Below are 55,289 nucleotides of genomic sequence, written 5' to 3' on the forward strand. Positions count from 1 at the left end.
CCGTCCCCACAGAGCAAGGCCCCACCCCCCGCCGAGGCGCGGCCCCGCCCCCCACCCCCCCCGCCGCCACCCCCCGCCCCCCCCCCCCCCGGGCGCCCGCCCCCCCCCCCCGCGGGGGGGGGGCCGGCGGCGCCGCACGGAGGTACGGGACCGGGCCGCTCGTACGGGGGAGGCCCGGTCCGCGCCCGGCGACCGGGCGGTGGTCCGTCCACCGGATGGACGCCTCCAGCAGGTGGCCCCGGCAGCGCGATGCGTTGCTGGTGTGATCGCGCAGGGACAGCCGGGACGAGCCGTGGCGAACGCCGTGGCAGGGCGGATGCCGGCTCCGGGAACGGCCGTCCGTTTCGCGACGGGGGTGCCCGGGACGCACCTGATCATCGCAGCAGCGAGGCAACGGAGGACGAGATGCCCACGCCCACAGACGAACGTACGCGGGGAACGCGCCGGGGCGGCGCGTCCGGCGATGTGCGGGCAGCCGTCCGGGTCCATCACTGGGAAGGGTTCCGGTTCGAGTCCCGCCTGGTGCGCGCCCCCGAACGCCGGCTGCCGCCGGTGCTGCTCATCGGCGGCGCCTTTCAGCGCAAGGAGCGGTGGGGCTACGTCGAACAGGAGATCCTGCGGTACTCCGATGTCCTGACCGTGGACCCGCCCGGGTGGGGGAGCGCCGACCTGCTGCCCGAACAGCACGGGGTGGAGATCATCGCCGACTGCCTGCACCACATGCTGGGCGAACTCGGCCTGAGCCGGCTCAACATCGCCGCCGGCTCGTACGGAACGGCCATCGCCTACCGTCTCGCCCAGGCCCATCCCGAGGACGTCGGCCGGATGCTGCTGTTCGGGACGATGTGCCGGATTCCAGACCACGCGCGGACCGCGATCCGGCACACCCTCGACCTGCTCGACGCCCAGGAGATGGACCTCTTCGCCCGGGCGACGGTCGACCTGTTCATGTCCCGGAAGCCCGGTGCGGGAGTCGTCAACGGCCGCGCGCTGCGCCGTATCCTGCACACCCGCTTCGCCACCGCCGGGGCCGACGAGACCGCCAAGTACCGTGCCAACACCCGGCGGCTGCTCCGCCACACGATGCTCGACACGACCTCGCCGCCGCCCCACCCCGTGCTCGTCGTCACCGGCGAGCACGACACGTTCACCACCCCCGAACTCTGCCGCGAGATGGCCGCCTGCTGCGCCGACAGCCAGTACGCGGAGGTCGCGGACGCGGATCACATGGTCCACCTCGAAAGAGCCCACGAGATGGGCGAACTCGCCGAGCGCTTCTACTCCGGGCTTTCCATCGCCGGCCTGCCCTACCTCCGCACCGTGCGCCGAGTCAGGGGCGAGGGAGCCGCCGACCGGGACGGCCGCGGTACCCCTGAAAGGCCGTAGGGGTCCTGGGCGCGCAGGATCGCGCGAGATCACCCGTGCAGGGCGTCAGAACGGTGCCGGCCCCCTGCCCACGACGTCCATCACGAAGGGGCCTCCCGTGCTGCGGCCCCAGTCGGCGATGCTCCGCCTGACGATCTCTCCGGACCGCCCAGCGATCACGACGTGCCCGTGCGTGACCTCCCACAGCGCCCGGCTGTCGACAGCGAAGAACGTGAGGGTCCCGCGCCAGCCGCCGGACGCGTCCTCGGTGAGGTCCGCCTCGGCGGCGAAGGTGCGTCCGCTCTCAGCGAGGAGTTCGGCAGGTCCCTTGTACGCGGTCATGACACAAAAGTAGGGGCGCCGTCGGGCGGAGCCGCGAAGACATCGCCGTAGTGACGTGGCCCATGAGCACCGCACCCCGGGACCGCGTACCTCACTGCTCGGGGACTTCCGGTGCGATCCCCGTGCCGGGCCGGTCCCGGAGGCGTTCGGCGGGAGTGCGCCGGCCCTGGCGGAACGCGGCGAGCCCGGCGTCGAACCCTGTCGCGGACCCCACGAACAGAACCGACTCGTCGCGTCCCACGAAAATGCTTCCTCCACCCCGGACGCCGGTCTGCCACACACAGATACCGAGTCCGTCGGGCAGCTCCCGTACCGAGAGCGCTCCAACGGCGCCGAGGTTCCCGAAGAGCCTCGCCGCTGTACCCGTCAAGCGCCGGACATCCATGCCGCACTGCCTCTCGTTCCACCCGGCACGCACCTTCCGCACGCCGGAGAAGAGCTTGGTGCGGACGGCAAAGGCTCGGTTCATGGCGACACCGGTCGGTCGCGAGCCGCTCAGGGAGCGATCGGCAGCCGGCGCTTGTGCTCGGTGAGGCGGTAGCGGGTCACGATCGTCTCGAAGGCCCGCTCCTCCACCGGCTTGCCCTCCAGGAAGTCGTCGATGTCGTCGTACGTCACCCCGAGCGCGTCCTCGTCGGCCTTGCCCGGGTCCAGGGTCTCCAGGTCGGCCGTCGGAACCTTCCACACCAGCTCGGTGGGCGCGCCCAGCGCGTCCGCGACGGCGCGCACCCGCCGCTTGGTCAGCCCGGTCAGCGGAACGAGGTCGGCGGCGCCGTCGCCGAACTTGGTGAAGAACCCGGAGACCGCCTCGGCGGCGTGGTCGGTGCCGACGACCAGGCCGTCGTGCGCGCCGGCCACCGCGTACTGGGCGATCATGCGCTGCCGGGCCTTGATGTTGCCGAGCACGAAGTCCTGGTGAGGGGCGTCACGGAAGGCCACGTCGGCCGCCAGAGCGGCCGCGAGCGAGGCGTCGCTCGCCGGCTTGATGTCCACCGTCAGCACATGGTCGGCGCGGATGAAGGAGAGCGCGAGCTGCGCGTCGTGCTCGTCGGCCTGCACGCCGTACGGCAGCCGCATCGCGTAGAACCGCGCCTCGTGCCCGGCGGCGCGCGCCCGCTCGACGGCGAGCTGGCACAGCCGGCCGGTGGTGGTGGAGTCCACACCGCCGCTGATGCCCAGCACGAGGGAGCGCAGACCGGTGGAGGTCAGCCGCTCGGCGAGGAAAGCCACCCGGCGCTCGATCTCCTGACCGGCGTCGAAAGTCTCGGCGACCTGGAGTTCCCGGGCGATCTCCTGCTGCAGGGCGATGGACGCCGGCTCGCTCACGTCTGCTCCTTGTTCCGCTTCACGATGTCTGTCGCGCCCACCCTACCCAGGGAGCTTCCGATGACTCGGGGCCGGAGCGGCCCGAGAGCTCTGCGTGATGATCACAAGGCCCGGCTGTGGCGGGGTGACGGCTGCCCGGTCCTGCCGGGCGCTCAAGATCCAGCTCGACAGCGCTCCCGAACGTCGAGGAGACGATCGACGCCGTGCGCAGGGCCCAGCGGGTGCGGTACCGGGCGCCCGGGGCGTGAAACGGGCGCGGAGTTGACGGGCGCCCGTCAACCGACGCGCCGGGCGAGCACTTGGCCGGGCCAGGAGCCGTGCGTGAACCGGTCGGTGGGCGTGAAACCGTTGCGCTCGTAGAACGCGACCAGTTCGCCACCGCCGCCCGCCCAGCAGTCGACCCGCAGCAGCTTCACGCCGGCCCGGCGGGTCTCCTCGGCGGCATGAGCCAGCAGCGCCGCTCCGATGCCCAGGCCGGCGTGCCGCCGGTCGGAGACCAGCAGCCGGACGTACCGCTCGGGCTCCCCGGCCGGGGCGATCGGCATCTGCGGACTGGGCCCGGTGTCCAGCACCAGCGCTCCGGCAGGCGCTCCGCCCAACTCCGCGACGTACGGCGCGTTCTCGGTCGTGTACCGCTCGACGCGCGCCACACCGCCGGGCACCTGGGAGTACGGTGTGGTGCCCCACTGCTCGGTGTTGCCCCGCCCGTTCATCCAGGCGACCGCGGAGTCGAGCATCTCCAGGATGGCCGGTGCGTCGGCCGGGCCGCCGGGCCTGATGTGTATGCCACGTGTGGTGTCGTTCACGGCCAGAAGCTTAGGCATGTCCGGTGCCGTCCGGTCGCCGCCGCGGCCCGCGTGCCAGTGCGGCGGTCGAGGTCGTCCGGCGGGGGTCATTGGCGGCTGACCGTGCGCGTCACACCTGTGACGATCGTCGTCGCGAGGATCCAACCCGTGATGATCAAGGTGTACGCCAGCCACTGATGCGGGCCGTCGGGCGCGAACGCCGGCTCCTGGCCGAAGCTGATCACCGGCAGGAGCAGGTCGAGGGTGTAGAAGACGGGGTTGAAGTCGGGAGCCTCGTCCGCCTTGACCGGGCGCGGGTGCTCCAGGCCGTACGCGACCGATCCGACGGCCACGAGCGACAGCAGCCAGACGGCCGCGCGCAGCGGGCGGAAACCGTAGCCGACGGTGGCGTCCTGGACGTACCCCCACAGCCGCCCGTACCGGGTGAGCGTGGTGCGCCGGCGGCGCTGTTTGGCGAGTTGGACGAGCCGGGCGGCGTCGTCGTCACCGACGTGGCGGTAGGCGGCCGTCAACTGCTCGTAGCCGTGCGGCTCGTACCGCTCGCCGTCCCGTTCCAGCATCGGAAGGCGGCGTTCTGCGGGCTCGTGCGGGGCGAGCACGGTGTACGTGAGATTGCTGAGGAACACCTCGTCCGGCAGCATGTCCGCATCAAGGGTCAGTATCTCGATCTGGGAGCGCCGGAGATTGAGGGCGCCCTCGATGCGATCGCCCCAGCGCAGCCACAGTTCGCCGATGACGCAACTGCTCGCGCGCAGGGCCGTGCCTCCCGGATTCGACAAGTTCGCGTGCAGCAGGTCGAGCCGCCCCGATATGCGCGAGCCCCGCAGCTCGACCCGGCCCCGCGCCCGTATGCACCGGGCCCGCACATGGGCTCCCACATTGAGGTTCTGTGCGTCCAGTGCGATGCCGCCAGGGGCGTCGAACTCGGCGTCCTGCACGTTGATCCGCCCCGCGACGGACGCCCCGGTGAGCCGTACCTGTCCGTGCGCGCGCATCCCGGGCGCCCACATGTCGTCCCCGATCGCCGCCTGGTTGAGCTGGAGCACCGGCTCGGAGTCGTCCGGAGCCGTGAAGCGCGCGCGCTCCATGAACAGCGCCCCGGAGATCTGCGCCCCTCCGAGCCGCACCGGCCCCCGCACACGGCAGTCCGTCAGCCTCAGCACCCCGTCGACACGCAGGGTCGCCGCGGTGAGGCCCGGCAGATCGGAGTCGCTGAGGTTGAGCTGACGCAGTTGGGCTCCGTACAGGTGCGGGACCTCGTCGAACCGGCAGCGGCTCAGCCGGACGGCGGCGTCGACGGTGGCGTACCTCAGGTCCAGTACGCCGGTGACGCGCGCGCCCGCGATCTTGAGGGCGGCGATCTCCCCCTCCTCCTGCGGAGCCCTGAGCAGCAGCGCCCGCAGCATACTCGCCCGTACGGTCCGCTCGGCGCCCCACGAGTCGCCGGCTGCCGGACCGTCCTCGCTCTCGTCGGCGCGGAAGTCCACGGACGCGCCGCGCGGGAAAGCCCGCCATACGCGCGCCTCGGCCGGTGTCAGATCGTCGGGTTCGTTCACGCGGGGACTCTGACGTGGTGCGTTCCCGGTGTCAACTTCCTTACGGGGAAGGGGCATGCGGCCCAGTGGTCACCTGCCGTCCGTGTGGCTCGGGCGCGTGACCCCGTCGCCGGGACGGCCCGCGCCACCGGCCGGACTGCTGCGCGGGCCCTGGCCGCTCAGCGGCCCACCAGCAGGGTGACCAGGCGTTCCACCCGGTCCTCGGGCGAGGGGCTGCCGGGGGCGCGGGTCATCAGCAGGTGGTGCAGGGTGCCGACGAAGGCCAGGGCCGCCGCCGCAGTGTCGGTGTCGGCGGACACGCGGCCCAGGTTCTGTTCGGCGGCGAGATAGGCCGCGACCGCCGCCTCGATCACACCGAAACCCGGCGCGCCCTCCTCCCACGCGCGACGCGTGTGCGAGGAGGCCCCCGGCATGGTCAGGGCGAGTCCGACGACGCCCGGGTCGAGGGAGTTCAGGAGCGTCAGGGCGGCCGAGAGCAGGTTGTGCGCCACCGTGTCCTGCCCGGCGCGGGCGGGGAGGGTCTCCGTACGCCGCGCCGTCGCCGCGAAGCGGTCCAGCACCAGCTCGGCGACGAACGCGTCGAGTCCCGCGAAGTGCGTGTGCAGCACCCCCTTGCCGCAGCCGGCTTCCTCCGTGACCGCGCGGCTGGTCAGTGCGCCCGCTCCATCGCGTGCCACCACGCGTTCGGCGGCCGCGAAGAGGCGTTCGCGCAGGTCGGGAATGGCGACTCCACGGGGTGACATCGGCTCGCTCCAGAACAGACGGTGGACAGTATGGGCGCACGCCCATACTGTTTGGGCATACGCCCATTCTAACGGGAGGCCGACCGGCATGGAGCAGAACGAACGCGTCGGCAACAGCCGCCAGGCGCAGGCATGGAACGGGGAGGAGGGGAGTGCGTGGGCCCGCCACCAGGACCGCTGGGACGCGGTGAACGACGGCTTCAACCAGCGGTTGCTCGACGCCGCCGGCATCGGCGAACGTCACCGCGTACTGGACATCGGCTGCGGCGCCGGGCGCACCACCCGCCTGGCTGCCCGGCGGGCGCCGCGGGGCCGGGCCGTGGGTCTCGATCTCTCCGGCCCCATGCTGGAACGCGCCCGGGCCGCCTCGGCGCGGGAAGGGCTGGGCAACGTCGACTTCGTCCAGGGGGACGCCCAGGTCCACGCCCTCGCGCCCGGCGGCTTCGACTGTGCGGTCAGCCGCTTCGGGATCATGTTCTTCACCGACCCGACGGCCGCCTTCGGCAACATCGGCGGGTCTCTGCGGTCCGGCGGCCGTCTGGCGTTCGTCACCCCCGCCGCGGCCGCGGACAACGACTGGGCGGTGGTGATGGCCGAACTGTCCCGCGCCCTGCCCGAGGCGGACCCCGGGGACTTCGGCGTGACCGGCGCCCCCGGCATGTTCTCCCTGGCCGACCCCGACCGCACCCGAGCGGTTCTGGAGGCGGCCGGGTTCGCGGGGGTCGCCTGCGACCGGGTCGAGGCGTACGGGGACTGGGGGGCCGACGCGGCGCAGGCGGCGGACTTCCTGTCGACCACCGGTCCTGCGCAGCACGTGCTGGCCCGGGCGGCCACCGCGGAGCGGCGCGACGAGGCGCGGCACGCCTTGATCGACGTACTGCGCCCGTTCGAACGGGAAGGAGCGGTGCGACTGCGCGGTGCGGCGTGGCTGGTGACGGCCGAGCGCCCCTGACCGACCGGTTCGAACGTACGCACAGCGACTGCTCAGTACCGGTGGTTCCGGTGTCGGGGGCGGTCGGCTGATCGCCCTGCACTGCCGCTGCGGACGGCCGGCGGGCGGCCCGCAGCGTTGCGGGCGAGCGGTTTTCGGGGCCGAAAGGCCTGGTCAGCGGCTCACCCGTGCTATACGTGCGGAAACATTTGACACGAGGCAACGATTCTGTGGGACGCTGTGTGGACGCCAGCCTGGTCTGGTGGGAGGTCCCGCGCCGCCCTTGTTGGTCACGATCCGTGGCCGGGGCGCGGTACGGGTGGTCTTACTTGGCTGTGCACGGCACACGCCGTGCGCTTGACGGCACCGGTTCCACTGGTGGCCGTGATGGGCTCGACCCCTGGATTGAGGGGCGAACCGTGAAGGCATTCACCGTAACCGCCGAACAACACCCCGACCTGACCATGCTCACCGTCGCCGGGGAAATGGACCTGCAAACCATACCGGCGCTCGAGGAAGCAGCCCTCGTCGTCCCGCTCGGCGGCAAGACCCTGCACCTGGAGCTGTCGGGCGTGTCCTTCGTGGACTCCAGCGGCTTGAACCTGCTGCTGCGCCTGCGGCATCGCATGCGCTCGGACGGCGGTCATCTGGTGGTGTCCGGATTGCAGGAGCAGCCGGCGAGCCTGCTGCGCCTGACCGAGACCTACGAGCTGCTCACCGCGCCCGACAAGGCCGTACTCCCGTCGCCTCCCGTCCAGCGGCAGGCCTCCTCGCGCGTGTGACCCGGGCCCGGAACGCCGCCTCGTCCGGTGAGGTGGCGTCGGGCGAACGGCGTGCCGCCGAGGGCGAGCGCGGCGAAGGCGCAGGGCCTGCCGCCGCCGGTGAGGCTCGGCGGGAGACCGCGCGCACCGTTTTGACTTACCTATGAGGTCATACATATTATCGCGTCATGTCCGCTTCCAGCGCGTCCGCACGGGACGCAGACCGTGTGGCCTCCGGCCTCGCGGCCTGCCTGCCCGCGCTGAACCGCGCTCTTGAGCGGCAGGTGGGGCGCGACTTCCCGCACCCCAAGCCGCCCGAGGGGCAGCTCGCGCTCCTTCGCTTCGTCGCGGGGCGCGAGGGCGCCACGGTGCGCGAAGCCGCCGAGGCCCTGCTGATGAAGCCGAACAATGTCAGCGCCCTGGTCTCCCAGCTCACCGGGCGCGGACTCATCGAGCGCAGGCAGGACGCCTCCGACAAGCGGATCGCTCATCTGCACCTGACGCCGAAGGCCCGGCAGGAGATCGCCGAGGTGCGGCGCCTCGAAGGCGCTCACATCGCGCGCGCCCTGCGTTGCCTCACCGACGGTGAGATGGATGCTCTCGGCTCGGCCCTGGGCGCGCTCACGTCACTGACGCGCCACCTCCACTCCGCGACCGACTGATTCCGCGGCCCCTCCGTCGGAGGGGCGGCCGGTCCGCAGGCGCCCGGTTCCCGTGTGCCCGTGCTGTCCCGTGCCCCACGGCGAGCTCCCGTGCGACTGTCCGCCCTCCTGTGGCCCGGCATGCGTCGGGCTGCCCCGGTGCGCATCGGTCGTCATCTCCCCACTCCGCCACATGTCCACCAGGACTCTCGCGTCAGTAAGGCATTTCCATGTCATCCACGTCCGTGGAGCAGTCCCCGCTGTCCCCGTCCCCCCGTCCGGCGCCGTCCCGGCGAGCGGCGCCCGGCCGGCGGTCCAACCCCTGGCTGACCCTGATCGCAGTCGCCTTCGGCCTCTTCATGGTGCAACTCGACGCGTCCGTCGTCGCGATCGCCAACCCGGAGATCGGCCAGGACCTCAAGGCGTCCACGGCGGATCTGCAGTGGGTCACCAACTCCTACCTGCTCGCCCTGGCGGCCGCCCTGATCCTCGGCGGCAAGCTCGGCGACCGCTTCGGCCGGCGCACGTACTACCTGATCGGCGTCGCCGGCTTCACCGTCGCCTCGGTCGCCATCGGTCTGGCCGGATCGGTCGAGGGGGTCATCGCCTTCCGGGCGCTCCAGGGCTTCTTCGGCGCGCTGCTGCTGCCCAACACCCTCGGCCTCCTGCGTGCCGTCTTCCCGCCGAAGAAGTTCGGCATGGCGGTGGGCATCTGGGCCATGGTCTCGGCGGTCTCGACCGCGCTCGGCCCCATCGTCGGCGGCCTGCTCATCGAGCACGTCAACTGGGAGTCCGTCTTCTACATCAACGCCCCCATCGGCCTGCTCGCGCTCGCCTTCAGCGCGTACGTACTCCCCGAGTCCAGGAACGCGGCAGATCAGCAGCGCTTCGACATCCCCGGAGTCGTGCTTCTGGCGCTCGGCCTGCTCTGTGTGATCTTCGGCGTCGTCAAGGGCGAGACGTGGGGCTGGACGTCCGCCGGCACGCTCTGCGCCGTCGCCGCCGGTGTCGTGCTGCTCCTGGTCTTCGGCTGGTACGAGCCCCGGGTCGCGCACCCGCTGCTGCCGATGCGGCTGTTCCGCAACCGGGCGCTTACCACCGGCACGCTGGTCACGGCGCTCAACTTCTTCGTCATGCTGGGCGTGATCTTCTTCGTGATGCTGTACCTGCAGAACGTACGCGGTTTCACGCCCGTCGAGGCCGGCGTCCGTACGCTCCCGCTCAGCCTGGCCTCCCTGGTCGCCTCGCCGCTGGGGGCCGCGCTGACGGGACGCTTCGGGGCCCGGCTCACCATGCCGCTGGGCATGCTGCTCCAGGCCGGTGCCACCTTCGGCATGCTCGGCTGGGACACCGATTCCTCCTACGCCACGATGTGGCCGCCGTTCATCGCGCTCGGCCTGGGCGTCGGCATGGTGATGGCGGCCTCCTCCGACGCGATCGTCGGCAACGCGCCGGTGAAGGACGGCGGTGTGGCGGGTGGCCTGCAGGCCACCGCGCTGCAGATCGGCGGTGCGCTCGGCACTTCCGTACTGGTCTCTCTGATCAGCAGCAGGGTGGGCTCGACCCTCACCGGTGAACTGACCGGCGCCGGAGTCCCCCACGCCATGGCCGAGGGCCTCAAGGAGGCCGAGGACGCGGTGGCGATGGGCGTGGCCCCCGTCTCCGGCGACATGCCCGCCCAGCTCAGGGCAGCGGTCGTCGAGGGCAGTGGCCAGGCGTTCATGAACGGCGTGCACACCGCCGTGGCCGTCACCGGGGTCCTGTGCCTCGTGGGCGCCGTGCTCGCCGCCATCGGCATCCGGCGTACGCCGCACGACCCGGAGGCCACCACCGCGCCGACGCGGTGACCGGCTCCCGGGCACGTCGGTGAGTCGGCGTACGGTTCCGCTGCCGGGGGCTGTCATGCCCTCCGGCAGCGGCATGTTTCCCCCGGCGCCGCCATCCGAACGGTCGCCGAACCGCTGCGGGGACGGGGCCCGCCAAGCCCGTCGCGCTGCGGCCGGTCACCGTCCGGCCGACGATGACGACACGGTCACTACGGCCCGACGGCAGGCACTGTCGAGGCTGCCCGCCACTCGCGGGAGCCGGTGGCCGCCGGCCGCGCGCCCGTCCTGGCCGTCCCGCGTCCGCGCCGGCGGAGCGGTGAAACGGCGCCGGTAGGGTGCGGTTGTGGACACGGAGTCAGGAAACGAGATGGTCGCCGTCCCGCCGGGACGAGTGACGCTGTCCGACCGGCGGACGCAGCGCACTTGGACCGTCGAGGTCGCCCCGTTCCGCATGTCGGCGTTCCCCGTCACGCAGTCCTGGTACGCGGACGTCACCGGCCGGCGGCCGAGCGCCGCCCGGGGCGAGCTGCTGCCCGTCGAGGGCGTCTCGTGGTGGGACGCGGCCGACTTCTGCAACGCCTTGTCCCGGTGCCAGGGGCTGCGGCCCGCGTACCACCTGCGCGCCGACACCGAAACGGCGGAATGGGACACCACTTCGGACGGGTACCGGCTGCCGACCGAGGCCGAATGGGAGCACGCCTGCCGTGCGGGCACCACCGGCCCGCGGTACGGCGAGCTCGACGAGGTCGCGTGGTACCAGGGCAACGCCGAGGCGCGGATCCACGAGGTCGGCGGCAAGCAGCCCAACGCCTGGGGTCTGTACGACATGCTCGGCAACGTGTGGGAGTGGTGCTGGGACGTCTACGACGCCGAGGTGTACGGCACGTACCGGGTGCTGCGCGGCGGCGGATGGGCCGACGAGCACTGGAGCTGCCGGGCGTCGGTGCGGCGGCGAAGCCACCCGACCTTCCGGATCGACGACGTGGGAACGCGCGTCGTGCGCTCCTCGCCGCCGCCCTGACGGCCGCCCGCGGAGACGGCCGGCACGCCCTCACGCGAGGGGCGGAACACGTGGCGGCGGGAACACGTAGCGGCGGGAACACGTAGCGGTGGACGCGGCCCCCGGTAGCCGTCACCGCTGACGGGCCCCGTCCGCCGGTCACGCCTGCGGTGTCCAGCGCTGCGACGCATCGTCCGCGCACGTCTGCGTCACCAGGCCGCTGCTCATGCCGAGCCCCGCGCGTCAACGCCGCCGGGTTGGCGCCGACTTGACCGTGCCGCCATGTTTCCCTTTCCGGTGCCGGCCGAGGATGAGCTTCGGCCGTACGCGTCTGCGCCCGGTGTTCCCTCCCCCCGGCCAGCGGGGGAGGGAATACCGGGCGCGGGTCGTCCCGGCTCAGGCGCGGGCCGGCGTCTGTCCGGCCGGCGCGTGCTCGGCCGCGAGCGCCCCGGCGTCGCCGGTGGAGCGCGAGCCCGTACCCGGCCGAGATGACCAGCGCGCCGAGGATCAGCGCGGACTTGGGACCGCGTGCGTTGATCAGCTTCCCGCCGACCGGAGAGACGATCATCATCGTCACGCCGCCGGGCGGTCCGTCAGTCCTCCACCCCGGCCGGGACGTCGACGCCGACCGGGCCGTTCACCCCGGCCGGCGTCCTGGCACAGAGGTACGGACGCGCCAGCAGCAGCCCGGTGGCGGTCATGACGATGCCGCAGTAGACGGGTGCGAGATGGATGAAGTCGGTGTAGTGGATGGCTCCGTGCACCACGACGGCAGGCAGGAAGCCGGCGGCCGCCGCCGCGCCCAAGGTCCAGAACACCCAGCTCTCACCCCGCCGCCAGCCCCACGCGCTGAGCAGCGTGATCGCCACCGCGGCGGCCATCAGGGCGCCGCCGAACCCCGCGCGGTCATGCGCGACGAACGGCACGAGCCGTGGATTGACGGCTTCCAGCATCTGCGCGCTGGTGCCCAGGAAGGTCAGGTCGCTCGGCACGAAGACACCGGTCAGACCGACCACCGAGATCACCGCTCCGCCGGCGAACAGCCCCGCTCCCGTGACGATGAGCAGCAGTTGCCCGGCCAGCGCTCTTCGTCGCTCCGGCTCCGGCCCCTCGGGCGCGAGACGCCACCGGGGTACGTGCGGGGTGCGGCGGACCCCGGCCACGAACATCGGGAACAGCACGACGACGGTGGCCGTGTGGAGGGGTTCCACGTAGCCGATGGCCAGGAAGTAGAAGAGGGTGGGGAAGCCGATCGCCCCCGACAGCAGGTACACCTCACGCGCCCACGGCCACCCGCGCCTGATGCCGCCGACGGCGAGACCGGTGTAGAGGGCGCCGATCGCCACCATCGTGCCGGCCATGGTGATCCGGTCGTGCTGGAGGAAGTGCACGAGGTGATGGTTGGCGGCGTGCAGTTCGTGCAGCGTCATGCCGAGGTAGTCGCGGTCGTACCAGAGCAGCACCGGCCCGAGCGTGATCGCAGCGGCGCCCAGTCCGGCTCCCGTCATGCCGAGCCCGACGAGCAGCGCCCACCACCAGGCGGGCCAACGCCGGGGGTTGCGGCCCGCGTCCCGGAGGGCCGGAGCGGGCGAGGTGGGCGTGGCCGTCTCGGTGACCCGCGCGAACCAGCCGGGTCCGGCCGCGACGAGCACCCCCGGCCGGGCGAGCACGACGGCGCCCGGCTCTTCGAGCGCGGCGGCCGCGGCGGTGACCGACGGGTCCGACACACGGACGACGTGCGGGTCGTCGCCGGTGAACCCGTCGACATGGGGTCTGAGGGCGGCCTCGGCCGCCGCGTCGCAGGCGCCGACGACCAAGGGGACCGTACGGCCGTCGGCGGCCTCGCGCACGGTCCGCGCGTCGGCCGCCGAGACGGGCGAAACCTCGACGACACCGGCCCCGAGCGGTGGCATGGCCCGTACCGCTTCACGGGCGAGCGACGGCGGCACGGATATGCCCAGACGTACGGTCACGGGCACCCCCGCGACCTCGCCGCCGAGCCGCTGCGGCGGATGGCGGTGGCCGAAGCCCCGGGCGATCAGCCGTGCGCCGGCGGGACGCGACCCGATCGATGCCAGCAGGCGCAGCGCGGTGCGCTGCGAACGGCGCCGGCCGAGGACGGCCGCGGCCGCGCCGCGCAGGGGGTGATACGTCCAGTCCGGCATCAGCGGCCGCCGCTGTCCGTCGCATCGCCCTGGTGACCCGGCGCGGTCCAGCCGAGCACCGGCGTCATGGATCGCAGCGTCATCCGCGTCGGCACGAGCCGGGCCGCCGTGTCGCGCAGCAGCACCGCCGGGGGCCACGAGAGCTGCCCGACCGCGCCCAGCCGGGCGGAGCGACGCGTGATCGCCCGGGTCCTCGGGCGACGCAGCCGGTCGTACGAGCGGAGCGCGGCGGTCACGTCCGGGGTCTCGTCGAGGCAGTGGGCGAGGGTGACCGCGTCCTCCAGCGCCTGGCACGCGCCCTGACCCAGGTTCGGCGTCATGGCATGGGCGGCGTCGCCCAGCAGCGCCACCCGGCCGTGGACGAAGGAGGTCAGCGGCGGCAGGTCGTACAGGTCGTGGCGGAGCACCGCCTCCGCCGGGACGGCCGCCAGCAGGCCGGGGACGGGATCCGGCCAGGACCCGAAGCGGCGCACCAGCTCCGCGTACTCGGAGGTGCGGGAGGCGGTTCCTTCCGGCAGCGACGCTGTCGCGAAGCAGTACGCCCGCCCGCCGGGCAGCGCCGTGTAACCGAACCTCTCCCCGCGCCCCCAGGTCGCCGCGCCTTCGGAGGGCGGCGCTGCGAGGGGCTCGGTGACCATGCGCCAGGCGGTGTAACCGGCGTACCGGGGGCCCGCCGCGTCCGGCCACAGGTCGCGGCGGACCGTACTGCGCAACCCGTCGGCGCCGACGACGAGGTCGGGCCGGGACCCGCCCCCGTGGTGGTCGACGACGGGACGGAGGTCCACGCGGTCCGGCCGGGGCTCGCCCCTGTGGTCATCGACGGTCGGGCTGCGGCCGTCGGCGCGTACGGAGGTCACCTCGCTGCCGGGCCGCAGGCACTCGGCGGGGAGCGCCTCGGCGAGTACCCGCAGCAGGTCGGCCCGGTGCAGGACGACCAGGGGATGGCCGAAACGGCGCGCCAGCTCCGCGGTGTGCGTACGGGACAGCCAGCGGCCCCTGCGGTCGCGTACGCCGCCCGAGGTCTCGACGGCGCCGAGTGCCCGTACGGTGCCGGCGAGGCCGAGCGCTTCGAGGGCGTGCAAGGCGTTCGGCCACAGGGAGATGCCTGCGCCGATCTCGGTGAACTCAGGGGCTCGTTCCAGTACTTCGACGCGCCAGCCACGGCGATGGAGGGCGACGGCTGCCGCGAGGCCGCCGATTCCGCCGCCGACGATGGTCACGGCGCGCTGCGGCATGGTTCCTCGCTCTTGGTTCGGGGGCGCCGCCCCCGGTCGAGCGGCCGTCGGTCCGGGGCCCGAAAGGCGTACGGCGCGGCCCAGGTCTGAGCGGCGCCTCATAGCAACATGTCGACAGCGGCCTGTCAACGTGCCGCCGCACCAATGACCGCGAGGGAGAGGGTCTCGGCGTCGACCACAGAAGGCGGAGTGTTTTTCTTGATCGCTCCGCTCGGCTGGACGCAGAGATCTATGACGGCAACGACCAGTCGGCATCCGACCGCCGGGGAGGGGCAAGGGCTACCAGCGGATGCTGGCTGACATCCAGAGTGGCCACATTGACGCGGTGATCAAGGGTTCTCCCGCCCTTTAGGCCACGGCTCAGCCTGCTCGCGCGTGCACGACCCCAGGCATCCTCCTGGCGGCCCGCGCTCAGCCCAACAGGTTTGGTGCGTCACGAAGCACGGACGCCCGTTGGATGAAAGCACTAAAGCGGCACGTACGGCACTGGAGGACGAGGGCCACGGACCTAGCTCAACGGCAGCACCGCAAGCATGACGGCATACACCGGAGAGTCCGGGAAGGGCTGGCGCTGCCCGACCTTGCTGAAGCCCCAGCGCTCGTACAGCGCCTGGACCCTCGGGTGCTTTACGTCCACCAGGAGTACCGCGAGGTCCTCGTCCCGGCCCTCGAAGAGCGCCCGGGTCAGCAGCTCCGCAACACCCCTCTTGCGCCACTTCGGGACGATGGCCAACTCGGAGTATGAGAACGTCTGGCTCTTCTCCGGAGCGGGGTCGAGGTGCTCGCGCCACCACTCGCGCTCGGGAACCGCCGGAGCTCCGTACGCGAAGCCCACCGGTTCCATACCGTCATAGGCGATCACACAGGCGAAGTCCGGGTTGCCGCCCCAGTGATCCACGAACCAGGGAAACTTCTTCTTGAACTCGTCGTCCCGGTCCGCGCCTTGCGCTTCGGCGTGCAGGTCGATCAACGTCTGACGGATCTGCGGCAAGTCTTCATGGGTGAAGTGTCGGACGTCCAGGTCGGCGGCGATCAAGCTCGGCTCCATTCGGATCGGTAGCGGTCTCCCCACTCTCGCGCCACGGTGGCACTCGGAGCTAAGGCGATCAAGTCCCTGTAGTAGTCGCCAAGGAGAGACCTCATACGGCCGGGGATGGGGTTGCCCGCCATCAGTTCGAAGACCGTCGAGGCCGTGGAGCACGCCTGGTCGATGTCCCGCTGGTGAAGCTGGGCGAGGGCGAGCCGTGCGGTGGCCAAGGCGCGGTTGCGTCGAAACTGGTCAGGGATGGCGGACAGGGCCTGGTGAGAGGCGGCCTCGGCTTCCGCCGCGTCCCCGATCCGGTCCCGGACGATGGCCGTGATGGCGACCAACTCAGCGGGCCCGTAGAAGGTCACCCAGCTCGGTCGGGGTTCGTCGAAGGACGCCTTGCCCATGGCCTCTTCGGCATACCCGAGGGAGCGCAGGGCGGCCTTCCGGTCGCCCAGGTTCGAGTAGCCGAGGGCCGTACGAGCGTGGGCCAGGGAGCCGTACAGCGGGTCTCGCCGGGCGATGGCCGTCGCCTGTGCCGCATACCCGGAGTCCACAGCCTGTGTGTACTGATCTCGATGGTGGGCGAGCATCGCGTAGGAGTTCCAGACCCTCAGCTCTGCGACGGCATCCTTGGCCATCCCCGCCAGGTACAGCGCACGGTCCAGATGGCGCTGGGCGCGGTCGAGCCGGCGGGCGTCGATGGCGGACCAGGCAGCCGTTGCGGTGTAGTCGGCGGCCACGCTGAACAGCCGTTGCCGGATGCGCTGTGAAGCCGCCTGCTTTTGCCTTTCCAGGGCTTCCATGGCCCCCGAGAGGGCTGCTCGCTCCAGGCCCTCGTGGCCGCCCCGCGAGGCATCCAGGGCCATGAGGGCATCCAGCCCGCTGCGGAGCCGGATCACGTCCGATGAGCCGACAGCGGTCGGTCGGTTCACGAGTCCAGGGGCGACGACAGCGGCCGTCGTGCCGGTGGACGCGGTGAGGAAGTCACGTCGCCGCACGGGGTGCTCCGGTGTGGTGGAGGGACTGCGTCTGCCCGCAGGTGGGCTGAAGCCCAGCTCAAGGGCGGTACATCCGAATACTGCCTCTAACGCCGCACGTTGCCGAGGGTGAGGCCAGGCCGTTTTTCCGGTCAGCCAGTTGCGGACGGTCCGGTCGCTCACGGTTCCCTCGTGGCGGAGTGACCGCAGGTGGGCGTTGACGGCGTCGGCCAACTCGGCTTGGGTGTAGCCGCATTCTTGCAAGGCGCTGTAGAGGCTCTCATTCCCCGGCACGTACCCACGGTAGCGATTCGCTCCACCTCCGCAGGACGAGACGACCGGAAATTTCCGGTTGGGCCCAAGGCACGCCTCCGGCACTTTTCCTCCCGCCGGACGGCCAGGAGTCGTTGACTCAGTGGAGGCCGCACACTTCGCACCCATTGAGGTCCTGATGACGGTGACTACTACGCCACGCCCTACAGGGCACCCCGGCTACTCCCAGACGCTTCCCCGCGAGCCGGAGAGTGCCTCTGTGGCCCGCCAGTTGGCTCGTACCGCGCTGGCGGCGTGGGGCCAGGAGGAGCTCGTAGAGGACGCCGTGCTGATCATCACCGAGCTGGTCTCCAACGCGGTCGACCACGCCCGCATCGGCTCGATCAGGATCCTCGTCTCCCAGCCCTGTGAGACGTTCATCCACATCGGTGTCGTGGACCGGTCGAAGGCCATGCCGCTCATGCGGCCAGACGCCAACGGCGACCAGCTCCGCGGCCGTGGCCTCCTGATGATCGACGCCCTGACCGACCGCTGGGGAACGGACCTGTATCCCTGGGGCAAACAGGTCTGGGGCGAGCTGAATTGCAACGGCCCCGCGGACTCCCGTCCATCTGGGCGGGTATCCACAACACCCGAAAAGGAGACTCACATGAGTGACAGCGGAAAGCACGGCGGTCAGCCCTCCGACAAGCCTTGGACTCCCCCGAGCCCCTCGGAGCCGAGCCCTGACGGGTCGGGGCCGAAGAAGTGATCCCGACGCGAGCGCAAGAAGGCCACGCCGCCCTCGTCCGGTTACTGGACGAGCAGGGGCTCCTGAGCCCCACCTGGCGTCGGGTGTGGGAGAAGCTCCCCCGTCACCATTTCATCCCGCAGGAGATCTGGCGCCAGCGTCCGGACGGGTGTGAGCCCGTCACGACGTACGAGGACTGGTGCGATCTCGTCAGCAGCGACGAACCGGTGATCATCCAGGTGGACGACGGAAACGAGGACGGGCCCGGTGTGGCCACGTCCTCGAACTCCATGCCCTCCATGGTCGCCAGGATGCTCGGGCTCCTCCAGGTCAAGAACCACGACCGTGTCCTCGAGATCGGCACCGCTTCCGGTTACGTGGCGGCTCTGCTGGCCGAGCGCCTCGGGGACCGCAATGTCTACAGCGTCGAGATCGACCCGCTCCTGGCCGCCATGGCGACCAACCACCTGCGGCCCCTCGGTTACACGCCGAATCTCCGCCTCGGTGACGGAGAGCTGGGGTGGCCGGAGGAGGCACCGTTCGACCGGCTCATCTCTACTTGCTCGCTCCGGCACGTGCCGTACGCGTTCGTGGAGCAGGTCCGGCGCGGAGGCATCATCGTCGCCCCGCTGTACCGCGACTTCTGGAGCGGCGCCCTGGTCCAGCTCACCGTCCAGACCGACGGCCGGGCCTGGGGCCACTTCCAAGGCGGAGCTTCCTACATGCCCATGAGGTCGCACCGGGCAACGGCGACCGTGGAGGTCGACTCCTCCACCGCCCGCTCCCGGACAGCCGGCCTGGACCCCGAGGAACTGCTGTCCTTGGGCTTCGCCCTGTACGCCGGGGCCCGCCTGCCGGGCGTCTGGATGCAGCACTCCCGGACCGGGGACACCGTGAAGGTCTGGGCTCGTGGCGAGGACGGATCGGCGACGTCCATGGCGAAGGGGGAGGACGTGTGGCAGTACGGTCCGCGTGACCTGTGGACGGAGATCGAGGCCGTGCACCGCGAGTACGTAGCCCTCGGCCGACCTGACGCCCAGAGCTTCGGCCTCACGGTCACGGCCGAGGGCCAGCAGGTCTGGATGCACCACCCGGGGGCGACCGTGGCCCCCATGGCGAGCGGTACTTACCGCTGATCTCCCTCGTTGAGCCGAGGCCACTTGATCCCAGGAGGCTCACCCGGTTCAGCGAGGTGCAGAGAGCCCCGACTGTCCTCGGACGGTCGGGGCTCTGTCGGCGTCACCGTCAGGTCCTTGAGGAATAGCCCTCAGTAGCTTCCCCTGGCTGAGCAGCCTGACGAACCGAGAGCCCACGCGACCCGCAGATCAGCAAGCGATAGTCTCCACCGACAGCTTGGCGGTCGGCTGCGAAGTCCCTCGGGCGTGATCATCCTGCCAGGTGTCCGAGGTTCTTTCTGGGCAACCGGCGGTGTGCCGGTCGGCGCGGTCGAGCACTATGGGCCGGCTCCGGCAGGAACACACACCGCAGACAAGCGCGCGCCCTCGCCACGTCAGATTCATCCGCCGGGACCCGCCAGGGTGGCGTCCGTCCCGCGTCCGGTTTCAGGCCATGGCCCGGCTCGCGGCGGCGATGAGAGCGTCGGTCGCCGCTATGGCGGCCTCGCGGCGGGCGGCCAGCACGGTGTGGTCGGCGGCGTTCCGCAGGTTGAACGCGGTGTTGGCTGCGTGCCGGGCCGGTTCCGCGAGCGATTGTTCGAGGACGGAGACCGCGACCAGCGGGGCGGTCACGGCCGAGCGTGTGGCGTGGGAGGCCAAGCGGGCGGCTTGGACGGCCTCCTCGGCGGCGCCGTCCAGGCGCAGGGCTTCGCGATGCCACACGGCCCGCCGGTGGTCGCCCAGGGCAGCCACCAGTTCGCCCAGCGATCTGCGCAACGCGTCGGCACGCTGGTCGGCGCGAGCGGCGCTTTGAGCAATACGCGCGCTTTTGATCTGCAACAGCCCTGTGAGCCCGCCCCCGAGCAGCGTGCCGACCACGGCGATGACGCTGGGCCACATGGCAGGTCCTTCCCTGGGAGCGGTGACGAGGTGCGGACGGTCGCAGCCGCCCCAGTAACGCTGGGTTCGGGCGCAGTGTACGGAGTAGAACACCGAGCGGGGCGGGCTTCCGGCCACGTTCCGGCGGGCGGGAGGCGTCCCATCACAGGTACGTTCGGTACGTCCTGCACCTTTGATGCGCAGGTCCGGTCGCACATGAACCTGTGCATCCATGGCTGAACTCTTCGCCTTGCTGAATGTCCGGCGTGAGGGGAAGCTGGGAGCGTGACCAACCGGACGTATCACGGTGATGCGCTGCTCGTCGCGGGTCGGCTTCAGCTGCCCGTCGAGGCAGATCTGGTGGCCCTCGGTCCCGACCTCGAAGAGTGGCGCGGCATGCTGCGCGGTGTTCCGACGAACCGGATCTTCGATCTTCACGACAGCGAGAATCTGCGCCTCCAGCTGCCGGGCGGCGAAGAGCGTCAGGTGCATGAAGAACGAGTCAGTCATGCGCACGAGAGCGAGTTCACCACGGTCCCGATCTCGGGAGACGGCGCGCCGCCGTTCTGAGCGCAGGCGAACGGGCGGCCGGGCCCCGCAGTGACGTTCGCGTACAGCGCCACCCCCCCTGACCCGCCGTGCCCCCAGGTCGAAGGGCGCCCTCGCCCCGCGTTCACACACCCCCACCCTCCTCGGCGGTGACAGGGGCAGCCGGGCCGAGCATCCCGGGGATGTCGAGGAGCGTGAGGAACGCGGTCGCCGCGGGCGTGCGGCTGCCACGGCTCCAGATGACGTATTCGGCGCGGGCCGGCGCGTCAGTGACCTCGACGGTGACGACGCCGGTGAGCTGCGGCACGTATGCCGAAGGGAGCATCGCGATGCCGAGGCCCTGCCCGACGAGTCTGGCCAGGTAGTCCGCGTTGGTCACTTCGTAGGCGACGTCGCGGCCCAGGCCGGCTGCTGAGAAGGCCTGGTCGGACTGGACCCGCCCGGCGGTCCCGGCGGGCAGGTCCACGAACACCTCCGAGGAGAGCCTGCGCAGGTCGACCTCTCGTTCGGTGGCCAAGGGGTGGTCCGGAGCGACCACGGCGACGAGGCGGTCGCGGGCGAGTTCGTGGGCGGCGACCCCCCTCGGGCGCCCTGTGGTCGGAAGCCCCAGGAACGCCACGTCGACCGCGCCCTGCTCCACCTGCTCGGCGAGTTCCTCGCTCGCGCCCACCCGCAGGCCGATGCGTACGTGCGGGTACTGCTCGCGGAAGTCGCGCAGCGCCCCCGGTACATCGACCGCGGCGACGGTCGGGATCAGGCCCACGGACAGCTTTCCGCGCACCTCCCCGACAGCCGCGGCGACCTCGGCGGCCGCCCGGTCGGCGGCGTTAAGACACTGTCGTGCCGAGGGGAGGAACGCCGCTCCGGCCGGTGTCAACCGCACCCGGCGGCTGGTGCGCTCGAAGAGTCGCGCGCCCAGTTCCCTTTCCAGGCGCGCGATCTGGTGGCTGAGGGCGGACTGGACGACCAGGCAACGTTCGGCGGCCCGCGTGAAGCTGTTCGTCTCGGCGACGGCCAAGACGTAGCGCATTTGCTGGAGTTCCATGGGGCCATGTTCCATCGCGATCCGTGATTGCTGGGATGACAAGCATGTGTTGGACTCATCGATCGGCCCACCATGAAACTGCGGGCATGACGAATTCGGCGGTACAGCGGGCCTCCACCGGAGCCGGCAGCGGCCTTCCCGGCGGCAGCTGGCCCAGCACACTCTTGACGGCGCTCGCTCCCGCGGCATGGGGCACGACCTATGTCGTCACCACCGAACTCCTGCCCCAGGGGCACCCGTTGTTCGCCGGTCTCCTCCGCGCACTGCCCGCCGGCCTGATCGCGCTGGCGATCTCCCGGACGCTGCCGAGCGGGGTGTGGTGGGGGAGAGGCGCGGTGCTCGGCGTGCTGAACATCGGCATGCTGTTCCCGCTCCTGTTCGTCGCGGCCGAACGCCTGCCGGGGGGCGTGGCCGGCACGCTCGCAGCAGCCCAGCCGCTCGTCGTCGCCGTCCTGGCCGTGATGCTCCTCCGCGAACCCTTCTCCGCCTGGCGCCTGGCGTGGGGGCTGACCGGCGTGCTCGGCGTCGGCCTGGTGGTGATCGGACCGGACGCGGCCCTCGACGTCGCCGGGATCGTGGCGGGCCTCGGCAGCGCGGCGACCATGGCGCTCGGCGTGACGCTCACCAAGCGGTGGGGACGTCCCGCCGAGGTCGGCCCCACCGCCTTCGCCGGGTGGCAACTCACCGCGGGCGGCCTGTTCCTGCTGCCGGTGACCGTGGTGTTCGAGGGATCGCCTCCCGCGGTGGACACGGCTGGTGCCGTCGGGTACCTCTGGCTGGGCCTGGTAGGGGGACTGATCTCGTTCGTACTGTGGTTCCGGGGTGTCACCACACTGCCCGTCGCCTCCGTCGCGGTGCTCGTCCTGCTCTCACCGCTGGTCGCCGCGGTGCTCGGAGCCGTTCTGCTCGGCCAGACACTCGGCCCGGTGCAACTCGCCGGGTTCGGCCTCGCCCTCGCGGCGATCGTCGCCGGCCAACTGCCCGCACCCTCCAGCCCGGTGAGACGACAACGCCCGGACGGTTCATGGCTCAGGAGTGCTTCGACAGGACGCCGGGGAGCCTGTGCGGGCACCAGGCGGGATGTGAGAGACCGCCGATGTGGCCACCAAGATCTCGAAACGGGCCCCGGTGACCCGCGGTGTACGGACAATTGAAGATCAGCCGGGCACGGAGTGGGCCACTGCCCCGCGCGTAGGAATCCGGCGATGTGGTGAGATGGGAGACAAGTCATGCGTACGCGTATAGGTGTCTACGTCGCACACCCGCGGCCGGGGAGCTTCAATCATGCCGTGTTCGACGCCGTGGTGGAGGAGCTGCGCGGGCGGGGATGTGACGTAGTGGCGCACGATCTGTGCGCCGAAGGGTTCGCACCGCTCCTGTCGGCCGACGAGACGGGGACGGTCCGGCCGGCGTCACGATCCCACGACGAACAGGTGGCGTCGCACCGGGACGAGGTGGCGACTCTCGACGCCATGGTGTTCGTCCACCCGAACTGGTGGGGCATGCCACCGGCTGTACTCGCCGGCTGGATGCAGCGCGTGTTCGTGCCCGGCGTCGCCTACAAACTCGGTACTGCCGAGGGCGAGCCCACGGGGCTCCTGAAAGCCGGCAAGGCCCTCGTCCTGAACACCTCCGACACCCCTGCCGAGCGTGAAGAGACCGAGTTCGGGGACCCGCTGCACAGCATCTGGTCGGCGTGCGTTCTGCCGTACGTGGGGGTCACCGACGTACGCCGGGTCGTCTTCCGCACTGTCGCGGACTCGGACGACCAACAACGTGCGGTGTGGCTCAAGGAGGCACGTCGGCAGGCGAGTTCACTACTCGGCTGAGCCGGGGCGTACTGGGAGGCCGCGCCCGGTCGCCGGGGCTCGTTCCCGCGCGGGACAGCCGGTAGCAGCCGCAGTGTCCGGGCAGGCAAGCGGGGACGCGCGGCCGGTCGTACCCGGTCGCGCGTCCCCGGAACCGTGCGTGCCATGCACGCACACATCGCTCAAGTCATACTCACGTCCGCCCGGCGGCGGTCAGCGCCTGAAGGTGTCCTTCGACCTCTCCTTGGTGGCGCGGGCCTCGCCGCGAGCTTGCAGGGCAGCACCCTTGGCGGCGGTGGTCTCCTTGCCCGCCGCGTGGGCCACCTTCCTCACGGCCTTCCCGACAACCTGCTCGGCCTTGGCCTTGGCTTTCTCTCCGGCACTCATGTCGGTCCTCTCGTAGGTGCTCATCCATGCGCCTGCCCCTGACGTCGCCGCGGAAACTGGCACCGCCGGCATGGCGTGCGTCGCGCCGGCTCGCACGCCATGCGCGCCAGTGCTTCCCGGGTCCTCGCGTGGAAGCGCGCCTTTCCCGCCGCCATACTCGAAGGACAGGACGGACGCGCAGGGCTGCGAGAGGCGGGACCCGCGATGCCGGCTCCAGGAAGCGACCGGTACGGCGAGCGGATGTTCCGCCCGCAGGAAACCGGGGAAGACGACCGGATCGATCTCGGGGCCCTGGCGTACGACGACGTGACCTTCGCGCGGCTGCGGGAGCTGGGCGTCGGGCCGGGCTGGAACTGCCTTGACGTGGGTGCCGGAACCGGCACGATCGCCCGACGCCTCCTGCGCGGAGCAGGGGCGGCACGGGTGCTCGCCGTCGACCGCGACGTCCGCTTCCTGACCGCCGACCCGGTGCCGGGGCTGGAGGTCGCGACGCTGGACATCACAGCGCCGGACTTCGCCCCGGGGCTGTTCGACCTCGTGCACGCCCGCTTCGTACTGATGCACCTGCCGGATCCGGAAACGATGATCTCCCGGCTGGCTGCGCTGGTGGCCCCCGGCGGCGTACTCGTGCTCAGTGACGCCATCGACCTGACCACCGCCGTCGAGCCGCCGGCCCCGTACACCCGCGTCATGCGAGCCATGTGGGAAGGACTACGCGCGACGATCGGCACCGACGTGTCCTGGGTTCCGAGGTATCCGCAGCTCCTGCGGAGCGCGGGCCTGCGGTCCGTAGCGGCGGAGGTGTACGTTCCTCCACTCGTCCCGGGCAGCCCCATCAGCCGCTTCTGGGCCGACACCTGGCAACGCGCCCGCGAGGCGATGGTCGCCACCGGCCTGCTGGACGACGGCGGACTCGACGAGGCCGTCCAGGGTCTGGCCACGCCCGACTGGGCAGGCCTGTCGCCCGGGATGATCACCGTGTGGGGCCGTCACCCGGCGGAGCCTCCGCCGGAGCCCGCACATCGGCCTGCGGGCCCCTGAGACGCCCCAAAGGGCGCCCGCCGCACCCCGGGGAGGTGCGTCGGCGGTCACGCAGATGCGGAAGAGAGGCGTCTGGGGTCACGCAGACGTGGAAGAGGGGCGTCAGCGGTCACGCCGACGCCCCGCCCCACCGAGGTCTACTCGTCGATCGCCGCTCCGAACCGCGCGTTGGACACCGGCGCCCCGAGGCGTGCACCGTCGTAGGTCCACGTGCCCTGCGCGACCAGGCCCGATGACGACGTGGGCAGAACCCACAGGAAGCCGTCGTCGGTGTTCTCGCCCGGCGCCGCCGCCAGCAACCCGAAGCGGCCGTCCTTGTTGGCGTCGATCAGCCGCACCTGGCCACCCCAGCGGTCCGAGGTCTCCGCCGCGCCGGGGATGTCGGGGTGGTTCTGGTCGAAGCTGCGTGCTCCGTTCGCCGTCAGCCCGCCCGGTGCGCCGCGCAGCGCCCAGACCGCGCCCGCGTTGGAGACGGAGCCGATGTCCTCCCCGGGTGCGCCGACGGCGAGGTCCGGCATGCCGTCGCCGTCGGTGTCGCCGGAGGACATCTCGGCGCCCCACTGGTCGCCCGGCTCGGCCGTTCCCGGGACTCCGGGGGAGTCCTGCGTCCATGTCTGCGCGGCGGTCGGGTCGAGGCCGGAGAGGTCGCCCCGGCCCAGGTACACGGAGACGGATCCGCCGACGGGCGAACCCGCGCCCGTGTCGCCGATGGCCAGGTCGTCCTGTCCGTCCCGGTTGAAGTCACTGGAGACGACGGCCGGACCGCCTTCGAACGAGCCGCCGTCCCCGAGCTCCTCGACGCCGGGGGCGCCGTGCAGGACCTGGGTGGCACCGATGCCCGGCTGGTCGCCGGTGGTCACCCCGGAGATCGCCAGGTCCGCCCAGCTGTCCTCGTTGTAGTTGCCGTGGCTCAGGCTGCGGAAGGCGAAGCCGGTCCCCGGCGGGGCCACATCCCGCGCCCGGACGGTCCTGTCCACCTGCCGCAGCCGCTGGGCCGTCGTCGCCGCGGGCGGGGCGGTGAAGAACAGCAGGGAGTCGTTCTCCACGACGGCGATGCTGTCGCGCAGGTTGGCGTCGGGGTCCGCCGGGTCGGGGGCGAAGTACCGGGCCGCTTCGACCGCCCGCCCGAAGTTCGCGCCGGCCCGCAGCTCGCCGGGGTTCTCCAGCCAGGTGCTGTCCGAGCCGTGCAGGCCGGTGGGCGAACCCCAGAAGACGGTGGCGCCGCCCGCGTCGGACAGCCCGGCCAGGTCCTCCCCGGGGATGCCGACGATCGCGTCGTCGTATCCGTCGTTGTCCAGGTCGCCGGAGGCCACGGCCTGCCCGAAACCGTCGCCGGCCTCGGCGCCGCCCGGGACGCCCGAGGTGTTCTGGTGCAGAACGCTCTTCTTCGTGGTGCTGAGACCGCTCGATGAGCTGTACTGCACGGTGATGTGACCGGCGCCCGCCGCGCCGCCCACCGTGGCGCCCGGGGCGCCGATCAGCACGTCGTCGAACCCGTTGCCGTCGTAGTCGCAGTTCCGCTGCTGCCAGCCGATGGACGGAAAGGGCGCTGCGGCCTGCGCGGCGGGGGCCGCCACCACTGCGCCGCCCCCGAGGGTGAGGAGTGCTGCGGCCGCGAGGGCCGCGCTTCTGAAGTGACGCACCGGAGAGAACTCCTTGGTCTCCTAGTTGCCTACGACGTCCTGCTCGGCCCGGTGAAGCACGCCCGGTGCAGGTTCCGGGCGCGCCGGGCAGCGCCGCCGCCGTTCCCCCCGTCGGACGCCGTCGCTCGGTGTGCGGCCCGCTGGTGGGGTGGTGCGGTGAGGCGGGTGGTGCGCCGAGGACAACACCCGTATCGCCCTCACCCAGAAGACACCTGAAGTACGCCCAGGGTTGTACTGCCTTGTTCAGCCGCTTGCGCGGAGGCTTGCACCGGAGCGGCGACGACCACGTGCTGAGCCCCGCTCGATGGGCTCCCCGGCACTTTCGCGCCGCTGCCTCTTTTGGATCTTCCGCCTATGGCGCCCGGCGCCCATGGTCCGGAAAGCACATTGCGTACGGGCGTGTCACCGCCCTTGGATTGCCAAGGTCATGACGGCGGGATGCTCCCACTGGCACGGAAGGCAGCGAATGACACCCACGCTCAGCGGCTGCACACCCTGGCCCGAGGAGTTCGTCGACCGCTACTGGATGGCCGGGCACTGGCGCGGCACCACGCTGGACAGTCTCCTGCGCGGCTGGGCCCTGGAGTACGGACCGCGCACCGCCCTCGTGCACGGCACCACCCGCATCATGTACGCCAACCTGAACCGGCGCGTGGACCGTATGGCCGCCGGATTCCGGTTGCGCGGCCTCCGGGCCGGTCAGCGGGTGGTCGTTCAGCTGCCGAACGTACCCGAGTTCCTCGTCACCCTGTTCGCGCTGATGCGCGTCGGCGCGGTGCCCGTCGTCTGCCCGGTCTTGCAGCGCGCGTCCGAGGTGTCCCACCTCGTGCGGATCACCGAGGCCGCCGGGTACGTCGGTCCGTCGACGTACCAGGGCTTCGACCACACGAAGATGGCCGCCGGCATCGCTGCTCAAGGGCCTTTCCTACGGCGGGTGTTCAGCTACGATCCGCCCGGCGCCTCCTCCCCGTACGGCGGTCTGACGACCGACCCTTCGGGATGCCACTACTTCCCGCTGGGCTCCGTCGACGCCCCGCCCGGACCGGCACTCGCGCAGAGCGCCGGCCAGGTGGCGTTCCTCGTGGCCTCCGGCGGCACCACCGCGGCGCCGACGCTGGTGCCGCGTACCCACAACGACTACGCGTATCAGGTGCGGGCCGCCGCCGAGCTGGTGTCGCTCACCGAGAACGACGTGTATCTCGCCGCCCTGCCCGCCGCGTGCGACCTCACCCTCGGCTGCCCCGGCATCGTCGGAACCCTGTCCGTCGGTGGCACGGTCGTACTGGTCGAGGACGCGGGGCCCGCCGAAAGCCTCGCCATCGCAGGGCGGGAGCGGGTCACCGTCACGTCATTGGCACCGGCTGCCGCCCTGCACTGGCTGAACGTACTCGCCACGCTTCAGACCGACTTGCGGGCCCTGCGCCTCCTCCAGCTCGTACACCTCGTGGCGATCGGTGGAGCCCCTGCGCACCGGGCGATCGTCGAACGGTTGGGCGCCGGGTTCGGCTGCCGTCTCCGGCAGGTCTTCGGCATGCCTGGTGGGCTCCTGACGCTCACCAGGCCCACAGACGCGGACGAGACCGTGCTCACCACGCACGGCCGTCCGCTGTCACCCGACGACGAGATCCGCATGGTCGACGCCGAAGGCAAGGACGTGCCCGACGGGGAACCCGGCGAACTCCTCGCGCGCGGTCCGTACATCCCGCGCGGCCACTACCGGGCCCCCGACCTCGACGCACGCTCCTTCACGCCCGCCGGCTACTTCCGCACCGGCCTGATCGCGCGGCGCACCCCGGACGGAGACCTGGTGGTGACCGGCCGCCTCACGGAGGTTCCGCAGGGGGCGGACCGCGCAGATCCGTCCGGCGGGTAAGGGGCGGACGGCGTCGGCCGGGGCCCGTCCCACGCGTCGCCCCGGCTTGAGGCGGGACGACTCAGCAACCACCGTGCGCGGTGATCAGCCGGACACCGCTGCCGGAAGGGTCCGGAGCGGCCGCAACACTGCCATCCCTTCCTCCAGCCCCAGCTGCATGGCGAAGTCGAACCGGTCGACCTCCAGACACAACTCCACATCGGTGGGGTGAGCACCGCCGCGTCGCCCGCCGCGCAGGTCGTCCGCGGCTGGAGACGTGCGGGCACGGTGCACATAGGGGCCGGCGTCGACACGATCCCCGCTCAGGAGCCGGGCCAGGTAATCGGCGCAGGCCAGATCCTCGGCGGCACGGCCGTCCTCGCCGGTGGCCACCCACGTCACCGACTCGGCGCCGGAATCCGCCAGGGCCCGGGCTGTGGCGCCGGCCACGACGAAACTGGCGCACAGCGCCAGTTCCGCCCCGACGACCGCCAGGGCCCCCACCGTTCCCGCAGTGGTCTTCTGGATCACGGTGCGGCCGGCCAGGTCGGCTTCCCGCAGCAGACCGGGGGAGTTGACGAGGTCGAACCCGGCGGCCGGTGCCCCGTCCTTGAGTGCGAGCCAGCCCGGGTGACGTGCCTTGATTTCCAGCGCCTCGCCCGCGTCAGCAGCAAGAACGATCTTCTCCGCTCCCCGGTGGAACGCCCATGCGGTGGTGGTGAACGCCCGCATCACATCGATCACAACGGCCACCTGTTCGGTGCCGTCCACCCCGGGTATCGCGACCACGCGTGACTCCATGCCGGATGATCCCAGCGCAGTGCGGCGATCCGCAAGGCGATATGTCGGCGCGGCAGCGGCAGCGGCAGCGGCAGCGGCAGCGGATGCGGAGGTGCGGGGCCGGCCGGTGTGGCGCCGGCCCCGCACGGTGGTGGCCGTGCGTGCTACTTCAGGTACGGGCCCGCGGTGCCGATCTTCCCTGTGCCGCCCAGGACGTAGACCCGCAGGTTGCCCTTGCCGGGTGCGGCGACCGTGAGCCTGCCGTCGGTGACGGTCTTCGTGTCACCGGTGACGGCGTCGGTGTACGTGCCGTTGGGAACGCCCGTGTAGGTGGCGGCGTGGGTGACCGTCACGAGCGCGAAGCTGTCGGTGGACCCGCTGGTGTAGCGGCGTTTGTAGGCCATCTGTCCGCTGATGCCCTCGGTGGAGTACTGGCCCATCTGGAGGGCGGGGATCGCCCGGCGTATCTGGTTCAGACGCTGGAGGTGTTTGACGAGCGGCTTCTCCAGAGTGGTGGCGACGGCGCCGGTGGCGGAGTCGACCTGGGAGAAGCCCGAGGTCTTCACGTCGCCGGCGATGTGGTCGCCGAAGTACGCGCGGCCGGTCGTCGCCAGTGGGCAGCCGGGGCCGCAGTCGATCTTCTTGCCGGCCTGGAACTCGACCTCCGAGCCGTAGTAGAGAGTGGGGATGCCGCGGAAGGTCCACATCAGCGCCATGTTCTCCGCCCAGGCGTCGGTGCCCCCGGCGTAGCGTTCGCTGCCCTTGTTGGGGCCGTAGTCGTGGCTGTCGACGTACACCACGTTGTAGGTGGCGTCGTTGTAGCTGTCGTCGGAGTCCTTGCCGTTGTGGAAGGCGTTGGAGGCGTCACCGAAGTTCATGTGGATGCGCATGTCGATGACGTTCATTCCGGAGAACCTGCTGCGGTCCGGGGCGTGATAGCTGTTCCCGTTCAGGAAGGCGTTGGCGGAAGTGGGCTGGTTCGCCGTGCCGGCCTGCTGCTCGTAGGCGTACATCTCGAGCGCCGCCCTGGTGTCGTCGGCGTCGTACTCCTTGCGTTCCTTCCAGGTGAAGAACTGCGCGGAGTGGTTGACCGAACCGCGGTTCCACTTGTCGTTGACGAAGGCGGCGACCTCCCCGAAGACGAAGAAGTGCTGGGCGGCCTCGGCGCCGTGCCGCTGGGTGACGCGTTCCTGGATGGCGGGCAGGAATCGGCGGTTCCAGGTGGTGCGCGGGATGTGGACGGCGGTGTCGAGGCGGAAGCCGTCTACGCCCATGTCGATGTACTTGTTGTAGGCGCCGATCAGGTAGTTCTGCACCTGCGGGTTCTCGGTGTTGAAGTCGGCCAGGTCGTCGTGCAGCCAGCAGGAACGGGAGTCCTCGCCCTCCCAGTTGCCGATCCAGCAATTGTGGTAGAGCGCCTTCGGGAACATGCCGGACGTGGGGCTGGGCCACTGGCAGTTGTAGATCCGGTACCCCTCGGGCGAGGTGTACGAGGTGGCCTTGCCCCAGTCCACGCAGGTGTTGCCGGACGGCTCCGCCGTCGACCAGAGGTCACCGTTGTAGTACGACTTGCCGCTCTTGGGGTCGATGGTCAGGCCGTCGTACTCGAAACCGGGCTGCTTCTCGTCGTAGTGCCAGCTCCACTGGCTGTCCCGGACGCCGTAGACCGTCGGCGTGAACAGCCCCTTGGCGCCCCAGCGGGAGGAGTGGTTGTGGACGACGTCCTGATAGATCTTCATGCCCTTGGCGTGGGCCGCGTTGATCAGGTCCTGGTACGACGCGCCGGCCGACTCCAGGCGCGGGTCGACCTTGTAGAAGTCGTAACCGTGGTAGCCGTGGTAGTCGTAGTCGGAACGGTTGAGCACCACCGGCGTGATCCAGACGGCGGAGAAACCGAGCCCTTTGATGTAGTCGAGCCGATTCACCAGTCCCTTGAAGTCACCGCGGAACATGGGGTCGTTGTTCGCGGCGTTGCCCGACTTCTGGTGCTGGCTGCCGCCCCGGTTGTTCGAGCTGTCGCCGTCGTTGAAGCGGGCGGTGAGGACGAAGTAGATCGGGTCCTTGCGCGGGTCGGTGCCCAGCGGTCTGCCCGGGGCGGGCGCCGGCGGCTTCTCGCCCGTCGTCGCCGTCACGGCGGCGGAGGCCTCCGAGACGTTGCCGGCCGCGTCGGTGGCCTTGACCGTGTACGTGTACGTGGTCTTCTCCTCCAGGCCTGCGTCGGAGAAGACGGTCGAGCCGACATGGGTCACGAGTGTGCCCCTGGTGCCACCGGTGCGGGTGACCTGGTACGTGGTGACGCCCTTGTCGTCGGTGGACGGCTCCCACGTCAGCAGGACCGAGACGCCGTCGGCCTTGGCGGCGACCTTCCCCGGGACGGTGGGAGCCCGGGTGTCGGGCACCTCGCCGGCGCACGGGTCGCCGGCGTCCTTGATGACGGTGTTGTTCTTGACGGTGGTCACGCCGGCGGGCAGGACGTAGTCGGCGCCTTTGTTGTTGTCCCAGACGCCGTTGCCGTTGTTGAAGGCGGCCCGTAGGGAGGCGGCGGCGCCCAGGTCGACGTCCTTCCTCCACCAGCCGGCGCACGCGGCCTGCATGCCGATGCCGGGCACGGCGGTCCACGTGCCGCCCGCGGGCTGGTAGTGCAGGGTGGCGGTGTTCCAGCCCAGCGTCTCGGTGGAGTAGTACACGGTTGCTCTGCCGCCCGTGCCCGGTGGGGGCGTGGGGCTGGGTGCCGGGTCCGGATCGCCGCTGCCGGCACAGGGGTCGGAGTGGGCGACGACGCCGTCCTTGACGGTGATGGCGCCTGTGCCGAGGTCGTAGTTCTGGCCGGCGTTGTTGTCCCAGACACCGGAGCCGTTGTTGAACGTCGCCTTGAGCCCCGTGGCGGCGCCGAGGGTGACGGTCTTCTTCACCCAGTCCGTGCAGGCGGCCTCCATCGCGACGCCCGGCACGGTGGTCCAGGCGCCGCCGTCCGGCGCGTAGTGGAGGTGGTATCGGGTCCAGTTCTTCGTCTTCGTGTAGTAGTAGACGGTGGCCGTGTTGTCGGCGGCTGCGACGGGCGCGGTCGCGGGTGAGGTGTCGCCGGGGACGGCGGACAACAGCCCCAGGACACCGCAGGCCGCCAACGCGGCGGCCAGCGGGTGCGCGAGCAGCCGTGTGCGGGTGCGTTTCATGAGTCTCTTCCTGCGTGGGCCGCGGCACGGCCGCGGCAAGCGGCTCTTCAGGCCCTCGGCGAACGCCGGCCCGCCCCGCCCCTGACGCGCCCCAGGGGTCCAGCACCGGCATGCGGCCGGAGCGGGAAGAGCGGACGGCAAGTTGCTGAAAGCCCTTGCATAATGGGGAAGTTAACGCCCGCGCCGAAGCCGGTAAAGAGGTGGGACGGGAACCGGAACCGCGAGGCGTGCGGCGTCTTCCCAGGCGGGCGGTCCGCCCCGGAATGCGAACACGCGTCACGGCGCAGTGGTGCGTCACCGCGACGACGGCGACACGGACGGCCGCCGACCCGACCGGCGATCCCCGGGGGAGCAGGGCCGACCACTCGGTCACGCCGCGTCGGCCGGAAGGGGTACTGGGTGGAGCAGATTCCGCCGACCTCTGGTCAAGGGGGCTCGATGGCGCTTAACGTGCCTGCACTCACCACCCCCCGCAGTCCTCCTTCCCGATGACGTGAAAGGACTTCCATGCCCTCACGCCGTACCGTCGCGGCCACCGCAACCCTGGTGGCCGCAGCGCTGGTCTCTCCGCTTCTGTCCGCAGGGTCGGCCACCGCCGGCAGCGCGACGGAATCAGGCCCCCACCGGGGCGATGCGCTGGCTCGCAAGCTGGTGAAGGAGTCGACGGCCAAGGACGCCCACCGGCACCTCCAGGTGCTGCAGCGGATCGCCGACCACAGTGGCGGCAACCGGGTGGCCGGTTCACAGGGGCACGAGCGGTCCGCCCAATACGTCGAAGCCATGATGAAGCTGGCCGGCTTCAAGGTGTCCAGACACGAGTTCGACTTCGTGTACACCGAGACGATCAAGGAGAGCCTCAAGGTCGTCTCGCCCACGCCGCGCGACGTGCCCGTCAAGCTCATGACGTACACGGCGAATTCGCCCGCCGGCGGCGTCACCGCGCCGCTCGCCGCCACCCCCGTCGACGCCGACGGTACGCACGGCTGCGAGGCCGGCGACTTCGCCTCCGGCACCTTCACCGGCAAGATCGCCCTGATCAAGCGTGGCGGCTGCGCCTTCGCCGTCAAGCAGGCCAACGCCGCCGGCGCCGGCGCGGTCGGCGCGGTCATCTACAACAACACGGCAGGAGCCCTCAACGGCACCATCGGCGCGCCGGACCTCGGCAAGATCCCGACCGGCGGCGTCACCCAGGCCGACGGTGAGGCGCTCGCGTCGGAAGCGGCCAAGGGGCCGGTCGAGGTCACCCTCGACATCCGGGAACTGCGGGAGAACCGCACCACGTACAACGTGGTCGCGGAGACCCGCGGCGGAGACGCGGACAACACCGTCTTCCTCGGCGCCCACCTCGACTCGGTCACCGACGGGCCCGGCATCAACGACAACGGTTCCGGCTCGGCCGGGATCCTCCAGGTCGCCCTCGAACTCGCCAAGACCCACGCCAAGCCCGAGAACAAGGTGAAGTTCGCCTGGTGGTCGGCCGAGGAGTTCGGCCTCCTCGGGTCCGAGGCGTACGTCGCCTCGCTGACCGAGGAGCAGAAGAAGCAGATCAAGCTCTACCTGAACTTCGACATGATCGCCTCACCGAACGCAGGCTACTTCGTGTACGACGGGGACAACTCGGACGGCGTCGGCGAGGGCCCCGGCCCGGAGGGCTCCGCACAGATCGAGAAGGGCATCAACGACTTCCTCGATGCCCGGCGGATACCGCACGAGGGCACCGACTTCACGGGCCGCTCCGACTACGGACCCTTCATCGAGGTCGGCATCCCCTCCGGCGGTACCTTCACCGGCGCCGAGGGCATCAAGACCGCGGGTCAGGCGGCCAAGTTCGGCGGGACGGCGGGGGTGGCGTACGACCCGAACTACCACGCCGCCGGCGACACCATCGAGAACATCGACATGAAGGCGTTCGACATCAACATCGACGTCATCGCTGACGCCGTGGGCCACTACGCCCACGACCTCGGCCCGCTGTCCGCCCCGGTCGAGTCGGTCCCGACCGACGGCGACGCGGGCAGCGGCGGCGGCCTGCACGACGGCCACGGGCACGAAGTGACCGAGTAGCCGCCGCGCGTCCGTGCAGGACGCGAGCGCGCGGGGTGGTGGTCCGGTCCAAGCCGACCGTCTACCACCCTGTGCGACCGCCGCACAGCGCATACGACCCTGGCCGCGGGTGCTGTCCGCCCGCGGCCAGGGCGTTGGGCGTGCTGCCTTTCGGCTGCCGGCCAAGGTCTCCGGTGTCTACCGCCGGACGGCACCACCAAGCGGCTCAGGCAGGCTGCCCGGCGGCTGCGAGCAGGTCGTGCACGGCGGCGCGAATCGTCTCGTCCTGGGTGAAGCCGCGCCAGCCGCCGTCGCACCGCAGCCGTCGGTCGAGGGCCGGCACTCCGCGCAGAAGGCTTGAGGCGGACCCGGCCGCGCGGCCTGTCCGCGCCAGGTGACGCACGGCGGGGAGCATCACCGGCCGGTACGTGCCCTCGCCCAGCTCCCCGACGGCGGCGGTCAGGACCGGGACGCTGCTCCCGGGGTCACCGGTCGCTGCCCACAGGGCGTGCGCCGCCTCGACACGGGTCCACGGATCGCTGCCGGCGGTGAGGGCGCGGAGTTCGCCGGCGCAGGGGGCCGCGTGCTCACCGAGGTCGGCGAGCATGGCCAGGGCAGGGTGCGGTAGGCCGCCTCCGCCGAGGGCGCGTGCCAGTGCCTCCATGGCCGGTCCGGGTTCGCCGCCGACCTTCCAGTACGCCCAGGCCGCGCGTTCCGTTCGTACCCCGCCGGTGGCCGTCCGGGCCAGCAGAGGCTCCCGGGCCGCGCTCGCCGCACTCCCGATCGATGCCAGGGCCCTGGCCGCGGCTTCCCAGGTCCGGTCGTCCTCCAGCAGGACGAGCAGCCGGGGGACCGCCGCCGCGGCAGCCGGCCCCCAGCTCTCGACAACCCCGCAGAGCCGGACGAGCGGGAGGCCGTCCGTCGCCGGGGCGAGCCGGTCGCAGAGCGCCGGGAGAAGGACGGCGGAGTGGTCGGAGAGATCACTCAGTACTTCGTCGATCGCGGGAAGGGCCGCGTAGTGCCAGTCGCCGGCCGGGTAGTGGGCCGAAGCCGACGCGAACCCGGACCCCTCGCCGGTCAGCAGATCGATCAGTCCTGGCAGGCAGCGCGGATCGTTCATCCGCGCCAGCGCCCACAGGGCCGCCTCGGCAACCGTTTGCCGTCGACGCGTCGTCCTGGCCGATGTGTCGGTCAGAAGTGCCGCCACTTCGTCGGCGTGCGCCGCCGCCTCGGAGCCGACACAGGCCAGCAGTTCGGCTGCCAGGAAACGAGCCTCGGTGGCCGGGTCCTCCAGCCGTGCGGCGATGCGCGGCAGCAGCGCGGCGGTCGGTGAGCGCCACTGGGACAACACGGCGCCCGCCTGTGCCAGGGCGCCGACCCGTTGCTCCTCGTCGCTGTGGTCGGCGAACAGGCCGAGGGCGAAGGACGGCGACGGCCCGTCGATCAGCTTCCCCGTCCAGTGGTGTACGCCGCGCACGCCTGTGCGCACCGAGCTGGTGTGCCGCCACAGGTCGACACTCGGGTCACGGACCGCTTCGATCAGGAGAGGCAGCCGTTGTGCCGGGAGCCCCGGGTCGCTGGGGGCGAGGGCGTGTACGGCCGCGAGGCGTAGCTGCGCCTGCGGAGCGCCGAGCAGGTCACGGAGCAGGGTGTGCGCCTCGTCCCCGCGTACGCCGGCCGGCTCGCGCCGGGACGCGTGGCCCAGTGCGAGGACCAGTTCGAGGCGGGTCGCGGGGTCTTCCTCCACCTGCCAACGCCGCAGCAGCCCGGGCAGCAGCAGCTGACCGGGACTTGCGCAGGCGCCGATCACATCGGCCGCGGCCCGCCGCAACTCCGCCTCCGGATCATCCAGCAGGGCCAGTACGTCGGGCAGTGCCCGTTCCCACGCCGGAGCCCAGCCCGGATCGAGGAAGCGGTCCGCAGCCCGCCCGGCTTCGGCTGCCAGCATCGCGGTCAGTTCCAGCATCGCCAGGCGACTGGGAACCGCCGGCGTCGCGGCCAGTCGCAGTACGAAGGGCAGTGCGGCCGAGGCTGCGGAGCAGATCCAGCCACCCTGGTGGAACAGGTGGTTGAGAAGATCGGACGCGGCGTCCTCGGCATCGTCCGGATCCGGCCCGGCGCACCGGCGCAGCAGGCCGGGCACGTCCTGGCCCGTCCCGTAGTTGTGCTCCAGCGAGGCCCAGTCGACCGCATCCAGTCCCACCCACATGGGCACGACCCTACCGGGAGCGCCCGCAGGGAACCTGCTCAGAAACAGCTCAAGTCGCTTGTCTGCGACGCCTGCGCCAAGAAGAGTCTTGACCACCATTGACCAGTGGTTCGGGGGACACGAGGATGAAGATCAAAAGGGCCCGCCTCTCGGCGTGCGTCGTTGCCGCACTGCTCACCGGCACGGCCGCCTGTACGTCCGAGGGCTCCGAGCCCGGCGCCAGGGCCGAGCGCACCGCCGGCGCGGCATGCCGGAACGGCACGTACACCTGGTTCAACGTCGACAAGCGGGACGTGCTGACCGGCGTCGCCGAGAAGCAGGAACTGGGCAAGGGAGGCGGGAGGCTGACGCACGCACTGACCGCGCTCCATACGCCCCGCGTCGCCGTGACCTTCGAGAAGGGACCGAAGGTCGAGGCCGAAGCTGTGCTCCGCTCGCTGGGCGTGCACATGGGGGAGATGGACGCTCCGGACAGTACGAACGTCGAGAGCGTCGCGTTCACCGACCTCCGCAGGTCCGCACCGGACCTGAACTCCGGCGCCACCAGCGTGCACGGTGCCGGGACCTTCGCGGAATTCGCTTGGGTGCGGCAGGTCACCGCCGACTTCCAGTACGCCTGTGGGGCAGGCGAGCGTGTGAGGGGCCGCGCTACCAACTGGCTCGTCGAAGGCTCGGGCGTCGTGGAGTGCTCGGAAGAGGTGAAGAAGGCCGGGGCGGGAGAGCCGGCAGTGGCAGCGGCCCGGATCTCCTGCGGCCCCGACGCCCCGGCCGCCAGGACTACGACCACCGGATGAACGCCTCGCTCACGTGGCGCCTGTACAAGGCGGGTTAGTCGTCGATCCCGGTGACCACACACCCGGCGGCCCGGCAGCGTACCGGCCGCTTCGTAAAACATTGGCGCGCTGGGCAGTTCGCAGGCAGCATGCAGCCATGAGCGACCAATCCGCGCGATGGACCCAGGCCACCGTCTACCCGGACATGTGGGCCGACCCGGACGACGATCCCCGCAACAGCGAAGGAGCCAGTCCGGAGGGCGAGTTGGCGACGCTGCTGGACTTCCTGACGAACTACCGGATGACCCTGTTGATGAAGTGCGAGGGCCTGGATACGGAGCAGCTGGCCCGAAGGTCGGTTCCGCCGTCGACGATGTCGCTGCTCGGCCTGCTGCGACACCTGGCCGAGGTGGAACGGGACTGGCGCAACTGGATCAGCGAGGGTGACCCGGCGCCGAAGCTGTACGGCGAGCGTGACGCGGACTTCGACGGAGCGGTCGCCGACCAGGCCCTGGTCGACGCGGCGTACGCCGACCTGGCGCGCGAACAGGCCGCGACCGACGCCGCGCTCGCCGAACACGCGGACCTCGGCGAGCGTCTGGGGAAGGACGGGATCGCCGTCCGTGAGCTGCTGGTGCACAGGGTCGAGGAGTACGCCCGTCACTGCGGGCACGCCGACCTGCTGCGGGAGTGTGTCGACGGAAGAGTCGGACAGTGAGGGCGGGAGGGCACATCCGCGGCCGCGACGCCGGAGGGTTGCGGCACGCGTAACGCGACGCTGCGGAACCGCGTGACGGACAGGTCCGTCGCTACGCCTGCTCCACCGTGATTCCTGACTGTTCCAGCAGCCACAGGACGCTTTCGAAGTACGTGAGTTCGCCCGCCGCGTCGACGCTCACGGACGCCAGCGCCTCCCGGGCGATGTGGGCGTCGTGCCAGACCAGGGTGATGGGCCCGGGCAGGAGGTTGCCGCCGCAGGAACAGCCTCGCGGTGCGGCCCAGCACTGGGCGAACCGGGTGCCGGGGCCGCCCAGCGCCTCCCCGAGGGCGCACTGGACACCGGGGATGTCTGTGGCGAACCGGCCGTCCAGGTGGCAGACGTCACCGGCCCGGTCCTCGCCGCCGACCGGCGGGGCGAACCGCAGCCACTCCGTCCTGGCCCTCGTGTCGAGACCGGCCCACGCGTTGGAAGTGCTCGGCTTCCCCTCGTACCACACGTCCCAGGCCGGCCGGGTGGCGTACGGCAGTGGTCTGGTGAATCCTCCGTCGATACGGATGTCGACCAGAGCGCCCCCGAGTACGGACGGGCGTGCCGCTCGGACGTTCAGGAACAGGTGGTCCTCGACCCGGACCACCCGGCCCGCACGGTCGAGTACGAACAGGGACACGGGGTCCCCGGCCTCCCGCCGGGTGGTCAGACGCCGCAGCAGCAGTTCCCCGGGTTCGCACCCGACGAGGGTGAGCGGGCGCGTCACGGCCGGGCGCTCCCGCCCGTAGAGCCCCTGCACCTGCCGGCACTGGCCGATCCGGCCACCACCCCAGCCGTTGAAGAGCAGGACCCTGGCCGCCCGTGGCTCTTCCTTGGCGGAGAACGGCCCGTCTCCGACCTCCGCCTCGACCACCACGTCCACCCGCGAGGGATCGTCCGCGTTCGGCCGGCTGCCGAGGACCACGACATCGGTCAACTCCCAGTCGTGCCGGGGCTTCTCCGCGTCCTCGTGCTCGACGAGGAGGGACAGGTCCCCCAGCCGGTCGCGTTCCCGCACGGCCCCGTCGACGGCCTTGCGCAGCCTGCCCTCGGGTGCGCACCCGGTGAGCGTCAGCCGCTCGCGTCGCGGTTCCTCCTCCACGAACAGACCCTCGATGTCGGCGCAGCGCGTCCACACCGTCTGCTCCCCGTCCCACTCCTCGCTCACGAGCAGGAACCTCAGCGGGAGGTCACGCCCCCAGGTCCAGATCCGGTCCTCGTACCGCTCCCCGTACCGGGCCTCGTACAGTTCCCCACCCTCGTGCATGCCGCCGATCATACGGACGCGCCGATGCGCCGACGGGCGCCCGGCCCATGCAGTGCGCGCCCGCTGCCGCGGCGAGCGAGGGCGTCGTTCGGCTCGCCCCGGCACGCGCGGCTCGCCGTAAAATCACCTGCACCGTCGTCGGCCGGCCGCGCATCCCGGTTCAGTCGACGACCGGGCTGCGGCGCTCGATGAGCAGCACGTCCCGCCACACGCCCCGCATGCGGCCGACGCGCTCACGGGTGCCGATGACGCGAAAACCGGCCCGCTCGTGCAGTGCCAGACTGGCGGTGTTCTCGGGGAAGATGCCGGCCTGGACGGTCCAGATGCCGGCCCCTTCCGTGGAGGAGATGAGCCGCTCCAGCAGCATGGTGGCCACACCCCGGCCCCGTGCGGAGGGGCTGACGTACACCGAGTGCTCCACCACACCGGCGTACGCGGGCCGCGCGGAGACCGGCGAGGCGGCCACCCAGCCCGCGACCCGGCCGGCCGGGTCGGCAGCGACCCAGCGGTGCTCGGGGAGCTTGGCCTTGTCGAACGCTTCCCACGGCGGTGCCCCGGTCTCGAACGTGGCGTTGCCCTCCTCGATGCCCGCCCGGTAGATCGCCAGCACGGCCTCCGCGTGCTCGGGCAGCATGGGAGCGAGGGTGAACGCACGGGGCACGGCGCCTCCTTGGCAGCGGCATGATGAGCAGTACGCCGCCACATTCTGCCGCTGACCCGCGCTCCTCCCACGATCGGCCTCCCGGCCGGCCCGGAAACGGGTTGCCCCGGTCGAGCAGTGGCCACTAGCCTCACGCCCCAACGCGACTGACGCGTGATCTCGGGATGGGGAGTTGATGAATATGGCCGCCGTCGGCCGTCATCAGCATGCCCTCATCCGGCCCGTGCGATAAGAGCGCGGCCGGTCGTTCCCACGACCAGGAGAGACACATGTCTTCCTCTTCCTCACCCGCACACGCCGACGTGGTGACCCAGCACCTCGTCCTGCGGCCCTGGACCAGGGCCGAGGCCGCGGCGGTCCTCGACGGCACCCGGTGCCCGCACTGGGCGAACGACTTTCCCGCCGAAGGCGATCGCGTGGTCGCGGGCCTCTTCGACCAGTACCCCGACTGGCTCGGCACCTACGGCCACCGTCTGATCATCGAGCGCGGCAGCGGCCTGGTGGTGGGCTCCATCGGGCTGTTCTGGCCGCCCAGTGAAGGCGTCGTCGAGATCGGCTACGGCATCGTGGCCTCCCGCCGCGGCCGGGGCTACGCCCCCGAGGCAACCCGGGCCCTGACCGAGTTCGCCCTCACCTCGCCGGACGTCCACACCGTGTCCGCCGAGGTGGAACTGTCGAACCCGGCCTCTGTACGAGTTCTGGAGAAGGCCGGTTTCCACCGGTGGGCCACCGCGGACAACACAGCCGAGTTCAGGAGGGAGAGCCGGGACCAGGATCGGCACTGATCCCCGGGTCCTGGAGGCGATGTTCTCCAGGACCCGAGCTTGCCGCCCGGCCGGCCCATCGCCGGCCGGGGTGAGTACGGCGTGGTTCGTGGGGCACTCGGGCTCCAGGCGTCCGAAACAATCGGGCCAATGGACAGGAGGAGTTGTCGTGTCGTTTCTGTGGGCCATCATCGCGGGACTCATCATCGGCCTGTTGGCGAAGCTGGTACTGCCCGGCCGTCAGCCCATCCCTCTGTGGCTGACCGTGCTGCTCGGTATCGCAGGCGCCCTGGTGGGCAATGCGCTGGCCAGCGCCTTCGGCGTACGCGACACCGGAGGCATCGACTGGATCCGGCACATCTTCCAGATCGGCATCGCCGCCGTCCTCATCGCCTTCGTCACCCCGCTGTGGGCACGACGACGACACGCCTGACCACCGCGCCCCAGCCCTGTCGGCCGTACGACCGGCCGACAGGGCTTGCGCATGCCCGGCCACCCCGTCGGCGTGCCGTCGGCGCCGACCAGCTCGGGCGGCCGGTCACAGGCATCCGCGTGGCAGTGATCAGCTTCCGCGCTTCAGCCGGACGAGGACGGGAGCACCGAAGGGATCGCCGGACTGGTTGACCTGGACGTGTCCTGCGCCCCACCACTCGTTCGTGCCGGGAACCCGGTGAACTGCCTCCAGCCAGAGCGACTGGTTCGAGCCCTCGCGGGCACCGGTCGCCGCGGGCAGGCGGTGACGTTTGATCTTGACGCACCGGCCGCCGTCGGTCAGGTACCAGTTGCCGTCGAGGAACAGGCCCTTGTCGTCCTGACCCACAGGAATCCGCCGAGTGCACCCGGCGGGCGCGGCCTTCAGCTCGACCCACTTCCCGCCGTCCCAGCGCAGTTGGATGAATTCGTCGTCCGGCTCGTTCTCGACCTCGCCGTGGTTGTAGCTGTTGGTTCCGTACGCGCGCACCTCGCCGCCGTCGAGCGCGAAGACCTGGCCCAGGCCGGCGCCGGGCTCCGGCGGGATCGGCTCGTCGAAGCGGGCCTGTGGAGTCTCCACCGCCTTCCAGGATGTGCCGTCCCAGTGCATCGAGGCGGGCTGGCTGTACCGCTCGCCGTACCCCAGTTCGGTGCCGGGGCCCGTGGAACGGCTGCCGACCGCCCATACGTCGTCCGTTGCGACCACGGCGAGGTCGGACGCGCGGTACGGCAGCCGGGTCGTGGCCCAGCGAGTGCCGTCCCAGTGCTGGGCGGACTGCTCGCCCGTAAGCGCCCAGATGTCGTCCGGGCCAGCGGCCTCGAAGTCCCCGACCTGGCCCGACGGGGGGTTCGGCACCGCGGACCAGCGGGTGCCGTCCCACTGAGCCCAGGAGTTGCCGGCGGTGCCGTCGGCGGAGCCCTGCGACCGCAACCACAGGGCTTCTCCGCCGACTGCTTCGAGTACGGGCGGGTGGACGGTGGCGCCGAGAGCCTCCGGCAGAGGCTCGCGCTTCCACCGCGAACCGTCGTAGTGCAGCAAGTGGGAGTTGGCCCTGCCGTTGTTCTCCGTCCCGACTGCCCAGATGTCGTCCGCCGCGAGGGCGGCGACATCCGTGAACTTGCCGCTGTACTCGGCAATGTGCTCGAACTCCCAGGTAAGGGCGTCCGCGGCGGCCTTCGGTGGGACGTTCTCGCCGCCGGTGTCCGCCGCGTCGGCGGAGCCGGCGCCGCGAGAGGCGGCCGGCTCGGAGTCAGCGCCGCACCCCGCCGCCGCGAGCACCGAGGCCAGCACGGCGACAGCCGCCCATGTGCCCCTGTGCCCGGTTCGCGCAGGCCTGTACATGAACGCCACCCCTCGCCGCTTGCCTGTTCCGGCCCTCATCCTCTCCGACCACATCGCTCGGGGCGCGGCTGCGCTGGGTTGCGCGGACATGGTCGGGGAACAGGCGCAATGCGTACGGCAGGCGGCAGTCGGAACCGAGAGTCGCGACGGGGGTTCCGCAGGCGCACAGCCGGACGGCCGGCGGGGCCGGAAACCGTCCCTTGTGAGCCGGGTTCCGGGTGGATCCCGCACGGCACAGTTACGGGCCCGGGAGTTGGGGAACACGGGGCAGGTCGGATCCAGTGGCCGTCGCCACCATGGCGTACGGCGTGGTACGTAAGAAGGAGCTGCGCGATGACGAAGGCGCGAGAGATCATGACCGGCGGAACCGAGTGCATCGGTGCGGACGACACTGTCCTGGACGCCGCTCGCAAGATGAAGGACCTCGGTGTGGGCGCCCTGCCGATCTGCGGCACGGACAACAAGCTGAAGGGCATGCTGACCGACCGGGACATCGTGGTGAAGGTCCTCGGCGCCGGCAAGGACCCCGCCTCTTGTACGGCGGGCGAGCTGGCGCAGGGCGAGGCAGTGACCATCGGTGCGGACGACGACGCCGAGGAGATCCTGCGCACCATGACGGAGCACAAGGTGCGTCGTCTGCCGGTGATCGACGGACACGACCTCGTGGGCATGGTGGCACAGGCGGACGTCGCGCGTGCCCTGCCCGAGCCCAAGGTAGGTGACCTCGTGGAAGCACTCTCCACCGACTGACCGCACGTCCAGCATGTCGGTGTGATCCGACGCGGCCGGCCCCGCGACCACGGTCCGCCGCTGTGCTGCCCCCCTTGAGGGGCAGTACGCCGTCGCTGGTGATGCGGCGATCAGTACCCCGTCGGCCGGGGGCCCGACCGACGGGGTGTTGCCGGTCGAAGCCTCGGTCCCGCGCTGATGTACGCGAGGGCCGGAGCCCGATGTAAGGCACCGACCGCGCCGACCGGTGCCGGCCGGCGCTCGGGCGCGTACACGACCGGCGGCCCGCGAGGGTGGGTGCGACCGGGCTTCCCGCCCGCACGCGGCGTCACCGCGGCACAGGGGGCGCCTCCCCGGTGCCGGCCGTGAGCGTGAACAGGGCTCCGTCCGGGTCCCGCAGCGTCATCCACCGCTCGGTGGCACTGGAGGTGACCTCCGAAACGATGCTTCCGCCGAGTGCGGTGGCCGCCTCGACGGCCGGCTCCAACTCGGGGACGCGGAAGTAGACGTACCAGCGCGGGCGGGCGTGTGGCGTCAGCGCGGCGACTTCCACGGGACCGCTGTTCAAGCGCGCCACGGGTTCGCCGTTGCTCCGCAGCACGACCTGGTCCTCCTCGTACGAGACCTCGCAGCAGTGGGACCGGCCGGTGGTCCACTCCAGCACCTCGCCGTAGAAGATCGCCGCATCGAACGCGTTACGGGTGCGGAGTTCGAGCCACGCCGGTGCCTGACGCTCCCCGATCCTCCAGCCCGAGAACACGAACCCCTGCCACACCCCGAACGAGGCACCGTCGCGGTCGGCGGCCAGAGCCCCCCGGCCACCCGTCTCGACGGAGACCGGGCCCACCGCGACCGTGCCGCCGCGCTCGCGGATCCGGGCCGCCGCCGCATCCGCGTTACGGACGGCGAAGTACGGCGTCCAGGCCGACGGCACCCCGAGAACCCCGGCCAGTGCGCCGACCCCCGCGACCGGCACGCCGTCCAGTTCGGCCACCGACAGGCCCTCACCGAGCCGCCCCGGCCGGAAGCTCCAGCCGAGCACGCGTCCGTAGAAGCGCTGCGACGACTCGAGGTCCCGGGCCATCAGACTCACCCAGCAGGGCGCACCGAAGACCTGTTCCGTCGAAACCTCCGTCACGACTCCGCCCTTCCCCGACGCCGGCCGGCACGTCCCTGGGACGGCCGCACCGACACAACAGGTACCGCGCCGATCCACCACGGGCACGAAGGCGCGCCACGGTGGAGCACCGCGCAGCCCCCGCCCACCCGGGACGCATCTCGCGTCCCGGGTGGCGCGGGCGGACGATCAGCCGGACACGTCGCTCACGCGGCGGTCGGCACGATGCGCTCGAAGCCGGCGCGCAGGCGGTCGTGGCGTCGCACGTCGGTCCACACGTCGGCCGGACGAGGCCGCGAGACGTACCAGGCCCAAATGGACACACCGACGGCGGCGATCAGCGGTATGAGCAGCCAGGCCAGTGCGGACATCATGTTCTCCCTTCGCATGTGGGCGTCTCGTACGACGGGCCGGGCGGGCCCGGGCGGGCACCACAAGGCACCGGGCATGGGCCGCGCCCCGCACTGCGGTGCGGTGGTTCGACGTCCGTCACGTGCCTTCTGATGCCGACGCCATTCATATACCTCGCACCAGTTAAGTTGACAAGATGAGGCTCATGTCTACCCGGTGCGGTGCGGTGCGCGGCAGCCGGAGATCGTCCCGGGTCCCAGGGGCGGGACATCGTCGTGCGGCAGAGCTGGTGAGAGAAGGCGCGGCGGGCGCCGAGCGGTCAGCGTTCGTCGCGGTACGTGAGGTCTTCGGCGCCGGTCTGCCGCAGCGTCCGGCGTATGTGTTCCGTGGCGCCCACCACCTCGATCCGCGCAGGCGGTGATGTGTACAGCAGCGGTCTGACGAGCGCGAAGGCGCAGATCAGGTCCAGCGTGTCGACACTGCGGACGTCGAGCACCCACTCGCGCACGTGCTGCACCTCGCCCGTCATCAGGCAGGTTTCGATCTGTCGGGCGAGCGGGCCGGTGATCTCCCCCGACAGAGTCAGCCGCGCTCGGCCTCCTTCGACCGGCGCCAGAATGACGCTTCGTGCACCGGCGCCTTCGGTGGGCTTTACCGTGGCTGCCATCTGAGCCTCCCTGGCCGAATCCCCTTCGCCCATTTTCCCACGCACGTGCATATGCGCGTATCGGGCCACATCAAGGGCGCGTACCGCGATCAATCGGTCCGCTTCCCGGCGCGTATCCCTGTCCGTCCGGTGCGGCTGGTCGCTGAAGGCCGCGGCCTCTCGCGGGCCGGGGCCGAGGTCGAGAGGCTGATCACGGAGGGGAAATCGTTTCGGCAGTCCGGCTGAGCGGCAGGCTCTCCGGCGACTTCACCTTCACACTCAAGCGCTGATCCCTCGTCGGGCCCCGGGGCCTGTCGGGCAGGATCCGCCGGGCAGGCCCTGAGCACGTCCGGCCGGCGCGGTGCCGGACGACAGGCCCGGCCCACGAAACCGCTGGATGAAACGTCGCGCCGGGCGCCGAAGTGACCGCAAAGGGTGCCCCGTTGCCGTCCGGTGACATTCGTGACGTAGCTGTAGCAAGGGGGCAGGGCAACGGAAGCGCCCTTCAGCGGGTCGTACACGGTGTAATGACCGGCAGTGGTCCGGCGGGACGCCCGACTGAGCCCGTCCCCGCACCCGGTCGTCCCGACAGCAACGCATGGGGGAATCATGAACGTCCGCACACGCGGTACCCGGCTCGTGATGGCCGCGCTGGCCGCCGCGACCGCAGTCACACTTGCCGCCGCCCCGGCGACGGCGGCGAGCTCTCCCCGGTTCCTGGAGCCGAACGAGCTGCCGCCCCACCCGACCTCGCCCTGGTACGCCGGCCCCGTCACCGCCGGACAGCCCGAGCACCCGCCGGTCTGCGTGGGGGAGGCGCTGCCGTCCATCTCCAGCCACCGCGAGTTCTGGACCGAGTACGACACCAACGGCTCGCAGGTCACCGTGGTCGAGCGCGACGAGCAGCGGGCCAAGGCGTTCGCCGCGCTGCTGCGCCGCAAGATCGCCGACTGCGCCGAGCGGCTCATGGCGGAGAACCCGGACATCAAGGCGACCCAGAAGAGCTACGGCAAGATCAACGTCGAGGAGGGCGCCACCGTCCACGGCCTGCACACCGTCTCCGACTGGGGTTCCTCCGACGTCAGCCTGTTCTCGGTGGGTCGGGACGGCAGGACGGTGACGTACGTCCGGTGGGCGCAGATGGGTACGTTCGCACACGCGCAGGTCGCGGACTTCAAGGCGGCCACGGTGACCGCTGTCGGCAAGCTCTACTGAGCCCCGCTCGGCGGTTCCACCGAGCCCCGGCCGGAGCCGCTCCCCGGAGCCGGCCGCCGGGCGCGGCGCGCGCCGGCTTGTCCTCGGCGTACTCGACAGCCAGAAAAAAACTTTCCCCGGCGATGTCGAGAACCCGTGGCCGGCTCCGTCCCCGGGGTGAAGGCGGCCACAATGGGTCGCACCAGCACCGAGGAGAGACACGATGGCCAAGTACCTGCTGCTGAAGCACTACCGCGGCGCTCCGGCCCCCGTCAACGACGTGCCCATGGACAAGTGGACCCCGGAGGAGATCGCGGCGCACATGAAGTACATGGGCGACTTCGCGGCCCGGCTCGAGGAGACCGGCGAGTTCATCGACGGGCAGGCCCTCGCCCCCGAAGGGACGTTCGTACGGTACGACGGTGAAGGGCGGCCGCCGGTCACCGACGGCCCGTTCGCCGAGACCAAGGACCTCATCGCCGGCTGGATGGTGATCGACGTCGACAGCTACGAGCGCGCCGTCGAGCTGGCCGGGGAGCTATCGGCCGCGCCGGGTGCGGGCGGGAAGCCGATCCACGAGTGGCTCGAACTGCGCCCGTTCCTCACCGCGCCGCCCACCATCACGGAGTGAGCTCTGCCATGAACGAGGCGCTGCTCCGGAGCCTCACGCCGAGCGTGCTCGGCATCCTCGTCCGCCGCGGAGCCGACTTCGCGGCGGCCGAGGACGCCGTACAGGACGCGCTGGTCGAGGCGGTCCGTGTGTGGCCGGCCGGCCCTTCCGCGGACACGAGCAAGGGCGCCCCCGTCCGGGACCCCAAGGGCTGGCTGGTCACCGTGGCCTGGCGGAAGTTCCTCGACGCGACGCGGGCGGACGCCGCCCGGCGCCGGCGCGAGGATCTGGTCGAAGTGGAACCGGCCCCGGGGCCCGCGCCCGACGTCGACGACACGCTGCAGCTCTACTTCCTCTGCGCCCACCCGTCGCTCACCCCGTCGTCCGCGGTCGCGCTCACGCTGCGCGCCGTCGGCGGGCTCACCACCCGCCAGATCGCCCGGGCCTACCTGGTGCCGGAGGCGACCATGGCGCAGCGCATCAGCCGGGCCAAGCGCACGGTCTCCGGGGTGCGGCTCGACCAGCCCGGCGACGTCGCCACCGTGCTGCGGGTCCTCTACCTGGTCTTCAACGAGGGCTACTCCGGCGACGTCGACCTCGCCGCCGAGGCCATCCGGCTGACCCGGCAGCTCGCCACCGTGATCGACCACCCCGAGGTGTCGGGGCTGCTCGCGCTCATGCTGCTCCACCACGCCCGGCGCGCCTCACGGACCACGCCCGACGGCGGCCTGGTGCCGCTCGCCGAGCAGGACCGCGGCCGGTGGGACACCGGGGCGATCGCCGAGGGCGTCGGGATCCTCCAGTCGGCCCTGGCCCGCGACCGGATGGGCGAGTTCCAGGCCCAGGCCGCCGTCGCGGCACTCCACGCCGACGCACCCACCGCCGAGGAGACCGACTGGGTGCAGATCGTCGAGTGGTACGACGAGCTCGCCCGCCTGACCGACAGCCCGGTCGTCCGGCTCAACCGCGCGGTGGCCGTCGGCGAGGCCGACGGACCACGTGCCGGTCTTGCGGCGCTCACGGCGCTGGATCCCGCGCTGCCCCGCTACGCCGCCGTGGCGGCGTACCTGCACGAGCGTGACGGCGACCTGGCGACGGCTGCGCGGCTGTACGCCGACGCGGCCCAGAAGGCGCCGAACCTCCCCGAGCGCGACTACCTCACCCGCCGGGCCGCCCGCCTCAACGCCCTCGGGCGCGGCTGACGGGCCCCGCTCGTATCGACGGGCGGCAGGGGGATCGGCGCTGTGGCCGCCGCCCGCCTGCACGGGCAGGACCACAACGGGTGCGTGACCGGCCGCACGAGCCCGGTCGGCCGCCTCGACGTCACCGTGTGTAGGGGGCGGTGGTGAAGACGGCGAGGTCCGAGCGGCCGTCCGTGATCCACCAGTGGGTGGGCTGTTGGCCGTAGAGGGCGAAGATGCCGGCCGCCCCCCACTTGAGGACGATCTCGTCCTTGCCGTCGGCGTCGAGGTCCGTGCCCGCGTACAGCCAAGCGGCCCGGGCGTGTTCGCGCACCTTCGCGCCGTCGACACGGGCCGGCATGGTGCGTCGCAGCGTGCGCCGGTTCCGCACACCGGAGCGGTCGAGGCCGATCACCTCCGTCAACTCCTGTCCGAACCCGGAAGACCTGGGGCGCCGGTTGGCGGCCACGGCCAGCTCGTCGCGGCCGTCGCCGTCGGTGTCGGCGGCGGCCACGCCGCGACTGCCCGGGACGCGGAAGGCGACGGTCTCCCGGCCGCCGCCGAAGTGGACGGTGACCGTTTCGCGGACCGACGGCGCGGTGCCTTCGGTGTCGGGTTCGTTCTGGGAGGTTCCGTCGTCGGCGACGGCGAGGTCGCGGCTGCCGTCGCCGTCGAAGTCACCGAAGGCGAGGGCGTTGCCGGCGCGCAACTCCCGCCCGGTGGACGCTATGCCGTCCGGGCCGGCGGCAAAGTACAGGGAGCCGCTCTGCTCGCCGTCGTCGCCGTACTTCACCACCAGGCCGGTGGCCCGGCCGGCCGTCATCCGGTCGGCGACGGGCCGGCCCCGCTGCTGCTGTGCGAGGGGACGGCTGCCGGTGCGGGCCGGGCGGCCCGAGCGGTCGAACGGACCGTACAACAGGCTCAGCGAGCGGCCGGAGTCCAGCGCGAGGTCGGCATGACCGTCACCGTCGAAGTCGCCCGCGGCAGGCTCCGCTTCGCCGCGCCCGGACACCTCCGGCAGTGCGACACGGGTGGCTCGAAGGCCGGGCTCCGGGCGGCCCGCGGGGGTGCCCCATGCGATGTAGGGGTCGACCCCGGCCGGTCCGGCCGGATTGCGCTCGTTCCCGTCGCGCTCGCGGATCGCGGAGCCGACGAAGTCGGGGAAGCCGTCCCCGTCCAGATCGGCTGTGGCCACCCCCGCGATGTAATCGGGGTCCTGCTGTCCGGGGTCCACGGGGAAGCCGAAGTCGCTGCGGCCCAGCACCGTACGTACCTCCGGCTTCAGCCCGGCCCGCGAGCCGTACACGAAGGCGACCCGGGTGTCGGACCGGACGGGGATCTGGAGGTCGGGGTAACCGTCCCCGTTGACGTCGTCGGGAAGCTCGCCGCCCTTGCCCCGGGGGACGGGTGGGGACGCGGAGGGTGTGACGACGGCGAGGCCCGTCGCCGGGGGGCGTTCACGGGCGGCCGGCTGGTCGTCGCCGCACCCTGCGAGGAGCGACACGGCGACGCAGGCGGTGGCCAGGCGTCCGGGACTTCGTCTCATGGTCCACAGCAGACCTCTGCCCGGCCGACGGATCCACGGTCGGGCACCTCCTGTTACGGGACTGGGACGTACACCGCCATGCCGGCGGCGCGACCGTGCCACCGGGCTCCGGTACCCGGCCCGCCGACAGTCTCCGGAAGGGCCGGGCTAGGATCCGGGTCATGTCGCTGACGACGAAGGACGTGGACCGGTTCCAGGCCGCGAGGCCCCGTCTGGAGGCTGTCGCCTACCGCCTGCTGGGCTCCGTGAGCGAGGCCGAGGACGCCGTGCAGGAGACGTTCCTGCGCTGGCAGGCCGCCGACATCGAGCGCATCGACGTCCCCGAGGCGTGGTTGACGAAGGTGCTGACCAACCTGTGTCTCAACCAGCTCACGTCGGCCCGCGCGCGGCGCGAGTCCTATGTGGGCCAGTGGCTGCCGGAACCGCTGCTCGAAGGCGACCCGATGCTCGGCCCGGCCGACACCTTCGAGCAGCGGGAGTCGCTCTCGTACGCCGTCCTGACGCTCATGGAGCGGCTTTCGCCCAAGGAGCGGGCGGTGTACGTGCTGCGTGAGGCGTTCGGCTACTCGCATCGGGAGATCGCCGAGATCCTCGACATCACCGAGGCTTCGGGCCAGCAGATCCTCCACCGCGCGAGGAAGCACATCGCGGACGGCAGGACCCGCACCGAGATCGACGAGGCCGCCGCCCGGCGGATCGTCGAGGAGTTCCTGGCCGCGGCCACCAGTGGGCAGACCGAGCCGCTCGTACGGCTGCTCACCGCCGATGCCGTCGCGATCGGCGACGGCGGCGGGAAGGTCCCGGCCCGCGCCAGGGCGTTCGAGGGCGCCGTGGCGGTCGCGAAGTTCATGCGCGGCCTGTTCAAGCCCGCACGGTCCAAGCGCGCGCTGGCCGGCGGCTCGCCCGCCATCCACATGGCGAGCGCCAACGGCGGACCCGCCGTCGTGGCGGTGATCGACGGCCGGGTCATCGGCGTCATGTGCCCGGAGATCACCCCGGACGGTATCGCCGCGTTCCGCAGCCAGGTCAACCCGGACAAGCTCGGGCGCGCGACCGAGCGGTGGGCGGCCGCCGACCACGGGGAACCGCTGTTCCACGCCTTCTGACCGCGACGCCCGGAACCCCGGTCGGGATGTGAGCTGCTTCACATCGGGGTCGTGTCAGGAAACGGCGGGCTGCCCGGTTCAAGGGGTGAATCCGCGTAAGACACAGGGCGGAACGCGCAGACAGGAGCAGTCAAATGCAGCACCGCATCGTAGTCCTCGGCGCCGGATACACCGGAGCCACCGCCGCCGGCCGCCTCGCCAAGCGGCTGCACCGTGACGATGTCGCCATCACCCTCGTCAACGCAGAGCCCGACTTCGTCGAGCGTGTCCGGTTGCACCAGCTCGCGGCCGGCCAGGACCTGACCCCCCGGCCCTTCGACGAGATGTTCCGGGGCACCGGCGTGGAGCTGAAGCTCGCGCGGGTGACCGGCGTCGACGTCGACCGCAGGACCGTCGCCGTCGTCGACGCGACCGGCACCGCCGAGGAGTTGGCGTACGACACCCTCGTCTACGCCCTCGGCAGCGGCTGGAACGACCAGGGCGTGCCCGGCACCGCCGAGCACGCCCACGAGATCGCCGGCAGGGCGGGAGCGCTCCGGCTGCGCGAGCGTCTGGCCGGTCTGGACGCCGGGCAGCCCGTGGTCGTCGTCGGCGGCGGACTCACCGGTGTGGAGGCGGCGGCCGAGATCGCCGAGGCCCGCCCGGACCTCGACGTCGCCGTGGCCGCCCGCGGCGGTCTGGGCGACTGGCTCTCGGACAAGGGCCGCGGCCACCTGCGCAAGGTCTTCGGCGGGCTCGGCATCACCGTGCACGAGCACGTCGCCGTCACCGGCGTCGAGGCCGACCGTGTCATCACCGCCGACGGCGGGGCCGTCCCGGCCGCGGTCACCGTGTGGACCACCGGCTTCGCGGTCCACGCGATCGCGCGGGCCACCGCTCTGGAGGTCACCGACACCGGCCAGATCGTGGTCGACGGGACCATGCGCTCGGTGTCGCACCCGGACGTGTACGCCGTCGGGGACGCGGCCATGGCGATGGGCCCCGGTGACAAGCCGCTGCGGATGTCGTGCGCCTCGGGCACCCCCACCGCGTGGCAGGCCGCCGACGCCATCGCGGCGCGCCTGACCGGTGGGAAGCCGCCCAGGATCGCGATCCGCTACTTCAACCAGTGCGTCTCGCTGGGCCGCAAGGAAGGGCTGATCCAGTACGTCACCGCCGACGACCGGGCCGTCAACGCGGCCCTGACCGGCCGGCTCGCCGCCGTCTACAAGGAGCTGATCTGCAAGGGGGCGGCCTGGGGCGTCGCCAACCCGACCCTCGGGCTGCCGACTCGCCGCCGCCGCGTCGTCGTACAGGAGGCGGCCCCGGCCCGCTCGCCCTTCACGGCTTCGGCCTGAAGCGCACTGCGGCGGGCGCCCGACCCGGGCGCCCGCCGCACCGCTGTCCGGGCCCCGCGGGTCTCCTCTTCGCCCGGGCCGGCGAACGCCGTGATGCCCGTCACCCCCTCTCACCGGGGCGCCGGTGGGGGTGGCGCGCGGGGTGGGCGGTGTGGTTAGGGTCTGGTGAGTGCTTGGGAAGCAGGCACGCCCCGTAGCGTGATGGAGTGGGCGACGTGTGTCGCCCTTGTCGTGGTGTCAGGCGTGTGCCCTGCTCCGGTAAGCACTGCGGGCATCGGGTCCGCTGCCAGGAGGTCACGCATGACGCAGGAGAGCACAGTTGTGCCGTACGGGAGGACGGCGGCCGGGACGTCGACGGCCCCGCAGGCGCAGGAGCCCGTCGAGGAGCTGCGCGCCGAACTGGAACGCCTGCGCCGGCAGAACGCCGATCTGCGCGGCAGGGCCCGTACCCGTCCGGCGATCGCACTGGCCCAGGGCATCCTCGTCGAACGCTACGGCCTGCGCGAGTTCGACGAGGCGTTCGCCCTCATGCGGCAGGCCTCGCAGCACGCCAACATCAAGCTGCACCAGCTCGCCGACGCCCTGAGCCGTGTGCCCGGCCCCGATCCCGACGCGCACCTCTGGTTCCCGCGCCGGGCGTCCACCCCGCCTCCGCCCTTGCCCGGCGTCGACGTGGACCAGGGCGCCGGAGCGAACCAGGGCGCGGTACTGGGGGCGGCGTTGAGACGGGTCCTGACGATCGCCGGAACCCACATGGGCAACGTGCAGGTGGCCGATCGCTCGGGACTGCGCTTGGAGAAGCACACCGGTCATCCGAAGGAGTTCACCGACTTCTTCGCGTTCGTCGACGGACCCACGACGGCGTGCTCGCAGGCCGCCGCGGGGAAGGAACAGGTCACCGTCCGCGACGTGGCCACGGCGGAGGTGTTCGACGAGGACTCGCGCCGCACGATCCTGGAGGCGGGCAGCCGCGCGTGCCACAGCGTCCCGCTGAGCGACGGCCAGTCGGTACGGGGAGTCATCTCCTCCCATCACGCGCGCCCCTTGACCGGCTTCACCCGGCTGGAGATGCGGGCCCTCGAGGCCACCGGACAGGCGATGGGCCGGTGGCTGACGTGGCACCGCGACACCGTCGTACGGGACGCCCTCGAGGAGCTGCACCGCATCGCCCGCACCGCGGTCTGACCCTCACCGGGCGCGAGGCGGCGGTGCGCGCAGCCGAGCGGCGCCCGGACCGGCCCGGCGCCCCCTGTGACCTGACCTCGGCGGCCTGCACCCGGCCGCCGGCCCGGAACCGCGCGCGAGCGACGCCCGTCAGCCCACCAGGCGCCGACGCCAGTCGAGCGGGGTCACGTGCAGGGCCCGACCCGGGTCACCGTCCCAGTCGGTCCTCAGACCAACACCGTCGAGCGCGGCCACCACTTCACGGCCGACCGCCGCCGTGGTCTCCTCCGAGTCGTCGAAGCCGCCGAAGAGCAGCGTCAGACCGCGGCCGGCGGCGGCGGAGTCGGTGCACTGGGTGTGGAAGTAGACGAAGCCCCGGGTACCGGGTGCGACCTCGGCGCCGATCTCGGCGTCGCCGCAGGAACGGCAGCAGCTGAAGTTCTCCCTGGCCGTGATGCCCGCCTCCTCCAAGGCGGTGAAGGCGCGGGTGAGCCGCTCGGGGTCCGTCTCGCCCTGCCAGGCGGCCTGTTCCGCGACGCGCTCGAGCCACATCCGGTCGGCGAGCGCCTGCGCCTGCTCGCGCGAGACGGGCCGGTGGTCCTTTGTGACCAGGTACTCCTCGGCGACCTCGGCCAGTTCGGCACGGGAGGCGTAGCCGCCGACCAGCACCTCGCGGACGCGCTGCTCCAACTCCGCACGCTGGTCCGCACCGAGGTCGAGCGGCGGAACGTCGGGGGCCGGGCCCATGTCCAGCGGAGCCCATTCCACCCCGGCTTCCCAACCGGACTCCTGGCGTGCCCAGCCGGTCATCGCCGCTATCACGGCCTCCGCACTGTCGGTCATCGCCTGGAAGTGCCGGTCGGCGGAACCGTCGCGGTGCTCAAGTGTGTACGAGCCGCCGGTCTCGTGCCACACCTGGGTGAAGACGTCGGGCAGGTCGGGTATCCGCTGGACCACCAGGAAGCGGTCGCCGTCACCACCGATGCGCCGGACAAGCCCGGCCAGCTCGTCGACGGACACGCGGACGTGCCGTTCCCAGTTCTCCGTCTTCACCGCGATCTCCAGCATGCCCAAACTCTCCCACACGCCTCTGACAACGGAGGGCCCGTGCCGAATCGCGCCCGGTGCGGGGGCCGGTGCCTTGTCGAAGGCGGCGTAGCTCCGGTGGTTCCCGCCTCCGCGCCGCCGGACGAGTGCGACAGCGGCATGAGAGTGTCGACAGGCCGTTCTGCCCGCGAGCCGGTCGTTCCAGCCGCAACGGTGGACCTCCGGAACCAACCTGGACGCCGCGCAGGCACTCGAACCCGTCCTGGTCGCCGGACGGTTGGTCATGATCTTCGGCGAGCCGTTCGGCCAGGGTCTCGGCATGCACAACGTCCACCAGAACCAGGGTGACCCGCTCGGCAGCCAGGGGTGGGACGAGAACGGCATCCGGCAGGACCGAGCGACGACGGCCCGACGGCCCGACGGCCGTTTCGACGTGTTCCTCCCCAGGCTCTCCACTCAGGCCGACCGCACGGACGGCGACGGTCACCCGGCCTGGACCTCGCCGACCTGCCTCGTCGGCCGCGCTGCCCGTCTTACGGACAGTGGCGCGAGCGAACGACGCCCGGGCCGCTCAGGGCTGTGGGGACCGTCGGCCTTCGTCCCGGACCTCCACTGGGACAGTGCGCTCCTGCCGCACCTCCTCCACTCCGCGGGGGAGACGCGCGCACGGTGCCCCCCGCTGGTCATCAGCGCGTCCACCGGTGCCATGGGGTCGCCGGCCATCGTCTTGGCCAGCAGTACGCCGACCGCAAGCGGCAGCAGGGTCGCGGCCAGGGCCGTGCCGGTGCTGGTGACGTGATGCATGGTGATGCGCCGGGACGCGTCGGGAATCATGGTTCCCATTCCAGCGGCGGGGGAGTGGCGGGGCATCGGACGACGTACTCAGTTCGTCCGGCTCTTCGTACTCAGACCTCGGTGGCGTGGAACCGACGGTTCGCCCGGGAGGCCAGGCACCGTCGCCGTGTGCGGGGAGGCGCGGAACTGCCGCTGCCGACTGCCGCCGC

At 71.6% G+C, this 55,289-nt stretch carries 51 protein-coding genes and 1 pseudogene; 27 read left to right on the top strand and 25 right to left on the bottom strand.

What is annotated here, in order from left to right:
* Positions 1–405: 405 nt before the first annotated feature.
* Positions 406–1,386, top strand: coding sequence for an alpha/beta fold hydrolase (locus tag ACWGH0_RS24465; protein ID WP_453406361.1), 981 nt, complete (start codon positions 406–408; stop codon positions 1,384–1,386).
* Between the two features lie 45 nt (positions 1,387–1,431).
* Here the strand turns inward: ACWGH0_RS24465 and ACWGH0_RS24470 are convergent, their stop codons facing one another.
* From ACWGH0_RS24470 to ACWGH0_RS24495, 6 genes are all read right to left on the bottom strand, one after another.
* On the bottom strand, positions 1,432–1,707 hold the full coding sequence (locus ACWGH0_RS24470; protein ID WP_453406362.1) for a hypothetical protein: 276 nt from the start codon (positions 1,705–1,707) through the stop codon (positions 1,432–1,434).
* Positions 1,708–1,798: 91 nt separating this feature from the next.
* Complete coding sequence (locus tag ACWGH0_RS24475; protein WP_453406363.1) at positions 1,799–1,948, bottom strand: hypothetical protein; 150 nt, start codon at positions 1,946–1,948, stop codon at positions 1,799–1,801.
* A gap of 254 nt (positions 1,949–2,202) precedes the next feature.
* The gene (gene nadE / locus ACWGH0_RS24480; protein ID WP_453406364.1) at positions 2,203–3,033 is read right to left on the bottom strand and encodes an ammonia-dependent NAD(+) synthetase; all 831 of its coding nucleotides are present in this window, start codon (positions 3,031–3,033) and stop codon (positions 2,203–2,205) included.
* 275 nt (positions 3,034–3,308) lie between these two features.
* Positions 3,309–3,839: a GNAT family N-acetyltransferase gene (locus tag ACWGH0_RS24485; protein WP_453406365.1), complete on the bottom strand. Its 531-nt coding sequence runs from the start codon at positions 3,837–3,839 to the stop codon at positions 3,309–3,311.
* Positions 3,840–3,925: 86 nt separating this feature from the next.
* Complete coding sequence (locus tag ACWGH0_RS24490; RefSeq protein ID WP_453406366.1) at positions 3,926–5,395, bottom strand: membrane-associated oxidoreductase; 1,470 nt, start codon at positions 5,393–5,395, stop codon at positions 3,926–3,928.
* Positions 5,396–5,553: 158 nt separating this feature from the next.
* Entirely contained in the window at positions 5,554–6,138 is a 585-nt protein-coding gene (locus ACWGH0_RS24495; RefSeq protein WP_453406367.1) for a TetR/AcrR family transcriptional regulator, read from the bottom strand.
* Between the two features lie 88 nt (positions 6,139–6,226).
* Between ACWGH0_RS24495 and ACWGH0_RS24500 the strand changes: the two genes are divergently transcribed.
* The 5 genes from ACWGH0_RS24500 (at position 6,227) to ACWGH0_RS24520 (ending at position 11,318) form a co-directional block, all read left to right on the top strand.
* Positions 6,227–7,090 carry a class I SAM-dependent methyltransferase gene (locus tag ACWGH0_RS24500; RefSeq protein ID WP_453406368.1) on the top strand — a complete coding sequence of 288 codons (864 nt, stop codon included), beginning with the start codon at positions 6,227–6,229 and terminating at the stop codon, positions 7,088–7,090.
* Positions 7,091–7,488: 398 nt separating this feature from the next.
* Positions 7,489–7,851 carry an STAS domain-containing protein gene (locus ACWGH0_RS24505; RefSeq protein WP_453406369.1) on the top strand — a complete coding sequence of 121 codons (363 nt, stop codon included), beginning with the start codon at positions 7,489–7,491 and terminating at the stop codon, positions 7,849–7,851.
* 167 nt (positions 7,852–8,018) lie between these two features.
* Positions 8,019–8,492 (top strand): MarR family winged helix-turn-helix transcriptional regulator, encoded by a 474-nt coding sequence (locus ACWGH0_RS24510; protein ID WP_453406370.1) that lies wholly within the window; start codon positions 8,019–8,021, stop codon positions 8,490–8,492.
* Between the two features lie 209 nt (positions 8,493–8,701).
* Positions 8,702–10,318 carry an MFS transporter gene (locus ACWGH0_RS24515; RefSeq protein WP_453406371.1) on the top strand — a complete coding sequence of 539 codons (1,617 nt, stop codon included), beginning with the start codon at positions 8,702–8,704 and terminating at the stop codon, positions 10,316–10,318.
* A gap of 346 nt (positions 10,319–10,664) precedes the next feature.
* On the top strand, positions 10,665–11,318 hold the full coding sequence (locus tag ACWGH0_RS24520) for a formylglycine-generating enzyme family protein (RefSeq protein ID WP_453406408.1): 654 nt from the start codon (positions 10,665–10,667) through the stop codon (positions 11,316–11,318).
* A gap of 572 nt (positions 11,319–11,890) precedes the next feature.
* On the opposite strand, the gene ACWGH0_RS24525 is transcribed toward ACWGH0_RS24520, so the two are convergent.
* From ACWGH0_RS24525 to ACWGH0_RS24540, 4 genes are all read right to left on the bottom strand, one after another.
* Positions 11,891–13,462 (bottom strand): hypothetical protein, encoded by a 1,572-nt coding sequence (locus ACWGH0_RS24525; protein ID WP_453406372.1) that lies wholly within the window; start codon positions 13,460–13,462, stop codon positions 11,891–11,893.
* Complete coding sequence (locus ACWGH0_RS24530) at positions 13,462–14,697, bottom strand: FAD-dependent monooxygenase (RefSeq protein ID WP_453406373.1); 1,236 nt, start codon at positions 14,695–14,697, stop codon at positions 13,462–13,464. The genes ACWGH0_RS24525 and ACWGH0_RS24530 overlap by 1 nt, the downstream gene beginning before the upstream one ends.
* Before the next feature lie 508 nt (positions 14,698–15,205).
* Positions 15,206–15,745, bottom strand: coding sequence for a GNAT family N-acetyltransferase (locus ACWGH0_RS24535; RefSeq protein WP_453406374.1), 540 nt, complete (start codon positions 15,743–15,745; stop codon positions 15,206–15,208).
* Positions 15,730–16,725 (bottom strand): hypothetical protein, encoded by a 996-nt coding sequence (locus tag ACWGH0_RS24540; RefSeq protein WP_453406375.1) that lies wholly within the window; start codon positions 16,723–16,725, stop codon positions 15,730–15,732. The genes ACWGH0_RS24535 and ACWGH0_RS24540 overlap by 16 nt, the downstream gene beginning before the upstream one ends.
* Positions 16,726–17,155: 430 nt before the next feature.
* On the opposite strand from ACWGH0_RS24540, the gene ACWGH0_RS24545 reads away from it, so the two are divergent.
* Positions 17,156–17,728 (top strand): ATP-binding protein, encoded by a 573-nt coding sequence (locus tag ACWGH0_RS24545; RefSeq protein ID WP_453406376.1) that lies wholly within the window; start codon positions 17,156–17,158, stop codon positions 17,726–17,728.
* On the top strand, positions 17,725–18,843 hold the full coding sequence (locus ACWGH0_RS24550; protein ID WP_453406377.1) for a methyltransferase domain-containing protein: 1,119 nt from the start codon (positions 17,725–17,727) through the stop codon (positions 18,841–18,843). Before ACWGH0_RS24545 ends, ACWGH0_RS24550 begins: the two co-directional genes overlap by 4 nt.
* A gap of 426 nt (positions 18,844–19,269) precedes the next feature.
* On the opposite strand, the gene ACWGH0_RS24555 is transcribed toward ACWGH0_RS24550, so the two are convergent.
* Complete coding sequence (locus ACWGH0_RS24555) at positions 19,270–19,722, bottom strand: protein kilB (protein ID WP_453406378.1); 453 nt, start codon at positions 19,720–19,722, stop codon at positions 19,270–19,272.
* Between the two features lie 264 nt (positions 19,723–19,986).
* Here ACWGH0_RS24555 and ACWGH0_RS24560 point away from each other — a divergent pair, with 264 nt between their 5' ends.
* Complete coding sequence (locus ACWGH0_RS24560; RefSeq protein ID WP_453406379.1) at positions 19,987–20,271, top strand: hypothetical protein; 285 nt, start codon at positions 19,987–19,989, stop codon at positions 20,269–20,271.
* 103 nt (positions 20,272–20,374) lie between these two features.
* Here the strand turns inward: ACWGH0_RS24560 and ACWGH0_RS24565 are convergent, their stop codons facing one another.
* Complete coding sequence (locus ACWGH0_RS24565; RefSeq protein WP_453406380.1) at positions 20,375–21,295, bottom strand: LysR family transcriptional regulator; 921 nt, start codon at positions 21,293–21,295, stop codon at positions 20,375–20,377.
* A gap of 86 nt (positions 21,296–21,381) precedes the next feature.
* Here ACWGH0_RS24565 and ACWGH0_RS24570 point away from each other — a divergent pair, with 86 nt between their 5' ends.
* A complete protein-coding gene (locus ACWGH0_RS24570; protein ID WP_453406381.1) occupies positions 21,382–22,449 on the top strand; it encodes an EamA family transporter in 1,068 nt (355 codons plus the stop codon).
* 75 nt (positions 22,450–22,524) lie between these two features.
* Positions 22,525–23,124 carry an NAD(P)H-dependent oxidoreductase gene (locus ACWGH0_RS24575; protein WP_453406382.1) on the top strand — a complete coding sequence of 200 codons (600 nt, stop codon included), beginning with the start codon at positions 22,525–22,527 and terminating at the stop codon, positions 23,122–23,124.
* Between the two features lie 192 nt (positions 23,125–23,316).
* On the opposite strand, the gene ACWGH0_RS24580 is transcribed toward ACWGH0_RS24575, so the two are convergent.
* Positions 23,317–23,514, bottom strand: a complete 198-nt coding sequence (locus ACWGH0_RS24580; protein WP_453406413.1) for a hypothetical protein — start codon at positions 23,512–23,514, stop codon at positions 23,317–23,319.
* A 180-nt stretch (positions 23,515–23,694) separates the two neighbouring features.
* Between ACWGH0_RS24580 and ACWGH0_RS24585 the strand changes: the two genes are divergently transcribed.
* Complete coding sequence (locus ACWGH0_RS24585; protein ID WP_453406383.1) at positions 23,695–24,531, top strand: class I SAM-dependent methyltransferase; 837 nt, start codon at positions 23,695–23,697, stop codon at positions 24,529–24,531.
* A gap of 137 nt (positions 24,532–24,668) precedes the next feature.
* On the opposite strand, the gene ACWGH0_RS24590 is transcribed toward ACWGH0_RS24585, so the two are convergent.
* A complete protein-coding gene (locus ACWGH0_RS24590; protein ID WP_453406384.1) occupies positions 24,669–26,174 on the bottom strand; it encodes an FG-GAP repeat protein in 1,506 nt (501 codons plus the stop codon).
* A gap of 466 nt (positions 26,175–26,640) precedes the next feature.
* Between ACWGH0_RS24590 and ACWGH0_RS24595 the strand changes: the two genes are divergently transcribed.
* Entirely contained in the window at positions 26,641–28,047 is a 1,407-nt protein-coding gene (locus ACWGH0_RS24595) for an AMP-binding protein (RefSeq protein ID WP_453406385.1), read from the top strand.
* Positions 28,048–28,131: 84 nt separating this feature from the next.
* Here the strand turns inward: ACWGH0_RS24595 and ACWGH0_RS24600 are convergent, their stop codons facing one another.
* The gene (locus ACWGH0_RS24600; RefSeq protein WP_453406386.1) at positions 28,132–28,827 is read right to left on the bottom strand and encodes a 2-phosphosulfolactate phosphatase; all 696 of its coding nucleotides are present in this window, start codon (positions 28,825–28,827) and stop codon (positions 28,132–28,134) included.
* A 143-nt stretch (positions 28,828–28,970) separates the two neighbouring features.
* Positions 28,971–31,979, bottom strand: a complete 3,009-nt coding sequence (locus tag ACWGH0_RS24605; RefSeq protein WP_453406387.1) for a carbohydrate binding domain-containing protein — start codon at positions 31,977–31,979, stop codon at positions 28,971–28,973.
* Between the two features lie 507 nt (positions 31,980–32,486).
* Here ACWGH0_RS24605 and ACWGH0_RS24610 point away from each other — a divergent pair.
* Positions 32,487–34,043, top strand: coding sequence for a M28 family metallopeptidase (locus ACWGH0_RS24610; RefSeq protein ID WP_453406388.1), 1,557 nt, complete (start codon positions 32,487–32,489; stop codon positions 34,041–34,043).
* 205 nt (positions 34,044–34,248) lie between these two features.
* Here the strand turns inward: ACWGH0_RS24610 and ACWGH0_RS24615 are convergent, their stop codons facing one another.
* Entirely contained in the window at positions 34,249–36,231 is a 1,983-nt protein-coding gene (locus tag ACWGH0_RS24615) for a hypothetical protein (RefSeq protein ID WP_453406389.1), read from the bottom strand.
* A 125-nt stretch (positions 36,232–36,356) separates the two neighbouring features.
* Here ACWGH0_RS24615 and ACWGH0_RS24620 point away from each other — a divergent pair, with 125 nt between their 5' ends.
* Both ACWGH0_RS24620 and ACWGH0_RS24625 read left to right on the top strand, forming a co-directional pair.
* Positions 36,357–37,025, top strand: coding sequence for a hypothetical protein (locus ACWGH0_RS24620; RefSeq protein ID WP_453406390.1), 669 nt, complete (start codon positions 36,357–36,359; stop codon positions 37,023–37,025).
* Positions 37,026–37,161: 136 nt separating this feature from the next.
* Positions 37,162–37,722 (top strand): DinB family protein, encoded by a 561-nt coding sequence (locus tag ACWGH0_RS24625; protein WP_453406391.1) that lies wholly within the window; start codon positions 37,162–37,164, stop codon positions 37,720–37,722.
* A 91-nt stretch (positions 37,723–37,813) separates the two neighbouring features.
* Here the strand turns inward: ACWGH0_RS24625 and ACWGH0_RS24630 are convergent, their stop codons facing one another.
* Both ACWGH0_RS24630 and ACWGH0_RS24635 read right to left on the bottom strand, forming a co-directional pair.
* On the bottom strand, positions 37,814–39,019 hold the full coding sequence (locus ACWGH0_RS24630; protein ID WP_453406392.1) for a barstar family protein: 1,206 nt from the start codon (positions 39,017–39,019) through the stop codon (positions 37,814–37,816).
* 160 nt (positions 39,020–39,179) lie between these two features.
* A complete protein-coding gene (locus ACWGH0_RS24635; protein ID WP_453406409.1) occupies positions 39,180–39,653 on the bottom strand; it encodes an N-acetyltransferase family protein in 474 nt (157 codons plus the stop codon).
* Between the two features lie 296 nt (positions 39,654–39,949).
* On the opposite strand from ACWGH0_RS24635, the gene ACWGH0_RS24640 reads away from it, so the two are divergent.
* Complete coding sequence (locus ACWGH0_RS24640; RefSeq protein ID WP_453406393.1) at positions 39,950–40,465, top strand: GNAT family N-acetyltransferase; 516 nt, start codon at positions 39,950–39,952, stop codon at positions 40,463–40,465.
* A gap of 148 nt (positions 40,466–40,613) precedes the next feature.
* The gene (locus ACWGH0_RS24645) at positions 40,614–40,877 is read left to right on the top strand and encodes a GlsB/YeaQ/YmgE family stress response membrane protein (protein ID WP_453406394.1); all 264 of its coding nucleotides are present in this window, start codon (positions 40,614–40,616) and stop codon (positions 40,875–40,877) included.
* Between the two features lie 129 nt (positions 40,878–41,006).
* Here ACWGH0_RS24645 and ACWGH0_RS24650 read toward each other — a convergent pair whose 3' ends face one another.
* Complete coding sequence (locus ACWGH0_RS24650) at positions 41,007–42,257, bottom strand: hypothetical protein (RefSeq protein WP_453406395.1); 1,251 nt, start codon at positions 42,255–42,257, stop codon at positions 41,007–41,009.
* A 333-nt stretch (positions 42,258–42,590) separates the two neighbouring features.
* On the opposite strand from ACWGH0_RS24650, the gene ACWGH0_RS24655 reads away from it, so the two are divergent.
* Entirely contained in the window at positions 42,591–43,007 is a 417-nt protein-coding gene (locus tag ACWGH0_RS24655) for a CBS domain-containing protein (RefSeq protein ID WP_453406396.1), read from the top strand.
* A 307-nt stretch (positions 43,008–43,314) separates the two neighbouring features.
* Here ACWGH0_RS24655 and ACWGH0_RS24660 read toward each other — a convergent pair whose 3' ends face one another.
* From ACWGH0_RS24660 to ACWGH0_RS24670, 3 genes are all read right to left on the bottom strand, one after another.
* Complete coding sequence (locus tag ACWGH0_RS24660) at positions 43,315–44,070, bottom strand: VOC family protein (RefSeq protein ID WP_453406410.1); 756 nt, start codon at positions 44,068–44,070, stop codon at positions 43,315–43,317.
* A 239-nt stretch (positions 44,071–44,309) separates the two neighbouring features.
* Positions 44,310–44,492: a hypothetical protein gene (locus ACWGH0_RS24665; RefSeq protein WP_453406397.1), complete on the bottom strand. Its 183-nt coding sequence runs from the start codon at positions 44,490–44,492 to the stop codon at positions 44,310–44,312.
* Between the two features lie 281 nt (positions 44,493–44,773).
* Entirely contained in the window at positions 44,774–45,121 is a 348-nt protein-coding gene (locus tag ACWGH0_RS24670; protein ID WP_453406398.1) for an STAS domain-containing protein, read from the bottom strand.
* 87 nt (positions 45,122–45,208) lie between these two features.
* Between ACWGH0_RS24670 and ACWGH0_RS24675 the strand changes: the two are divergent.
* The 4 genes and pseudogenes from ACWGH0_RS24675 to ACWGH0_RS24690 form a co-directional block, all read left to right on the top strand.
* Positions 45,209–45,390 (top strand): annotated as a pseudogene (locus tag ACWGH0_RS24675) (DUF1062 domain-containing protein); the annotation flags it as partial.
* Between the two features lie 319 nt (positions 45,391–45,709).
* Positions 45,710–46,315: a hypothetical protein gene (locus ACWGH0_RS24680; protein WP_453406399.1), complete on the top strand. Its 606-nt coding sequence runs from the start codon at positions 45,710–45,712 to the stop codon at positions 46,313–46,315.
* Between the two features lie 202 nt (positions 46,316–46,517).
* Positions 46,518–46,925, top strand: a complete 408-nt coding sequence (locus ACWGH0_RS24685; protein ID WP_453406400.1) for a YciI family protein — start codon at positions 46,518–46,520, stop codon at positions 46,923–46,925.
* An 8-nt stretch (positions 46,926–46,933) separates the two neighbouring features.
* Complete coding sequence (locus tag ACWGH0_RS24690; protein WP_453406411.1) at positions 46,934–48,106, top strand: RNA polymerase sigma factor; 1,173 nt, start codon at positions 46,934–46,936, stop codon at positions 48,104–48,106.
* Positions 48,107–48,227: 121 nt separating this feature from the next.
* On the opposite strand, the gene ACWGH0_RS24695 is transcribed toward ACWGH0_RS24690, so the two are convergent.
* Entirely contained in the window at positions 48,228–49,631 is a 1,404-nt protein-coding gene (locus ACWGH0_RS24695; protein ID WP_453406401.1) for an FG-GAP repeat domain-containing protein, read from the bottom strand.
* Positions 49,632–49,792: 161 nt separating this feature from the next.
* On the opposite strand from ACWGH0_RS24695, the gene ACWGH0_RS24700 reads away from it, so the two are divergent.
* From ACWGH0_RS24700 to ACWGH0_RS24710, 3 genes are all read left to right on the top strand, one after another.
* Complete coding sequence (locus tag ACWGH0_RS24700) at positions 49,793–50,737, top strand: RNA polymerase sigma-70 factor (RefSeq protein ID WP_453406402.1); 945 nt, start codon at positions 49,793–49,795, stop codon at positions 50,735–50,737.
* Positions 50,738–50,871: 134 nt separating this feature from the next.
* Complete coding sequence (locus ACWGH0_RS24705; protein ID WP_453406403.1) at positions 50,872–52,074, top strand: NAD(P)/FAD-dependent oxidoreductase; 1,203 nt, start codon at positions 50,872–50,874, stop codon at positions 52,072–52,074.
* A 300-nt stretch (positions 52,075–52,374) separates the two neighbouring features.
* Positions 52,375–53,259, top strand: coding sequence for an ANTAR domain-containing protein (locus ACWGH0_RS24710; protein ID WP_453406404.1), 885 nt, complete (start codon positions 52,375–52,377; stop codon positions 53,257–53,259).
* Positions 53,260–53,388: 129 nt separating this feature from the next.
* Here the strand turns inward: ACWGH0_RS24710 and ACWGH0_RS24715 are convergent, their stop codons facing one another.
* Positions 53,389–54,306 carry a DUF6891 domain-containing protein gene (locus tag ACWGH0_RS24715; RefSeq protein WP_453406405.1) on the bottom strand — a complete coding sequence of 306 codons (918 nt, stop codon included), beginning with the start codon at positions 54,304–54,306 and terminating at the stop codon, positions 53,389–53,391.
* A 160-nt stretch (positions 54,307–54,466) separates the two neighbouring features.
* Here ACWGH0_RS24715 and ACWGH0_RS24720 point away from each other — a divergent pair, with 160 nt between their 5' ends.
* Complete coding sequence (locus ACWGH0_RS24720) at positions 54,467–55,084, top strand: DUF2278 family protein (RefSeq protein WP_453406412.1); 618 nt, start codon at positions 54,467–54,469, stop codon at positions 55,082–55,084.
* Positions 55,085–55,289 lie beyond the last annotated feature (205 nt).

Source organism: Streptomyces sp. NPDC054887, from assembly GCF_053610585.1.

Excerpts from the sequence above, each read along its gene's own strand:
- ACWGH0_RS24580 (WP_453406413.1), bottom strand. The coding sequence starts at position 23,514 with ATGAGCACCTACGAGAGGACCGACATGAGTGCCGGAGAGAAAGCCAAG.
- ACWGH0_RS24650 (WP_453406395.1), bottom strand. The coding sequence starts at position 42,257 with ATGTACAGGCCTGCGCGAACCGGGCACAGGGGCACATGGGCGGCTGTC.
- ACWGH0_RS24665 (WP_453406397.1), bottom strand. The coding sequence starts at position 44,492 with ATGCGAAGGGAGAACATGATGTCCGCACTGGCCTGGCTGCTCATACCG.
- ACWGH0_RS24515 (WP_453406371.1), top strand. The coding sequence starts at position 8,702 with ATGTCATCCACGTCCGTGGAGCAGTCCCCGCTGTCCCCGTCCCCCCGT.
- ACWGH0_RS24465 (WP_453406361.1), top strand. The coding sequence starts at position 406 with ATGCCCACGCCCACAGACGAACGTACGCGGGGAACGCGCCGGGGCGGC.
- ACWGH0_RS24470 (WP_453406362.1), bottom strand. The coding sequence starts at position 1,707 with ATGACCGCGTACAAGGGACCTGCCGAACTCCTCGCTGAGAGCGGACGC.
- ACWGH0_RS24705 (WP_453406403.1), top strand. The coding sequence starts at position 50,872 with ATGCAGCACCGCATCGTAGTCCTCGGCGCCGGATACACCGGAGCCACC.
- ACWGH0_RS24715 (WP_453406405.1), bottom strand. The coding sequence starts at position 54,306 with ATGCTGGAGATCGCGGTGAAGACGGAGAACTGGGAACGGCACGTCCGC.
- ACWGH0_RS24585 (WP_453406383.1), top strand. The coding sequence starts at position 23,695 with ATGCCGGCTCCAGGAAGCGACCGGTACGGCGAGCGGATGTTCCGCCCG.
- ACWGH0_RS24600 (WP_453406386.1), bottom strand. The coding sequence starts at position 28,827 with ATGGAGTCACGCGTGGTCGCGATACCCGGGGTGGACGGCACCGAACAG.
- ACWGH0_RS24610 (WP_453406388.1), top strand. The coding sequence starts at position 32,487 with ATGCCCTCACGCCGTACCGTCGCGGCCACCGCAACCCTGGTGGCCGCA.
- ACWGH0_RS24595 (WP_453406385.1), top strand. The coding sequence starts at position 26,641 with ATGACACCCACGCTCAGCGGCTGCACACCCTGGCCCGAGGAGTTCGTC.
- ACWGH0_RS24685 (WP_453406400.1), top strand. The coding sequence starts at position 46,518 with ATGGCCAAGTACCTGCTGCTGAAGCACTACCGCGGCGCTCCGGCCCCC.
- ACWGH0_RS24640 (WP_453406393.1), top strand. The coding sequence starts at position 39,950 with ATGTCTTCCTCTTCCTCACCCGCACACGCCGACGTGGTGACCCAGCAC.
- ACWGH0_RS24535 (WP_453406374.1), bottom strand. The coding sequence starts at position 15,745 with ATGGAGCCGAGCTTGATCGCCGCCGACCTGGACGTCCGACACTTCACC.
- ACWGH0_RS24520 (WP_453406408.1), top strand. The coding sequence starts at position 10,665 with ATGGTCGCCGTCCCGCCGGGACGAGTGACGCTGTCCGACCGGCGGACG.
- ACWGH0_RS24635 (WP_453406409.1), bottom strand. The coding sequence starts at position 39,653 with ATGCTGCCCGAGCACGCGGAGGCCGTGCTGGCGATCTACCGGGCGGGC.
- ACWGH0_RS24495 (WP_453406367.1), bottom strand. The coding sequence starts at position 6,138 with ATGTCACCCCGTGGAGTCGCCATTCCCGACCTGCGCGAACGCCTCTTC.
- ACWGH0_RS24690 (WP_453406411.1), top strand. The coding sequence starts at position 46,934 with ATGAACGAGGCGCTGCTCCGGAGCCTCACGCCGAGCGTGCTCGGCATC.
- ACWGH0_RS24570 (WP_453406381.1), top strand. The coding sequence starts at position 21,382 with ATGACGAATTCGGCGGTACAGCGGGCCTCCACCGGAGCCGGCAGCGGC.
- ACWGH0_RS24630 (WP_453406392.1), bottom strand. The coding sequence starts at position 39,019 with ATGCACGAGGGTGGGGAACTGTACGAGGCCCGGTACGGGGAGCGGTAC.
- ACWGH0_RS24710 (WP_453406404.1), top strand. The coding sequence starts at position 52,375 with ATGACGCAGGAGAGCACAGTTGTGCCGTACGGGAGGACGGCGGCCGGG.
- ACWGH0_RS24680 (WP_453406399.1), top strand. The coding sequence starts at position 45,710 with ATGAACGTCCGCACACGCGGTACCCGGCTCGTGATGGCCGCGCTGGCC.
- ACWGH0_RS24575 (WP_453406382.1), top strand. The coding sequence starts at position 22,525 with ATGCGTACGCGTATAGGTGTCTACGTCGCACACCCGCGGCCGGGGAGC.
- ACWGH0_RS24615 (WP_453406389.1), bottom strand. The coding sequence starts at position 36,231 with ATGTGGGTGGGACTGGATGCGGTCGACTGGGCCTCGCTGGAGCACAAC.
- ACWGH0_RS24670 (WP_453406398.1), bottom strand. The coding sequence starts at position 45,121 with ATGGCAGCCACGGTAAAGCCCACCGAAGGCGCCGGTGCACGAAGCGTC.
- ACWGH0_RS24620 (WP_453406390.1), top strand. The coding sequence starts at position 36,357 with ATGAAGATCAAAAGGGCCCGCCTCTCGGCGTGCGTCGTTGCCGCACTG.
- ACWGH0_RS24545 (WP_453406376.1), top strand. The coding sequence starts at position 17,156 with ATGACGGTGACTACTACGCCACGCCCTACAGGGCACCCCGGCTACTCC.
- ACWGH0_RS24510 (WP_453406370.1), top strand. The coding sequence starts at position 8,019 with ATGTCCGCTTCCAGCGCGTCCGCACGGGACGCAGACCGTGTGGCCTCC.
- ACWGH0_RS24655 (WP_453406396.1), top strand. The coding sequence starts at position 42,591 with ATGACGAAGGCGCGAGAGATCATGACCGGCGGAACCGAGTGCATCGGT.
- ACWGH0_RS24695 (WP_453406401.1), bottom strand. The coding sequence starts at position 49,631 with ATGAGACGAAGTCCCGGACGCCTGGCCACCGCCTGCGTCGCCGTGTCG.
- ACWGH0_RS24625 (WP_453406391.1), top strand. The coding sequence starts at position 37,162 with ATGAGCGACCAATCCGCGCGATGGACCCAGGCCACCGTCTACCCGGAC.
- ACWGH0_RS24700 (WP_453406402.1), top strand. The coding sequence starts at position 49,793 with ATGTCGCTGACGACGAAGGACGTGGACCGGTTCCAGGCCGCGAGGCCC.
- ACWGH0_RS24565 (WP_453406380.1), bottom strand. The coding sequence starts at position 21,295 with ATGGAACTCCAGCAAATGCGCTACGTCTTGGCCGTCGCCGAGACGAAC.
- ACWGH0_RS24555 (WP_453406378.1), bottom strand. The coding sequence starts at position 19,722 with ATGTGGCCCAGCGTCATCGCCGTGGTCGGCACGCTGCTCGGGGGCGGG.
- ACWGH0_RS24530 (WP_453406373.1), bottom strand. The coding sequence starts at position 14,697 with ATGCCGCAGCGCGCCGTGACCATCGTCGGCGGCGGAATCGGCGGCCTC.
- ACWGH0_RS24500 (WP_453406368.1), top strand. The coding sequence starts at position 6,227 with ATGGAGCAGAACGAACGCGTCGGCAACAGCCGCCAGGCGCAGGCATGG.
- ACWGH0_RS24660 (WP_453406410.1), bottom strand. The coding sequence starts at position 44,070 with ATGGCCCGGGACCTCGAGTCGTCGCAGCGCTTCTACGGACGCGTGCTC.
- ACWGH0_RS24525 (WP_453406372.1), bottom strand. The coding sequence starts at position 13,462 with ATGCCGGACTGGACGTATCACCCCCTGCGCGGCGCGGCCGCGGCCGTC.
- ACWGH0_RS24605 (WP_453406387.1), bottom strand. The coding sequence starts at position 31,979 with ATGAAACGCACCCGCACACGGCTGCTCGCGCACCCGCTGGCCGCCGCG.